The organism is Acidimicrobiia bacterium (assembly GCA_036396535.1).
Classification (GTDB): Bacteria; Actinomycetota; Acidimicrobiia; order Spongiisociales; family UBA5794; genus DASWKR01.
Map to the genome: position 1 here is coordinate 1 of DASWKR010000002.1, position 56861 is coordinate 56861.

The 56861-nt window shown below is 66.9% G+C and carries 60 protein-coding genes (1 of these 60 running past the window's edge); 40 read left to right on the forward strand and 20 right to left on the reverse strand.

What is annotated here, in order from left to right:
- Nucleotides 1–83: 83 nt before the first annotated feature.
- Together VGC47_00070 and VGC47_00075 are read right to left on the reverse strand one after the other, a co-directional pair.
- Nucleotides 84–1163 carry a PilT/PilU family type 4a pilus ATPase gene (locus tag VGC47_00070; GenBank protein HEX9853697.1) on the reverse strand — a complete coding sequence of 360 codons (1080 nt, stop codon included), beginning with the start codon at nt 1161–1163 and terminating at the stop codon, nt 84–86.
- Between the two features lie 85 nt (nt 1164–1248).
- Entirely contained in the window at nt 1249–2268 is a 1020-nt protein-coding gene (locus VGC47_00075) for a histone deacetylase (protein ID HEX9853698.1), read from the reverse strand.
- A 102-nt stretch (nt 2269–2370) separates the two neighbouring features.
- Between VGC47_00075 and VGC47_00080 the strand changes: the two genes are divergently transcribed.
- The 8 genes from VGC47_00080 (at nt 2371) to VGC47_00115 (ending at nt 8908) form a co-directional block, all read left to right on the forward strand.
- Entirely contained in the window at nt 2371–3105 is a 735-nt protein-coding gene (locus tag VGC47_00080) for a GNAT family N-acetyltransferase (protein HEX9853699.1), read from the forward strand.
- Between the two features lie 65 nt (nt 3106–3170).
- Nucleotides 3171–4430: a hypothetical protein gene (locus tag VGC47_00085; GenBank protein HEX9853700.1), complete on the forward strand. Its 1260-nt coding sequence runs from the start codon at nt 3171–3173 to the stop codon at nt 4428–4430.
- 51 nt (nt 4431–4481) lie between these two features.
- Complete coding sequence (locus VGC47_00090; GenBank protein ID HEX9853701.1) at nt 4482–5054, forward strand: sigma-70 family RNA polymerase sigma factor; 573 nt, start codon at nt 4482–4484, stop codon at nt 5052–5054.
- A 2-nt stretch (nt 5055–5056) separates the two neighbouring features.
- On the forward strand, nt 5057–5824 hold the full coding sequence (locus VGC47_00095; protein HEX9853702.1) for a hypothetical protein: 768 nt from the start codon (nt 5057–5059) through the stop codon (nt 5822–5824).
- Between the two features lie 340 nt (nt 5825–6164).
- Nucleotides 6165–6446 (forward strand): hypothetical protein, encoded by a 282-nt coding sequence (locus VGC47_00100; protein ID HEX9853703.1) that lies wholly within the window; start codon nt 6165–6167, stop codon nt 6444–6446.
- A 6-nt stretch (nt 6447–6452) separates the two neighbouring features.
- Nucleotides 6453–7376, forward strand: a complete 924-nt coding sequence (trxB, locus tag VGC47_00105; GenBank protein ID HEX9853704.1) for a thioredoxin-disulfide reductase — start codon at nt 6453–6455, stop codon at nt 7374–7376.
- A 121-nt stretch (nt 7377–7497) separates the two neighbouring features.
- On the forward strand, nt 7498–7824 hold the full coding sequence (gene trxA, locus VGC47_00110) for a thioredoxin (GenBank protein HEX9853705.1): 327 nt from the start codon (nt 7498–7500) through the stop codon (nt 7822–7824).
- Nucleotides 7825–7924: 100 nt separating this feature from the next.
- Nucleotides 7925–8908, forward strand: coding sequence for a peptidoglycan-binding protein (locus VGC47_00115; GenBank protein HEX9853706.1), 984 nt, complete (start codon nt 7925–7927; stop codon nt 8906–8908).
- On the opposite strand, the gene VGC47_00120 is transcribed toward VGC47_00115, so the two are convergent.
- The 8 genes from VGC47_00120 to rpmH form a co-directional block, all read right to left on the reverse strand.
- Entirely contained in the window at nt 8901–9746 is an 846-nt protein-coding gene (locus VGC47_00120; GenBank protein ID HEX9853707.1) for a ParB/RepB/Spo0J family partition protein, read from the reverse strand. The two genes, VGC47_00115 and VGC47_00120, sit on opposite strands and share 8 nt — an antisense overlap.
- Nucleotides 9733–10524 carry an AAA family ATPase gene (locus tag VGC47_00125; protein ID HEX9853708.1) on the reverse strand — a complete coding sequence of 264 codons (792 nt, stop codon included), beginning with the start codon at nt 10522–10524 and terminating at the stop codon, nt 9733–9735. Before VGC47_00125 ends, VGC47_00120 begins: the two co-directional genes overlap by 14 nt.
- Nucleotides 10514–11146: an RsmG family class I SAM-dependent methyltransferase gene (locus VGC47_00130; GenBank protein ID HEX9853709.1), complete on the reverse strand. Its 633-nt coding sequence runs from the start codon at nt 11144–11146 to the stop codon at nt 10514–10516. The genes VGC47_00125 and VGC47_00130 overlap by 11 nt, the downstream gene beginning before the upstream one ends.
- 87 nt (nt 11147–11233) lie before the next feature.
- Nucleotides 11234–12127 carry an RNA-binding cell elongation regulator Jag/EloR gene (gene jag / locus VGC47_00135; GenBank protein ID HEX9853710.1) on the reverse strand — a complete coding sequence of 298 codons (894 nt, stop codon included), beginning with the start codon at nt 12125–12127 and terminating at the stop codon, nt 11234–11236.
- Between the two features lie 6 nt (nt 12128–12133).
- On the reverse strand, nt 12134–12997 hold the full coding sequence (locus VGC47_00140; GenBank protein ID HEX9853711.1) for a YidC/Oxa1 family membrane protein insertase: 864 nt from the start codon (nt 12995–12997) through the stop codon (nt 12134–12136).
- Nucleotides 12994–13248, reverse strand: coding sequence for a membrane protein insertion efficiency factor YidD (gene yidD / locus VGC47_00145; GenBank protein HEX9853712.1), 255 nt, complete (start codon nt 13246–13248; stop codon nt 12994–12996). Before yidD ends, VGC47_00140 begins: the two co-directional genes overlap by 4 nt.
- Nucleotides 13248–13622, reverse strand: a complete 375-nt coding sequence (rnpA, locus tag VGC47_00150; protein ID HEX9853713.1) for a ribonuclease P protein component — start codon at nt 13620–13622, stop codon at nt 13248–13250. Before rnpA ends, yidD begins: the two co-directional genes overlap by 1 nt.
- On the reverse strand, nt 13591–13725 hold the full coding sequence (gene rpmH, locus VGC47_00155) for a 50S ribosomal protein L34 (protein HEX9853714.1): 135 nt from the start codon (nt 13723–13725) through the stop codon (nt 13591–13593). Before rpmH ends, rnpA begins: the two co-directional genes overlap by 32 nt.
- Nucleotides 13726–14154: 429 nt before the next feature.
- Here rpmH and dnaA point away from each other — a divergent pair, with 429 nt between their 5' ends.
- The 7 genes from dnaA to VGC47_00190 all read left to right on the forward strand — a co-directional run bounded on the left by dnaA (nt 14155) and on the right by VGC47_00190 (nt 23254).
- A complete protein-coding gene (dnaA, locus tag VGC47_00160) occupies nt 14155–15537 on the forward strand; it encodes a chromosomal replication initiator protein DnaA (protein ID HEX9853715.1) in 1383 nt (460 codons plus the stop codon).
- A gap of 191 nt (nt 15538–15728) precedes the next feature.
- Nucleotides 15729–16808, forward strand: a complete 1080-nt coding sequence (dnaN, locus tag VGC47_00165) for a DNA polymerase III subunit beta (protein ID HEX9853716.1) — start codon at nt 15729–15731, stop codon at nt 16806–16808.
- 13 nt (nt 16809–16821) lie between these two features.
- A complete protein-coding gene (locus VGC47_00170) occupies nt 16822–17928 on the forward strand; it encodes a DNA replication/repair protein RecF (GenBank protein ID HEX9853717.1) in 1107 nt (368 codons plus the stop codon).
- A gap of 4 nt (nt 17929–17932) precedes the next feature.
- Nucleotides 17933–18262: a DUF721 domain-containing protein gene (locus tag VGC47_00175; protein ID HEX9853718.1), complete on the forward strand. Its 330-nt coding sequence runs from the start codon at nt 17933–17935 to the stop codon at nt 18260–18262.
- Between the two features lie 82 nt (nt 18263–18344).
- Nucleotides 18345–20270 (forward strand): DNA topoisomerase (ATP-hydrolyzing) subunit B, encoded by a 1926-nt coding sequence (gene gyrB, locus VGC47_00180; GenBank protein ID HEX9853719.1) that lies wholly within the window; start codon nt 18345–18347, stop codon nt 20268–20270.
- 18 nt (nt 20271–20288) lie between these two features.
- The gene (gene gyrA, locus VGC47_00185; protein HEX9853720.1) at nt 20289–22724 is read left to right on the forward strand and encodes a DNA gyrase subunit A; all 2436 of its coding nucleotides are present in this window, start codon (nt 20289–20291) and stop codon (nt 22722–22724) included.
- A gap of 74 nt (nt 22725–22798) precedes the next feature.
- Entirely contained in the window at nt 22799–23254 is a 456-nt protein-coding gene (locus tag VGC47_00190) for a DUF3566 domain-containing protein (GenBank protein ID HEX9853721.1), read from the forward strand.
- A 15-nt stretch (nt 23255–23269) separates the two neighbouring features.
- Here VGC47_00190 and VGC47_00195 read toward each other — a convergent pair whose 3' ends face one another.
- From VGC47_00195 to VGC47_00205, 3 genes are read right to left on the reverse strand one after another with little or no spacing between them, the layout of a single operon-like run.
- On the reverse strand, nt 23270–24025 hold the full coding sequence (locus VGC47_00195; GenBank protein HEX9853722.1) for a hypothetical protein: 756 nt from the start codon (nt 24023–24025) through the stop codon (nt 23270–23272).
- A gap of 1 nt (nt 24026) precedes the next feature.
- The gene (locus VGC47_00200) at nt 24027–24161 is read right to left on the reverse strand and encodes a hypothetical protein (GenBank protein ID HEX9853723.1); all 135 of its coding nucleotides are present in this window, start codon (nt 24159–24161) and stop codon (nt 24027–24029) included.
- 41 nt (nt 24162–24202) lie between these two features.
- Nucleotides 24203–24940, reverse strand: a complete 738-nt coding sequence (locus tag VGC47_00205; protein ID HEX9853724.1) for a VIT1/CCC1 transporter family protein — start codon at nt 24938–24940, stop codon at nt 24203–24205.
- A gap of 41 nt (nt 24941–24981) precedes the next feature.
- On the opposite strand from VGC47_00205, the gene VGC47_00210 reads away from it, so the two are divergent.
- Nucleotides 24982–25455 (forward strand): cyclic nucleotide-binding domain-containing protein, encoded by a 474-nt coding sequence (locus VGC47_00210; GenBank protein HEX9853725.1) that lies wholly within the window; start codon nt 24982–24984, stop codon nt 25453–25455.
- A 3-nt stretch (nt 25456–25458) separates the two neighbouring features.
- Here VGC47_00210 and VGC47_00215 read toward each other — a convergent pair whose 3' ends face one another.
- Both VGC47_00215 and VGC47_00220 read right to left on the reverse strand, forming a co-directional pair.
- Nucleotides 25459–27480 carry an alpha/beta hydrolase gene (locus VGC47_00215; protein ID HEX9853726.1) on the reverse strand — a complete coding sequence of 674 codons (2022 nt, stop codon included), beginning with the start codon at nt 27478–27480 and terminating at the stop codon, nt 25459–25461.
- Between the two features lie 101 nt (nt 27481–27581).
- A complete protein-coding gene (locus VGC47_00220; protein HEX9853727.1) occupies nt 27582–28550 on the reverse strand; it encodes a quinone oxidoreductase in 969 nt (322 codons plus the stop codon).
- A gap of 79 nt (nt 28551–28629) precedes the next feature.
- On the opposite strand from VGC47_00220, the gene VGC47_00225 reads away from it, so the two are divergent.
- Nucleotides 28630–29046 carry a PPOX class F420-dependent oxidoreductase gene (locus tag VGC47_00225; GenBank protein ID HEX9853728.1) on the forward strand — a complete coding sequence of 139 codons (417 nt, stop codon included), beginning with the start codon at nt 28630–28632 and terminating at the stop codon, nt 29044–29046.
- 434 nt (nt 29047–29480) lie between these two features.
- Here VGC47_00225 and VGC47_00230 read toward each other — a convergent pair whose 3' ends face one another.
- Nucleotides 29481–30278 (reverse strand): ATP-binding cassette domain-containing protein, encoded by a 798-nt coding sequence (locus VGC47_00230; GenBank protein ID HEX9853729.1) that lies wholly within the window; start codon nt 30276–30278, stop codon nt 29481–29483.
- A 45-nt stretch (nt 30279–30323) separates the two neighbouring features.
- On the opposite strand from VGC47_00230, the gene VGC47_00235 reads away from it, so the two are divergent.
- The 5 genes from VGC47_00235 to VGC47_00255 all read left to right on the forward strand — a co-directional run bounded on the left by VGC47_00235 (nt 30324) and on the right by VGC47_00255 (nt 35453).
- Nucleotides 30324–30491, forward strand: a complete 168-nt coding sequence (locus tag VGC47_00235) for a hypothetical protein (protein HEX9853730.1) — start codon at nt 30324–30326, stop codon at nt 30489–30491.
- Nucleotides 30492–30500: 9 nt separating this feature from the next.
- Nucleotides 30501–30851, forward strand: coding sequence for a redoxin domain-containing protein (locus tag VGC47_00240; protein ID HEX9853731.1), 351 nt, complete (start codon nt 30501–30503; stop codon nt 30849–30851).
- 24 nt (nt 30852–30875) lie between these two features.
- Nucleotides 30876–32840, forward strand: a complete 1965-nt coding sequence (locus tag VGC47_00245; GenBank protein ID HEX9853732.1) for a M13 family metallopeptidase — start codon at nt 30876–30878, stop codon at nt 32838–32840.
- Nucleotides 32841–33142: 302 nt separating this feature from the next.
- Nucleotides 33143–33778, forward strand: coding sequence for a hypothetical protein (locus tag VGC47_00250; protein HEX9853733.1), 636 nt, complete (start codon nt 33143–33145; stop codon nt 33776–33778).
- A 565-nt stretch (nt 33779–34343) separates the two neighbouring features.
- Nucleotides 34344–35453 carry a hypothetical protein gene (locus VGC47_00255; protein ID HEX9853734.1) on the forward strand — a complete coding sequence of 370 codons (1110 nt, stop codon included), beginning with the start codon at nt 34344–34346 and terminating at the stop codon, nt 35451–35453.
- Nucleotides 35454–35536: 83 nt separating this feature from the next.
- On the opposite strand, the gene VGC47_00260 is transcribed toward VGC47_00255, so the two are convergent.
- A complete protein-coding gene (locus tag VGC47_00260) occupies nt 35537–36148 on the reverse strand; it encodes a GntR family transcriptional regulator (protein ID HEX9853735.1) in 612 nt (203 codons plus the stop codon).
- A gap of 409 nt (nt 36149–36557) precedes the next feature.
- Here VGC47_00260 and VGC47_00265 point away from each other — a divergent pair, with 409 nt between their 5' ends.
- The 5 genes from VGC47_00265 to VGC47_00285 are packed head-to-tail and all read left to right on the forward strand — an operon-like array spanning nt 36558 to nt 41003.
- Complete coding sequence (locus VGC47_00265) at nt 36558–37616, forward strand: ABC transporter substrate-binding protein (protein HEX9853736.1); 1059 nt, start codon at nt 36558–36560, stop codon at nt 37614–37616.
- 6 nt (nt 37617–37622) lie between these two features.
- Nucleotides 37623–38450, forward strand: coding sequence for an ABC transporter permease (locus VGC47_00270; GenBank protein ID HEX9853737.1), 828 nt, complete (start codon nt 37623–37625; stop codon nt 38448–38450).
- A 50-nt stretch (nt 38451–38500) separates the two neighbouring features.
- The gene (locus VGC47_00275) at nt 38501–39295 is read left to right on the forward strand and encodes an ABC transporter permease subunit (GenBank protein ID HEX9853738.1); all 795 of its coding nucleotides are present in this window, start codon (nt 38501–38503) and stop codon (nt 39293–39295) included.
- A 14-nt stretch (nt 39296–39309) separates the two neighbouring features.
- On the forward strand, nt 39310–40065 hold the full coding sequence (locus VGC47_00280) for an ABC transporter ATP-binding protein (protein HEX9853739.1): 756 nt from the start codon (nt 39310–39312) through the stop codon (nt 40063–40065).
- A gap of 14 nt (nt 40066–40079) precedes the next feature.
- The gene (locus VGC47_00285) at nt 40080–41003 is read left to right on the forward strand and encodes a DMT family transporter (GenBank protein ID HEX9853740.1); all 924 of its coding nucleotides are present in this window, start codon (nt 40080–40082) and stop codon (nt 41001–41003) included.
- A 4-nt stretch (nt 41004–41007) separates the two neighbouring features.
- On the opposite strand, the gene VGC47_00290 is transcribed toward VGC47_00285, so the two are convergent.
- Entirely contained in the window at nt 41008–42231 is a 1224-nt protein-coding gene (locus VGC47_00290) for a Xaa-Pro peptidase family protein (protein ID HEX9853741.1), read from the reverse strand.
- Nucleotides 42232–42326: 95 nt separating this feature from the next.
- Between VGC47_00290 and VGC47_00295 the strand changes: the two genes are divergently transcribed.
- The 7 genes from VGC47_00295 (at nt 42327) to VGC47_00325 (ending at nt 49368) form a co-directional block, all read left to right on the forward strand.
- Complete coding sequence (locus tag VGC47_00295) at nt 42327–43814, forward strand: amidohydrolase family protein (protein HEX9853742.1); 1488 nt, start codon at nt 42327–42329, stop codon at nt 43812–43814.
- Nucleotides 43815–43940: 126 nt separating this feature from the next.
- On the forward strand, nt 43941–45005 hold the full coding sequence (locus tag VGC47_00300) for an ABC transporter substrate-binding protein (protein ID HEX9853743.1): 1065 nt from the start codon (nt 43941–43943) through the stop codon (nt 45003–45005).
- Nucleotides 45002–45886: an ABC transporter permease subunit gene (locus VGC47_00305; protein ID HEX9853744.1), complete on the forward strand. Its 885-nt coding sequence runs from the start codon at nt 45002–45004 to the stop codon at nt 45884–45886. Before VGC47_00300 ends, VGC47_00305 begins: the two co-directional genes overlap by 4 nt.
- Nucleotide 45887: 1 nt before the next feature.
- On the forward strand, nt 45888–46745 hold the full coding sequence (locus tag VGC47_00310; protein ID HEX9853745.1) for an ABC transporter permease subunit: 858 nt from the start codon (nt 45888–45890) through the stop codon (nt 46743–46745).
- Between the two features lie 21 nt (nt 46746–46766).
- Nucleotides 46767–47597: an ABC transporter ATP-binding protein gene (locus tag VGC47_00315; GenBank protein HEX9853746.1), complete on the forward strand. Its 831-nt coding sequence runs from the start codon at nt 46767–46769 to the stop codon at nt 47595–47597.
- Between the two features lie 59 nt (nt 47598–47656).
- Entirely contained in the window at nt 47657–48349 is a 693-nt protein-coding gene (locus VGC47_00320; GenBank protein HEX9853747.1) for a Dabb family protein, read from the forward strand.
- Between the two features lie 44 nt (nt 48350–48393).
- The gene (locus tag VGC47_00325; protein ID HEX9853748.1) at nt 48394–49368 is read left to right on the forward strand and encodes an amidohydrolase family protein; all 975 of its coding nucleotides are present in this window, start codon (nt 48394–48396) and stop codon (nt 49366–49368) included.
- Nucleotides 49369–49379: 11 nt separating this feature from the next.
- Here VGC47_00325 and VGC47_00330 read toward each other — a convergent pair whose 3' ends face one another.
- Nucleotides 49380–50012, reverse strand: a complete 633-nt coding sequence (locus VGC47_00330; protein ID HEX9853749.1) for a hypothetical protein — start codon at nt 50010–50012, stop codon at nt 49380–49382.
- A 35-nt stretch (nt 50013–50047) separates the two neighbouring features.
- Here VGC47_00330 and VGC47_00335 point away from each other — a divergent pair, with 35 nt between their 5' ends.
- On the forward strand, nt 50048–51040 hold the full coding sequence (locus VGC47_00335) for a hypothetical protein (protein ID HEX9853750.1): 993 nt from the start codon (nt 50048–50050) through the stop codon (nt 51038–51040).
- Nucleotides 51041–51104: 64 nt separating this feature from the next.
- Here VGC47_00335 and speB read toward each other — a convergent pair whose 3' ends face one another.
- Nucleotides 51105–52064 carry an agmatinase gene (speB, locus tag VGC47_00340; protein ID HEX9853751.1) on the reverse strand — a complete coding sequence of 320 codons (960 nt, stop codon included), beginning with the start codon at nt 52062–52064 and terminating at the stop codon, nt 51105–51107.
- A gap of 162 nt (nt 52065–52226) precedes the next feature.
- Between speB and VGC47_00345 the strand changes: the two genes are divergently transcribed.
- The 5 genes from VGC47_00345 to VGC47_00365 all read left to right on the forward strand — a co-directional run.
- Nucleotides 52227–53222: a Gfo/Idh/MocA family oxidoreductase gene (locus VGC47_00345; protein HEX9853752.1), complete on the forward strand. Its 996-nt coding sequence runs from the start codon at nt 52227–52229 to the stop codon at nt 53220–53222.
- 100 nt (nt 53223–53322) lie between these two features.
- Nucleotides 53323–54225, forward strand: a complete 903-nt coding sequence (locus VGC47_00350) for a peptidylprolyl isomerase (GenBank protein ID HEX9853753.1) — start codon at nt 53323–53325, stop codon at nt 54223–54225.
- Entirely contained in the window at nt 54222–55145 is a 924-nt protein-coding gene (locus VGC47_00355) for an NAD(P)-dependent oxidoreductase (protein ID HEX9853754.1), read from the forward strand. The genes VGC47_00350 and VGC47_00355 overlap by 4 nt, the downstream gene beginning before the upstream one ends.
- Complete coding sequence (locus VGC47_00360; protein HEX9853755.1) at nt 55133–55588, forward strand: heme-binding protein; 456 nt, start codon at nt 55133–55135, stop codon at nt 55586–55588. Before VGC47_00355 ends, VGC47_00360 begins: the two co-directional genes overlap by 13 nt.
- A gap of 13 nt (nt 55589–55601) precedes the next feature.
- Nucleotides 55602–56861 carry the 5' portion of a dihydroorotase family protein gene (locus VGC47_00365; protein ID HEX9853756.1) on the forward strand. Its footprint extends 96 nt past the window's final position, so only the first 1260 of its 1356 coding nucleotides appear in the window; the start codon lies at nt 55602–55604; the stop codon falls past the right edge of the window.

A 56861-nucleotide genomic window follows, 5' to 3' on the forward strand; every position in this document is an offset into this window, starting at 1 on the left:
GGGGCGGTCGTTCGACCGCCCCCGGCTCGAAGGTCGGACGCACCACCACCCATGAGCGTCCGACGAGGTTGGCGCCAGCCCTGCTACGTGGCGAGCCCCATTCGCTGGGCCGCCAGCTTGAAGTCGCTCGGATTCGTGGCATACGTCATGGCGTCCTGGAAGCTGATCGCCCCAACCTGGTACAGCTTCAAGATCGACCCGTCGAATGCCTGCATCCCGTAGTACTCGCCCTCGATCATCAGCTCGAGGAGCGTGTGCGTCTTGTCGAGGTCGACGATTCGCTGGTATGCGCGTTCGGTGTTGGCCAGCACCTCGACCGCCGGGATCCTGCCCTTGCCGTCGGCTCTCGGGACGAGCCGCTGGGCGATCACGCCGCGCAGGCTCGAGCCGAGGATGCTTCGCATCTGCGGTTGCTGGCTCGGCTCGAAGAACTCGACGATCCTCGTGACCGTGTCGATGGCGTCGACTGCGTTGATCGTCGTGAGGATGAGCGTCCCGGTCTCCGCGGCGCGGAGGGCGGCCTCCACCGTCTCGCGATCGCGCAGCTCGCCGATGTAGACGACGTCCGGGTCGGCCCGCAGCACCCGGCTCATACCGGAGGCGAAGCTGTCCGTGTCGACCCCGACCTCGCGCTGGCTTACGATCGACATCTTGTCCGGGTGGAGCACTTCGATGGGATCCTCGATCGTGATGATGTTGGCCCGGCGCGTCGAGTTGATCCTGTCGAGGATCGAGCCGAGCGTCGTCGTCTTGCCCGACCCGGCGGGACCGGCAACGACGAGCAGCCCGTGCGACTCGTTGGCGAGTCGGGCGACCTGCTCCGGAAGCCCGAGCTCGTCGAACGACTCCGAGACAGGGGCGACGGCTCGCAGGACGAGGTTGATGGATCCACGTTGCCGGTATGCGTTCACCCTGAAGCGGCCGATGTTCGACCGGCCGTATGCGAAGTCGATCTCCCCTGTGTTCTCGAACTCCACCCTGAAGCGCTCGGGGATTATGTCGAGCAGGATCTCGCTCGTGTTCTCCGGGCGGAGCTTCGGCAGGTTCGACAGGTGGAGGGCGCCGTCGATCCTGTATGCGGGGGGTGACCCGACCTTCAGGTGGAGGTCGGAGCCGCCAACGCTGTGCAGTTTCTGGAGGAGCTCGTCGAGACTCGGAAGCACTTCAGTCAAGGGTGTTCTCCCAGGCGGAATCTTTGGACGGTGACTGAGCGTGGTATCGGCCGCCGCCTGAGGGGACTTAAGAGGGTCAGGTGAGGTGCCAGAACTTGGATACTCGTGCGAGGGCCGCTCGGCCGACCGAGTCCGTCCTGTCGTCGAGCGTCGCGACCGGGGGACCGTTCAGAAACTCGTGAGCGCCTGCCAGACCCCGCACCGTCGCCTCAGCGGACCCTCTGATGGCGTCGAGGTCGTAGCCGCCCTCGAGCACCACCGTCCACTTGGCGTCCGGCACCGCCGCCGCGAACCGGGAGCCGAGAGCCGCATAGTCGTCCTCGACGAGGGCGAGACTGGCGAGTGGATCGGAGCGGTGGGCGTCGTACCCGGCGGAGACGATCACCCAATCCGGCGCGAACTGGGCCAGCACTGGGGCGACGACGTTCTCCGCCGCCCATTGGTATGCCGGTCCCGCGGTGCCGGCCGGCCACGGGAAGTTGACGATCGTCCCGCGTCCCTCGCCCTCACCGGACTCGTCGACGCGCCCGGTGCCCGGGTATTGGGGATGCTCGTGAAACGACACGTAGAGCACGTCCGGGTCCTCGTAGAAGATGTCCTGCGTGCCGTTGCCGTGATGGACGTCCCAGTCGACGATGGCAACACGCCGCCCGCCAAGCTTCAGCCACCTCGCGAGGATCGCCACGTTGTTGAAGAAACAGAATCCCATGGCTCGCGCCGCCAGCGCGTGATGCCCCGGCGGCCGCATGGCGACGAATGAGAAGTCGCACTCCCCCGCCTCGACCATCTGCGCTGCGGTGACGCTCCCACCGGCGGAGTCGAGGGCTGCGTCCCATGAATCCTCGCTGGCGATCGTGTCTGGATCGATCGCCCCTCCTCCGCTGGCGCAGAAGTCTTGGATGCCGCTCACGTACGCCTTCTGGTGCACGAGCTCGACCAGGTCACGATCGGCGCGATCGGCCGTTCGTTCGACGACCTCGAGCCCGCTCCCCCGCACGCCACGTGCGGCCGCCTCGACTCGCGAAGGGCGCTCGGGGTGCCCGTAGCCGGTGTCGTGCAACAGGCTCGATTCGTGTGTCACCAACCCCACTCGCATGGCTCGATCGTACCGCCGCGATCTCGGCCGCCGCCGGGCGGTTACGCTGGCGGCGCGATCGTGAGGCTGCACCTCCTTCACGCAGCGGGATCAGGAGAGCAGATGGCACTGGCGGAAGCGCCGTTCCGCGTCAACCACAGGGGGGAGTGGCCCGGTCCACTCACACTCAGGCGAGGCTGGGCGCGCGCAGAGGCCCGGCCCTGGAACGACACCGCCACCGACGCCAGCTTGCGCCTCGTCCGCGGTGGGTCCGGCTTCCTGGAGGCCTGCACCGAGCGCCTCGTCGAGCTCGGAGCTCCTGCGGTCATGTCGCCTCCCCTTCCGACCGGGGCCCGCCGGACGTGGGAGGCAGCCGGCTTCCACCATTTCCTCGACCTTGCGCTCATGCGGCTCTCGCTCGACGAACAGCCTCCGGCGCCCGACCACCTGGTCGTCGAGTGCACCTCCCCTCCGATGGAGCAACTGCTGGCGATCGACACTCGGGCGTTCTCGCCGTTCTGGCGCTTCGACACCCTCGGCCTGCGGGAAGCGATCGAGGCGACCGGTGACTCGAGTGTCCTGATCATCCGCGACTCCGACGGCGATCCTGCTGCTTTCGCCGTCATCGGCTACGGCAGCGCCGTCTCCTACCTGCAGCGCGTCGCGGTGCACCCCGACTGGCAGGGGCAGGGCATGGGGCGCTCACTCGTTCGGGTGGCCGCCCGCAAGGCAAGGGCAGGCGGCGCCCACGTCATGCTCCTCAACACTCAATACGACAACGCCGCCGCCATCTCGCTGTACGAGTCGGAGGGCTTCGTGCTGTTGCCGGAGCCGCTGTCTCTGCTGCGCAGCGAGTGACGGACCGCTGAACGGCCCAAGGCCGCGAGATGCCTCCGAAGCTCCCCCCTCGCTACCGGACCCAGGTGAGGCTTGGACGTGACCAAGACGTCGAGGAGTGGCTCGCCACCGACACCGCGCTCGACCGTCCCGTGCTGGTTCGAGCCCTCGCCCAGGGATCCGACGACTTGCGCGTCACCAGATTCGTTGCCGCTTCGAGGGCCGCCGCCTCGGTGAGTCACCCCCACCTCAGTGCCGTGTACGAAGTCGGCTCCGAAGACGGCACCGCCTTTGCGATCCTCGAGTGGAACGGCGGCGTCTCGGTTGCCGACCGGCTGCGGGCATCCGATCCGCTTCCCCCCGTCGAGTTCCTGCCGAATGCGGCTGGACTGGCCGGCGGCCTCGCCGCCCTCCACGACATCGGCTCGGTTCACGGGGGAATCGATCCGAGCGCCATCGAGCTCTCGACGATCCATCCGGCCAAGCTCGGAGCGTACGGGCGGGTGACGCGGAACGGGATCGGCACCGCCCGCGATGACGTGAGCGCTCTGGGGCGGGCTTTGCGCGTCGCCGTGACGGGCTCCGAGGAGCCCGACGTGCGTCCCTCCCAGGTCGTCGAGGGCCTCCCGGCCCGTGTCGACGCGGTGCTGAGCGCCGCCGAAGCGGGAGAGCTCGACGCCGCCGGGCTCGCCGCGGCACTTCGGTCTGTGCCGGCCGAGCCGCGACACCGCGGTTCGCGCGGCTGGTCGTGGGGTTGGACGGTCCCGGCGGCCATGCTCATCGTCGCAATGGCCCTGCTCGGGCTGATCGGCTTGACGATCGAAGTCGACCCGGACTCCCCGTTTCTCTTCCCTGCTTCTCCGTCGCCTGACCCGACCGCGGCCGCACCGGACGCGACGACCGTTCCTCCCGGCGGAGACCGGGCGACACTCGAGGCGGCCGGCAAGGTCTTCGACCCGTTCGGCGAGGGGACGGAGAACGACGATCTCGTGGCCGGCATGCTCGACGCAGACCCGGACACTGCCTGGTCGACGGAGCGCTATTTCACCCCACTCTCGTCGCTCAAGCCGGGTGTCGGCGTCAAGTTCGACGTCGATGGCGCTCCCGTCGCAGTTTCGGTGCGCGGGTCCGTCGGGACCCGCTTCGAGGTCCTGTGGTCGGACACCGACGCAGGCGATCTCGACGTGTACGAGCCGATCGCCGCAGCGACCATCGTGGCAGCGGGAGTCGACTTGCAGCTCCCGCCACGTCCCGACGGCACGTGGCTCCTCTGGCTCGTGGAACTGCCGGAGCAGTCGGAGGGCGTGTACTTCGCAGAGCTGCACACAGTCGCTTTCTCAGGTTGATCGTCGGCGGGTGATGACAGGACACGCCAGGTCGGGGAGAATCCGTCCGCGATGACACACAGGGCAGCCGAAGACGTCGACCTCATCCAGCGGTACCTCGCCGGCGACGTCGCGGCGTTCGGCGAGCTCATGCGCGCCCATGAGGACCGAGTGTTCGCCGTCTGCCTTCGGATGCTGCGCAGCCGGGAGGCGGCACTCGACGCGACCCAGGAGACGTTCCTGACCGTGTTCAGGAAGGCGGACCGCTACAAGGCGGAGGCTGCCTTCTCGACCTGGCTCTATCGGGTCGCGGTCAATACGTGCTACGACCAGCTGCGGCGGTCAAAGCGCAGGCACGCCGACAGCATGCCCGAGCACATCGACCCACCGGATATCCGTGCCGGTGACGCCTTCGAGTCCGTCGAGGTTCGACCAGACATCGAGGCCGCCCTCCAGAAGATCGCTCCCGAATTTCGCGCCGCCGTCGTCCTCGTCGACCTCGAGGGGTTGTCCCTCGACACGACTGCCGACATGCTGGGTGTGCCGGTGGGGACGGTGAAGTCGCGTGTGTTCCGCGGCAGGCGCCAGCTCGCAGAGCAGCTCGGGAACCTCAGCGAGCGGCCGCGACATCAAAGGGACGAATGACGATGCACGACCACGACCCCGATCTGATCATGGCGCTGGCGGAAGACACGCTGGCGCCGCTTTCGCGCGCCTCGGCTGAGGCCTCGGTTGCGGCGTGCTCCGAGTGCAGTGCCGCCCTCGCGATGCAGCGCGCCGGCCTGAGGTTTCTCAGAGAAGCGCCATCTGTCGGAATGACGGAGCTCGAGTCCACCCGGATGCATCGAGCGTTGGAGACCGAGCTGGGGCTCGCAACCGAGTCACGCCAGATCGCCTCGCGGCGTGTCGTCAACTGGAATCGATGGCTGGCCGTCGGGGCGGCGGCCGCGGTGCTCGTCGGGGTCGTGGCGGTGGCGCCGAGTCTCGACCTCATCGGCAGCGGCGACTCGGGCGACACGGCTGCCCTGCAGGAGTCGTCGGCGGGAGCCGACGAGGAGACACCGGCCGGCGACACGGCGGACGCAGCCGTGACCACCGCAGCACCTTCGATGGCGATGTCGACGGCTGTCGCTTACTCCTCGGACGACCTCCCCGAGCTGTGGGAGCGTCTCACCGAGCCTGCCGATCCAGAACCGGCAGGCGTCCAGAGCGCAGAGGACGGCGCCACCCCGGCGTGCGGCGACGCCCACCGCCGTTCGGTCGCCGACTCAGCCTTCGTCGTAGCGTCGCAAGCGGCTCGCTACGAGGATCAGGACGTGGAGCTCGTCGGCTATCAGACAGACGACGCCCCCGTCCTCGTCGTGTACGAGTCCGGGACCTGCAAGGTCATCACGACGTACACCGACACAGACTGACACGGCTCACCTCCGGCGGCGCGCCGCCGAGCGCACTTCTCTGCTCCTCGGCGACCCAACTAGGGACGGTTCCGAACAAACACCACGGACCGACCTGCTCCTCGGCGACCCAACTAGGGACGGTTCCGAACAAATACCACGGACCGACCCGGCCACCACAAAGTCACAGCTCACAGCAAGGGCCGGCTCGATTGGCACTTGTTCGGCACCCCACGATTGGGTCACCGAGAAGCGGTACGACGCCCGCCGGCACCAGGACCCATCCCCCAACCAGCCCCCTCAGCCCACGCCGCCGAGCGCGCTTCTCTGCTCCTCGGCGACCCAACTAGTCTCCTCGGCCATGGACGACTATCCGGTCAGGGTGGCTGATCTGCTCGAGCGGATCGCGGCGCGGATCAGGTCGATGACCGTCGACCGGGCGGTGCGCTGGGTGACGTGGGCGGCGCTCGGGATCCTCCTGGCGACCATGGTGGTCATCGCCTTCGTGCTGCTCCTCGTATCGCTGCTGCGCTTCCTCGGTGAGCTGATCGGGTACGAGGTGGCGTACGCCGCTGTCGGAGGAATCTTCGTGTTGGTCGGCATGTTCCTGTGGAGCATGCGAAAGCCGAGGCCTGCTGAATGAGGAGAGATGTCTGAGAAGCTGGTGATCATCGGTTCGGGCCCAGCGGGGCTCACCGCGGCGGTGTACGCCGCCCGGGCGGACCTCTCTCCACTCATGATCGAGGGATTCGAACGCGGCGGGCAGCTCATGCTGACCACGGACGTCGAGAACTACCCCGGCTTCCCCGACGGGATCATGGGACCTGATCTGATGGACCACTTCCGCAAACAGGCGGAGCGCTTCGGGACGCGGATCCTCAGCTCCGACGTGACCCGCGTCGATTTCAGCGAGCACCCGTTCCGGGTCTGGGTCGGCGAGGACCTCCACGAAGCGGAGACGGTCGTGATCGCGACCGGCGCCTCGGCCAGATGGCTCGGGCTGCCCAACGAGACGAGGCTGCGTGGACACGGGGTGTCGGCGTGTGCCACGTGCGATGGGTTCTTCTTCCGCGACAAGCCCATCGCCGTCATCGGCGGCGGGGACAGCGCCATGGAAGAGGCGCTCTTCCTGACGAAGTTCGGATCACGGGTGACCGTCATCCACCGTCGCCACGAGTTCCGAGCCTCGAAGATCATGGCGCATCGAGTGATGGACCACCCGAAGATCGACGTCATGTGGGACACGGTCGTCGAGGACGTCGAAGGCGAGCAGGCGGTCTCGGCTCTCATCCTGCGAGATGTGAGCTCCGGCGAGACGAGCAAGCTGGACGTCGAGGGCGTTTTCGTCGCCATCGGCCACGACCCGAACACGCAAGTCTTTCGGGGCCAACTCGAGCTCGACGCCGCCGGCTACATCGTCACAGCCCCCGGAACCACGCGCACGTCCGTCGAGGGCGTCTTCGCGGCAGGCGACGTCGTCGACCACATCTACCGCCAAGCGGTGACGGCGGCCGGAATGGGCTGCATGGCAGCGATCGACTCCGAGCGGTGGCTCGAAGCCAGACACGGCTGACCGGGGTCAGGAATGCCCATGTCTCGACGACGGTTGTGGCGGGCGAAACGACAGACCACAATCCAACGCTCTGCCGAGCGTTGAGGTATCCACAGGAGGTGGAGGCCGCCAGGCCGAGCTCATGAGTGAGAACACGATCACGGCTCACGACCAGAACTTCGAAGATGTGATCGGGAGCGACACCCCGGTCCTCGTCGACTTCTGGGCCGAATGGTGCGGACCGTGCAAGATGATGAACGGGCCCCTCAACGACCTGGCCTCAGAGCAGGCCGGCAAGCTGTCCGTGGCCAAGCTCAACGTCGACGAGAACCAGCAGACCGCGATGAACTACGACGTGATGAGCATCCCGACGATGATCGTGTTCCAAAAGGGCGAGATGAAGAAGCGTCTCGTCGGCGCCCGGTCGAAGCACCAGCTCGAGCACGAGCTCGCCGAGTTCATCGGCTGATTCCTCGGCGGCTCGTCGAACAGCCTGCCCAACCCACACCGAGCGTAACGACGTCCGTGCCGATCGAGCCGAGGAACGGCGATGTGGCACGATGGTCCCCATGAGGCTCTACCGCTTCGGAGACGAGGGTGAGCCGGTCCGCGACATCCAGGACCGGCTCCTCGCGTTGGGCCACAACGCAGCGTCCGACGCCGCCGGACTCTTCGACACGGCCACCGAACGGGCTGTCAAATCATTCCAGACAGCTCGCGGCTTGGCCGTGGACGGAATCGTCGGTCCCGACACCTGGAGGGCCCTCGTCGCAGCCGGGTACCGACTCGGCGACCGCATGTTGTATCGGCGCGTCCCGATGATGCGGGGCGACGACGTCGCCGAGTTGCAGAGGCGCCTCAACTCGCTCGGCTTCGAGTCCGGGAAGGTCGACGGGGTGTTCGGTTCCGAGACGCTACGTGCGGTGCTCGAGTTCCAGTCGAACCGAAGGCTCCCGGAGGACGGGATCGCCGGACGCGAGGTGGCCCTCGAGCTCGACTTGATGGTGAGGGCCACGAGAAAGCCGGGACGCGAGCTTGTCCGCGAGCGGCAGTGGCTGCTCGCGCTTCCCCACCATCTCGTCGGACAGCGGGTGTACGTCGACCCTGCCTGTCGTAACGACGAGGAGGCCGCGGCGACGTGGGAGGCGGCTCGATTCCTGGCGACGATCATCCAAGATCTAGGAGCCATCCCGGTTCTCTCGAGAAGCGTCGACACCCACCCACCCGATCGGGTCCGAGCAGGCCGGGCCAATCGACTCGGTGTCGACTTCGTCGTCGGTTTCGCGCTGGCGTCGGACGGAGCACCCGGCGTCTACCACTACGCCTCGGAGCACGGAGTGTCCACCGGTGGGGCGGCTCTGGCCAGGGCAGTCGCCTCGGTCACCGGCCTCGCAGCCGCCGGAAGAGCAACCGCAATCCTCCGTGAAACCCGTAGCCCTGCAGTCGTGATCGCCAGCGACGAGATGGATGCCGCCCTCGGAGGAAAGGTGGCCCAGGCGCTCATCAATCTGTTCGCCGACCAGGAGCAGCGCGTGGAGCCGCCGGTCAGGTGAACAGGTGGCGGTAGATCCGCTCGAGGTCGTCGAGCCCTGAGAACCTCACGACCACCTTGCCGCCCCGCGCGCCCACGTCGATCGACACCTTCGTGCTCAGCCGCTCGGCGAGACGCTGTTCGAGCTCGATGATCGCGGCAGGGCGGACCTCCTTGGGGCGGGTCGTCCTCGTCGCCGGTGTCCTGGCGCGCACCGACTCCTCGATCTGGCGGACGGACCATCCCTCGGCCGCCGCCCTCTCCGCGAGGTGCACCGCGTACGCCTCGTCATCGAGGCCGAGGAGCGCCCTGACGTGACCCGTGGAAAGCTCGCCGCGCTCGAGCATCCCTTGTAGAGGAGCCGGCAGCTGAAGGAGTCGAACCATGTTCGTGACGGCACTGCGGCTCTTCCCCACCCTGGCGGCGACGTCCTCGTGGGTGAGCCCGTGGTCGTCGAGCAGTTGCTGGTACGCCGAGGCCTCCTCGAGCGGAGAGAGGTCCTCCCGCTGCAGGTTCTCGATGAGCGCCTCGGTGAGGTTCGACCCGCCGTCTCGCTGTTGGCGGACAACCATGGGAATCTCATCCAGGCCAGCCAATCGAGCCGCCCTGAGGCGCCTCTCCCCCGCCACCAGCACATAGGTTCCGCCCTCTTCCGGCCGGACCACGATCGGTTGAAGCACGCCCACCTCTCGGATCGAGGCGGCCAGCGCCATGAGGCCCTCCTCCGGCAATTGGCGCCTCGGCTGGTCGGGGTTCGGCAGGACGGCGTCGAGAGCCACCATGCTGTGGCCGTGATCGGTTCGATCGACGGGGATGAGGGCATCGAGCCCACGCCCCAGACCGCTCTTACGTGGTGCCATGCCGCCTCCTGAACTCTCGTGCCAGCTCACGGTACGCGATCGCGCCGCGAGACATCGGATCGAAGGCCTCGATGGGCTCACCGTAGGACGGCGCCTCCGACAGCCTCACGGTCCGCGGAATGATCGTGCGGTACGTCATGTCTCCGAAGTGGTTGCGGACCTGTTCGACGACGTCCGACGACAGCGTCGTCCTGCCGTCGAACATCGTGAGGACCACTCCCTCGACCGTGAGCTTGGGATTGAGGTTCGAGGTCACGAGTTGGATGTTGCGCATGAGTTGGCTGACCCCTTCGAGGGCGTAGTACTCGCACTGGATGGGGATGAGGACTTCCTCAGCCGCTGCCAGGCCGTTCACTGTCAGTAGACCGAGGGATGGGGGACAGTCGACGAGAACGAAGTCGAAGTCGCCGCGGATCTTCTGCAGGGCGTTGGCGAGCCGCATCTCGCGAGAGAACATCGAGACGAGCTCGATCTCGGCGCCGGCCAACTCGATCGTGGCCGGAACGAGGAGCAGGTCGCGCACCGAGGTGGGCTCGAGCACTTCGTCGACGGCGATGCCGTCGACGAGAACCTCGTAGGTCGACGAGTTTATCGTGCTTCGATCGATGCCGAGGCCGGAGGTCGTGTTCCCTTGAGGGTCGAGATCCACGAGGAGCACGCGTTCGCCCTGGAAGGCGAGGCTGGCGCCGAGGTTGATCGTCGTCGTCGACTTTCCGACTCCGCCCTTCTGATTGGCGATGGCAACGATGCGCGTCGCTCGCTCGGGTTCACGTGTCACGGGATGCAATCCTAAGGAGCGTCGCTCCGCCGTCAAGTATCTCCTCCGGGATGGACACGATGTCGACGTCACCGTCGGCGGCGTCGCGGAACCCACCGGCGGCCGATACTCCGATCAATCCGACGCCGTCCGGCGAGAGCAGGCGCTGGACAAGGGGTTTTGCCTCGTCAGGGCTTCGCACGGCCCGCATGACCACTCGATCGTATGTCCCGTCGAGGCGGTCGATGTCTGCGATCACCGTCGTCACGTTGGCGAGCCCCAGAAGTCGGACGACCCGACGACAGAGGTCGATGCGTCGCTCGGATCGATCGACGAGGGTGACATGCCACCGGGGGAAGGCGACGGCGAGGGGCAGTCCGGGCAGGCCCGCCCCCGCTCCGAGGTCGATGACCTCAGACTCGCCCGCTGGGAAGACTCCGAACGTGAGGGCGTCGAGGATGTGCCGGCGCCAGAGTCGGCCTGTCTCGTCCGGGCCGACGGCTCCGGCGACGGCGGCCTCTGATGCCAGCCAGTCGCGGTAGTCGGCGAGTTGGCGGCTCGCGGCTGGAGAGAGTGGAGAAGCCCCCAGCCACTCGAGTAGCCGATTCGCTGAGGCGATTTCGTCGCCTAGGTCATGTTTCACGGGAAACATGGTAACGGTCGACTATACGTTGAGGCTCGGCGACACGCGGTGTCTGTATTCTGTGCCGTGCCTCGGCAGCAATGCCCTTCAGCCTTCGGCGGCAACGATCACGCAGCGTTCGGGGTCCTCGCCCTCGGAATACGACCGGACTCCGTCGATCTCGGCGATGGCGTCGTGGACGACCTTGCGATCCGCTGGATTCATTGGCTCGAGCATGACCTCGCCGCCGTCGGCGAGCACCTTCTCCGCCAGTTTGGCGGCGTAGATCTTCAGGGCCTCACGCCTGCGCTCCGCATAGCCTGCGATGTCGAGGCGCATCCGCGGGGCTCCGAACGTCTTGCGCTGCACCACGGTGCGCGTCAGCTCGAGAACCGCATGCATGATGGATCCGCGGGCACCGACGAGCGCTTCGGTCTGATCGCCGCTCACGTCGATGTACAGCACGTCCTCGTCGACTCTTGTCGTCACGGCGCCTTCGAGACCGAACGCGCTGAGCAGGCCTTCGACGAACTCGGACGCTACGGTCGCCTGGTCATCGATCGAGACCGTCGGCGTCTCGGTTCGCTCTCTCGGAGTGTCATCGTTGTCGTTCACCGGTCTCCTCCGCTGCTGCTGACTGGTCTGCTTGCTCGACGGCTTCCTGCCGGAGGACTGAGGGCGCTTCTGGGTCTGGCGCTGGCCGCTGCGCGGTTCGCCCTGCTGGCCGCCGCGGGATTCGCCTTGGGGCGTCTGGGTGGGCGCCCCGCCCTCCCGAGATGAGCCCCCCGATCGCCCGCGACGCCTCCGGCGCCTGCTCGGCGACGTCGTCGCCTTCGGGAGCACCTTGACGAGGGCATCCTGCGCACCCACACCCAGGAAGCCCTTCTTCGCCTCGCGGATGACCTCGACGTCCACGTCGTCTACCGACTGCAGACCCAGCTCCTTGACCGCCAGTTCGACTGCCTCTGTGACCGACGGTGCCTCGACTTCGACCCACTCCATCGCGGATTACTTCCTCCTGCGCTTGTTGCGCTTCTTGCTTGCGTTGGGCGAAGGACCACTCCGGGACTCGCCTTCCTCCGGCGGCTGCGGGGGAGCGGCGGTCGCGTCTTTCGCCCGACCGGGACTCGGGCCGTCGAGGCCGAGAATCACGGCTTGTTGACCAATGCGGAAGATATTGGAAGCTGCGAAGTACGTCACGAGTCCGGAGGGGAAGTTCCAGGAAAACACCCCGAACAGCAGTGGCATGAACTTCAGCGCGGTCTGCGCCCCTTGGGCCGCTTGATTCTGAACCTGCTCAGGCGCGTCCTTGCGCTTTCGAGTCGCCTGACGCTGCTGGTACACGCCGCTGAGGATCACGATGACGACGAGGACGATGTAGGGGATGGCGTCTGCGGCCGATGCGGCAAACGCTTGGCTTGGAGATACTTCCAGATGCATGCCGAGGAAGTCGGTGTTGCCTGCCAGCAGGGCTCGACCGAGGTCGGACGACTCGGGGATCGCCGAACCCGTGAGTCGCCCGTCGACCGCTGAGATGCGGAGCACGCTGAACAGCGCGAACCACACGGGCATCTGCAGGATGAGCGGAAGGCACCCGGCGGCAGGATTGACGCCCCGCTCCCGGTAGAGCTCCATGAGCTGCTTCTGGAGCTCTTCTCGATCGGCCTTGTACTCCTTCTGGAGGCGCTTCACGTCCGGCTGGATCTCTTGCATGGCCCTCATGGAACGCGTCTGCTTGAGCGTGAGTGGGAAGAGGATGAGATTGACGACGATGGTGAGGAGGATGATGGCGACGCCGTAGTTCGGGATGAGCGAGTAGAAGAACGCAAGCGTGCCGCCCAGGGCGTTGAGGAGCACCTGCCACGGGTTCATGCCGCAGTCCGATCTCTTTCGGGAACCGGATCGAAGCCACCGGCGGCGAAGGGGTGACAGCGGGCGATCCGGCGAAGCCCTAGCCCGACGCCGCGCATCGACCCGTGCTGCAGTATCGCTTCCCTGGTGTACGCCGAGCAGGTCGGCTGGTACCTGCAGCGGTTGCCGAGAGCGGGGGAGAGGAATTTGCGATAGGCGTCGATGGCTCGGACGAGCCACCAGCCAACCTGGTATCGCTTCAACTCTCTCATCACGCTCCGCCCTCCGACGGTCGACGATCGGCTTCGACCGCTTGACCCATGCCGACCACGAGGTCCGCCAACCTCGACTCGGCCGCTCCTCGGTCGGCGATCACGATATACGCATTGCCCTCGCCGAGATCGACGAGAGCAGCCGCCTCCCGGAGGCGGCGCCTCACGCGATTGCGTACGACCGCTTTCCCGACACGCCGCCCGACGACGAATCCCACCTGCGCGGGGCCGGGGAGCCCGGCGGCTTCGATCACCACGAGGTGGCGTACTCGGCTCCGCCGACCCTCTCGGTAGATCCGTTCGAACTCACTGCGTCCCCGCAGGGAGACATACCGCCTCCGGTCATGCCGTGAGACGGCTGCGTCCCTTGTCACGGCGACGTTTGATCACTGCCCTACCGGCGCGCGTGCGCATCCTGGCCCGGAAGCCATGCTTGCGCTTGCGGCGGCGCACGTTGGGTTGGTAGGTACGCTTCACGAGGGGGTATCCGAGGTGGATCGCGGTGTCGGACGGATAGGTTACGAAGGCGCTCATACCTTGTCAAAGTTGCCGGTCGTTCCGGTACGTCGCGAAAACTCGACTGAGCACGCGAAACTTTGCTTAGGGGCGTCCTGGCGGCATCTGCGGCAGATCTGAGCCTTCCGGCCGTGACAAAAGCCTTGTGCCACAAGGGCTCTGGGTCCACCGCACCACGCGCATTTCGCGACATACCGGCGGATTTGGCGTTCTTGAAGGCCCGAGAATTCGGTCCATATACTCGCCCGTCGCCGGGCTGGCCCGGGGGACTTCCCCAACAGAGAAGGGCATTGACACGCGAGGGTGTCGGCAGACCAGGTTTTCCACATCTGTGGACAGGTGTGTGGACAGTCCGAAGGCGTAGCCGAGCCGGGCGAGGAGCAACAGACGGTGGAACGACAGTCGACCACGTTGTGGCAGGAGTTCCAGCAGAGAGTCCAGGCACAGCTGCCCGCCACGGCGTACCAGACCTGGATCGATCCTCTCATTTCGCGCCTCGACGGGGATGTGCTCATGCTGGAGGCTCCGACCGTATTCCACCTCCGCTGGGTCAGGGACCGTTACCAGACGGCGGTGGAGGAGGCTGCCCTCGCCGTCTTCGGGCCGGAGGTCAAGGTCGAGTTCTCCACCATCGACCCGGGAGATCGGGTCGGCGATGGCGAGGTCGACATCCGCATCGACATCACGGCGGAGAAACAGGCGGCCGATGCCCCACCGCGCCGGGAGCCGCCACCACCGGCACAAGACCTCGAGTCGCGCCTCGTCGCCAAGTACACGTTCGACAACTTCGTCGTCGGCAAGTCGAATCACTTCGCCCAGGCCGCCGCCCTGGCGGTCGCCGAAGAAGCCGGCAGCCACTACAACCCGCTCTTCATCTACGGGGGAGCAGGGCTCGGCAAGACCCACCTACTCCACGCGGTCGGCCACCTGCGCCGCGAGCTGGCGCCCGGGACCCTCGTGCGCTACGTCTCGTCCGAACAGTTCTTCAACGAGTTCGTCAACGGGATCAGGCAGAAGCGCATGGACGAGTTCAAGGCCCGCTACCGGACGATCGACGTCCTGCTCCTCGACGACGTGCAGTTCTTCGAGGGCAAGGAGTTGATCCTCGAGGAGTTCTTCCACACGTTCAACAGTCTCTACGAGGCCGGCAAGCACCTCGTCATCTCGTCCGACCGGCCACCGCGAAACTTCTCGACCCTCGAGGATCGCCTCAGCAGCCGGTTCGCCTGGGGGCTGCAGACCGACATCCAGCCTCCCGACGTCGAGACGAGGCTCGCCATCCTCCGCAAGAACGCCGAGTTCGCTCCGATGGAAGTGCCGAAGACGGTGCTCGAGTTCATCGCAACCCACGTCGCCAACAACATCAGGGAGTTGGAGGGCGCCCTGACGAGGGTCACGGCATTCGCGGCGCTCACCCACGAGCGGATCACCCTCGAGATGGCCGAGCAGGTGTTGTCCGATCTCTTGGAGGACAACAAGACTCCGGTCACCGCCACATCGATCATCAACCTGACGGCGGCGAGGTACAGCCTGAGCGAGGCCGAGCTCACCGGCCCGAGCCGCAAGCAGCCGCTGGCCCGCTCCAGACAGATCGCCATGTACCTCTGCCGTGAGCTGACGGACCTCTCACTGCCCAAGATCGGTTCTGCGTTCGGGGGGCGGGATCACTCGACGGTGCTCCACGCCGTCGAGAAGATCAAGAACATGATGCAGAGCGACAAGCAGGTCTACGACGAGGTGTCGGACTTGTCCCAAAGGCTGCGGAGAAGCTGATGTCTTGTCACAAGCCGGCGGTCGGTCGTCTCACCTGTCGACAATCGCCGCGAATCGCCAACACGACCTGTGAGCGATCCGGAGGCGTCGAGACCTGGGAGAATCAACACCTGTCAACAATCCACAGGCCCTACTACCACTACGAATGATTCTTTGAATCAAATACAGTCGACGCAGAGGAACACCGAGCTGTGCACATTCGAGCCGAAAGAGATGACCTGGCAGACGTCCTAGGACGGGCTGCTCGAGCGGTTGGCAGCCGATCGCCGCTCCCGATCCTGCAGGGGGTGTTGTGTGAGGTCGTCGGCCAGACGCTGACGGTGACCGGCACGGACACCGAGACGACGATCCGGACGAATCTCGACGTCGAGGTCCAGGAGCCGGGTAAGACGGTCATACCGGCCAAGCTGGCCGCCGACGCCGTACGGCGCCTCCCGGTCGGTGCCGTGTCGATGAAGGCCCGCGACGGTCAAGTCGAGATCACGGGCAACGGCCCGCGATTCGTCTTGCGGGAGCTCACCGTCGACGACTTCCCGAACCTCGGCGACGGCTCGGGATCCGGGGGCAGCGAGGTGGATGGCGAGCTGCTCACCAAGGCGCTCGCCCAAGTTGGCGTGGCGGCGTCGGCGGACGAGGCCCGCCCGACGCTCACCGGCGTGCTGTTCGAGACGGATGCGGATCACCTCCGCCTGGTGGCGACGGACTCGTACCGGCTGGCGGTCCGGGACCTTCCGGGTGTCGGCGGCACACCGACGACGCTCGTGCCCTATCGGGCTCTCCGAGAGGTCGGCAGGTCGATTGGTGCGCCGAAGATCACGGTCGAATTGGGGGAACGCGAGGCGGTGTTCGCCTCGGAACGCGGCCGGCTGACGGTGAGGGTGATCGAAGCGACCTTCCCGAATTACCGGACCCTGCTCCCGTCGGAGTACCCGAACAGGCTCGTCGTGGCGAAAGAGGCGCTCATGGACGCCGTCGGCAGGGCTTCGCTGGTTGCCGAGGATCACATCCCGGTGCGGCTCGGCATGCACGAAGGCGGTGTCGAGCTGACGGTGACCCGGCAGGAGGTCGGCGAGGAGACCGAGCACATCGAGGGCGACTACAAGGGCGAAGAGATGACGATCGCCTTCAACACCAGGTACCTCACGGACGGGGTGGCGGCCATCGACTCGGAAGAGGTCGTCATCGAGTCCGTCGACCCGCTCAAACCGGGGCTCGTCACAGGTGTCGGCTCGCCGGACTTCCGGTACCTGCTGATGCCGGTACGACTGTGACGGCGCAGCCCCCGTGCACCTCGCCTGGCTCGAGCTGACCGACTTCCGGTCGTACCCAGACCTGCGGTTCGATCCTGCTCCCGGGGTCAACGTCCTCGTCGGCGACAACGGAACCGGCAAGACCACCGTGCTCGAAGCGATCTCGTACCTCTCGGCGCTCAGGTCGTTCCGTGGGTCGCCGGACGCCGCCCTCATCCGAGCAGAGTCGCCTGAGGCGATCGTCAGGGGTGGTTTCGAGCGGGAGAGCGGCGAGCTCCGAGTGGAGATCGCCCTTCCCGTGGCGGCTCCCCGCCGGGTCATGGTCAACGGCAAGCGTCCGAGGCGTTACAGCGACGTGCGCTCCGAGGTTCCGGTGGTGGCTTTCCTCCCGGACGACCTCGATCTCGTCAAGCGTGGTCCGGCGATCAGGAGGGCCTACCTCGACGACTTGGCGGCGATGCTCTCGCCTTCGGCCGGAGCCGACCAGGCCGAGTACGACAAGGCCCTCAGGCAACGCAACTCGCTCTTGCGCGCCGAGGGTCGTCATGTCGATCCTGTCGAGCTCGACGTCTGGGACGAACGGGTCGCCGAGAAGGGAAGCGAGGTCCTGGCGCATCGGCTCAGTCTTCTCGACAGGCTGGCGCCATCTCTCGAGGCCGCCTATCGCGACGTCGGAGGCGGCGAGGCTCTCCAGGCTACGTACGCCTCGAGATGGGCCGGAGACGACTGGCGCGCCGCCTCGCGCCGGCCGGCCGATCATGCCCCGGCGTTGCGCGCCGCCCTCCTCGACCGACGGACCCGCGACCAGGAGCAGAGAACCACGACGGCCGGACCGCACAGGGACGAGCCGGGGCTCGTGCTCGGTGGCCGCGACGTGCGAACGATGGCGAGCCAGGGCGAGCAGCGGACGGCCGCTCTGGCGTTGCGCCTCTCCGCATACCGCCTCCTCGAGGAGCGACACGGCCGGCCGCCGCTCCTGCTGCTCGATGACGTGTTCTCCGAGCTCGACCCGCTCCGGGCGGAAGGCGTGATGCGCCTGCTGCCCCGCGGCCAGGTTTTTGTCACCAGCGCCAGAGAAGATGACGTTCCGGTCGCAGGAACACGGTGGCACGTCGAAGGAGGGGTGATCCGTGCAGGATGAAGCGATGAAGGGGCGCAAAGAGCTGGCGAGCATCGGGGATCTCCTCGACGGCGTCATCGCCGGCATCGGAGGCGGCTCGATGAGCCCGATGCTCGTGGTCAGGCAGGTGTGGCACGAGGTGGCGGGGGAGGAGTGGGCCGACCGGGCTCGACCGGTGAGGTGCGACGGCGCCACCGTCGTCGTCGAGGTGGCCGACGGTGCCGCCGCCTCGATGTTCCGGTACGAGACGCGGCGGATCGGACGCGCTCTGGCGGGTCCGCTCGGCGTCGTGGATGCTCTCCGGGTGACGATTCGAGTCGCCAGGACGAGGGCGCCGTCGGGTCCCCGAGAGTGAGGGCTTCCAGGCCGTTCGGCTATAATCACAGTATTGAGATTCCACTCCACACGTACGTTCTGGCGTACCAGCGAGGTTCCTTTTGAGTGCCGCCAAGAGCTCTGCAAGCACGTCGTATGACGCCAAGGACATCGATGTCCTCGAAGGCATCGAGCACGTCCGTAAGCGCCCCGCCATGTACATCGGCACGACCGGACCGAAGGGTCTCCACCACCTCATCTGGGAGGTGGTGGACAACTCGGTCGACGAGGCGATGGCGGGCTTCGCCTCCCGTATCGACGTCACGTTGCTGGCGGACGGGGGCGTTCGCGTCAAGGACAACGGTCGGGGCATCCCGGTCGACAAGGTCGCCAAGACCGGCCAACCGGCCGTGACGACCGTGCTCACGACGCTGGGCGCCGGAGGCAAGTTCCAGTCGGGCGCCTACCAGGTGTCGGGGGGCCTCCACGGGGTCGGGGTTTCCGTCGTCAACGCGCTCTCGAAGCGCCTCGAGGTGGAGGTCGTCCGGGAAGGCTTCACGTGGACCCAGGCCTTCGAGTACGGCAAGGCGGTCGACAAGCTGGCGAAGGGCAAGGCGGCGAAGCGCACCGGCGCCGAGGTGACGTTCTGGGCCGACCCCACGATCTTTTCGGAGACGACGGAGTACACGGCGACGACCGTGACGAGCCGGCTGCGCGAGATGGCGTTCCTCAACAAGGGATTGGAGATCCGCTTCCGCGACGAGCGAGGCGCCGAGCCGGTCGAGGACATGTTCCAGTACAAGGGCGGGCTCGTCGACTTCGTGAAGTACCTCAACACGTCGCGTGATCCGCTCCACCGCCAGGTCGCCTACTTCGAGGAGCGAGCGGCCGGAGCCGAGGTCGACATCGCCCTGCAGTGGACCGCGGGCTACACCGAGACGCTCCTCAGCTTCGCGAACAACATCAACACCCACGAGGGCGGCACCCACGAGGAGGGGCTCAAGAAGGCCCTGACGAGGGCTATCAACGACTTCGCCAGGAGCAGAGGGGTTCTCAAGGAGAAGGACCAGAACTTCCAGGGTGAGGACGTCCGCGAGGGTCTGACCGCCGTCGTCTCGGTCAAGGTGAGGGATCCGCAGTTCGAAGGGCAGACGAAGACCAAGCTGGGCAACACCGAGATCCGCTCATTCGTCGAGAAGGCCCTCAACTCCGCCCTCCCGGAGTGGCTCGAACGCAACCCCGGTGACGGCAGGCGAATCGTCGACAAGGGCATGCACGCCGCCAAGGCGCGCATCGCAGCACGTCAGGCACGCGACCTCACCCGCCGCAAGAGCCTCCTCGACGGGGCCGGCCTTCCCGGCAAGTTGTCGGACTGCTCGTCGAAGGACCCGGCGGTCAGCGAGTTGTTCATCGTCGAGGGCGACTCGGCCGGGGGGTCGGCGAAGCAGGCGAGGAAGAGCGAGTTCCAGGCGATCCTGCCGATCCGCGGCAAGATCATCAACGTCGAGAAGAACCGCATCGACAGGGTCCTCAACAACACAGAGGTGCAGTCGCTGATCACCGCCATCGGGACGGGGATCGGCGACGAGATCGACGTCACGAAGGCGCGCTACCACAAGGTTGTCATCCTCACGGACGCAGACGTGGACGGCGCCCACATCAGGACGCTGCTGCTGACGTTCTTCTTCCGTCACATGCGCGAGATCATCGAGGCCGGCTACGTCTACATCGCGCAGCCGCCCCTTTTCTCGGTGCGGTCGGGCACGAAGACGTTCTGGGTCCAGGACGAGGCGCAGCTCGACTCGATCAAGAAGGAGCTCCGGGGCAAGAAGCTCAACATCCAGCGATTCAAGGGACTCGCCGAGATGAACGCCTCGCAGCTGTGGGAGACCACGATGGACCCCGATGCCCGCGAGTTGCTCCGCGTCGACCTGGACGACCAGTTCGCTGCCGAGGAGGTCTTCACGACGCTCATGGGCGACAACGTCGAGGCGAGGCGCCGGTTCATCCAGACGAACGCCAAGGACATCCGCTTCCTCGACATCTGACGGAGACGAGAGAGACCAATGCCACCCAATGGAACCGACCGCGTCCAGCCGACCGAGCTCGAACGGGAGATGCAGGAGTCGTTCCTCGAGTACGCGATGTCGGTCATCGTGTCACGGGCGCTCCCGGACGTTCGCGACGGGCTGAAGCCCGTCCACCGTCGCATCCTCTACTCGATGTGGGACACCGGGATGCGTCCCGGGACGGCCTTCCGGAAGTCGGCCCGCGCCGTCGGCGACGTCGTCTCGCGGTTTCATCCCCACTCCAACGAGGCGATCTACGACGCCCTCGTACGCCTCGGCCAGGACTTCGCATCTCGTTACCCGCTGATCGAGCCGCAGGGGAACTTCGGCACCGTCGACGACCCGCCTGGTGCGATGCGCTACACGGAGTGTCGCCTCGCCCAACTGTCGGTGCACATGCTCGACGGCATCGGCGAGGAGACGGTCGACTTCGTCGACAACTACGACGGTCAGGACGAGGAGCCCACGGTGCTCCCTTCCCGGTTCCCGAACCTGCTCATGAACGGGTCGACCGGCATCGCCGTCGGCATGGCGACGAACATCCCTCCGCACAACCTCGGTGAAGTCGTCGACGCCTGCCTCCACCTCATCGAGAACAGGGAGGCGACTTCCGAGGACCTGATGCAGTTCGTGAAGGGACCCGACTTCCCGACCGGCGCCTACATCGTCGGAAACAAGGGGATTCGCGACGCCCTACTCACGGGCCGCGGCTCGGTGAAGATGCGGGCCGTCACCGAGGTCGTCGAACTCAGGAAGCGGCCGGCCATCATCGTCACCGAGATCCCGTACCAGGTCTCGATCGACCGGATCATGGAGAAGATCGCCGACCTGGTGAACAACAAGGTCGTGGCGGGCATCTCCGACATCCGCAACGAGACGAACCGTGACGGCATCCGCATCGTCATCGAGCTGAAACGGGACGCCAACCCGCAGGTCATCCTCAACCAGCTCTACAAGCAGACGCAGCTCGAGGAGAACTTCTCGGTCAACGCCGTCGCCCTCGTCGACGGGGTGCCGCGCACGCTCGGGCTGGCCGAGCTCGTCCGCTACTACGTGGAGCACCAGCTCGTCGTGATCGTACGGCGCAGCCAGTTCCGACTCCGCAAGGCGCAGGAGCGCGCCCACATCGTCGACGGACTCCTCATCGCACTCGACAACATCGACGAGGTCGTCCAGATCATCCGGGCGAGCGCAGACGTCGACGCAGCCAGGACGACCCTGATGGAGCGGTTCGAGCTCACCGAGATCCAGGCGAACCACATCCTCGACATGCCGCTGCGGCGCCTGACCGCCCTCGAGACATCGAAGCTGCGTGAGGAGCTGGCGGCCCTGCAGGAGACGATCGCCGAGCTCGAGGCGATCCTCGCCTCCGAGGCCCGCCAGGCAGAGGTCGTGGCCGAGGAGCTGCGGGAGATCAGGGCGAAGTTCGCCGATCACCGTAGGAGCCGGATCGTCCCAGACGAGGGAGATCTCTCGCTCGAGGACCTCATCGCCGACGAGGAGCTCGTGGTCACGATCAGCGCGGCGGGCTACGTGAAGTCCGTGCTCGCCAGCACGTACCGCACCCAGGGCAGGGGTGGCCGAGGGGTGCGGGGAGCGGCGCTGCGCGAGGACGACGTCATCACGCACGTGCTCCACACGAGTGCCCACTCCTACCTCCTGTTCTTCTCGAATCGGGGCAAGGTGTACCGGATCAGAGCCCACCAGCTACCTCGCAAGGAGCGAACCGCCAAGGGCACGCTCGTCCAGTCGGTGCTCCCCATGGAGCCCGACGAACGGGTCGAGGCGATCATCGACACCAGGGACTACGAGTCCTTCCGCTACCTGGTCGCCTTCACGAAGCTGGGGCTCGTCAAGAAGACCAAATTCTCCGACTACGACAGCCGCAACTCGGTGCTCGTCGCCATCAAGCTCCAGGAAGGCGACGAGGTGATGACGGTCCGGCCGACCACCGGGGACTACGACCTGCTGATGTTCACGACGAAGGGCCAAGGCATCCGCTTCTCGGAGACCGAGGTGCGCCCCATGGGTCGCGACACCCAAGGTGTCAGAGGCGTCAAGCTGCGTCAGGGCGACGCAGTCGTGGCGGGCGCCACCGCCGCCGAGGGCGACGACGTGCTGCTCCTGAGCAGCGGCGGCTACGGCAAGCGCACGAGGATGGGCGAGTTCCCGAAGCAGAAGCGGGGCGGCATCGGGGTCAAGGCGATGAAGTTGACTCGGGTGCGAGGCACTCTGATCACCGCGCGGGCCGTCGCCCAAGGCGACGACATCGTCATCACATCGAGCGACGGGATCGTCATCAGGCAGGGCGTAGACGAGATCAGCAGGCAGAAGCGCGACGCCACAGGGGTGCGCGTCATGAACCTCGACGACGGGGCGCAGCTCACCGCCGTCGCCCTGGTGCCGCGTGAGCAGGACGAGTCGGAGGACTGACCGCTCCACCGCGTGCCGTCGGGTAGCGATCGACGCCGGGTACACTCGTCGCATCCCAAAGGAGCCCTAGCTTCATGGCCGTTCGTCGAGTCCGCAGGGTCATACGCAGGATCGACCCGTGGACGGTCCTCAAGGTGTCGATCGTCTTCAACGCGATCTCCTCTCTCATGTTCGTCCTCGGGACGTGGGTGATCTGGTCGCTGGCTCTGCAGCGCGGCATACCGGAGCGGATAGTCGAGATCTTCGAGCGTGTCAGCCTCACGCTCACCATCGACGGCGAGTTGTATTTCAGGGTGATCGTCTTTCTCGCCGTCGTCGGGGCGATCATGGCCACCGGCTTCATGACGCTGGGAGCAGTCCTCTACAACCTGATCGCAGACGTTGTCGGAGGAGTCGAATTGGCGGTGCTCGAGGAGACGTACAACGTCGCTCCGATCACGACGACCCAGGCGAGGAGCCGCCCCGGTCAGACGCAGGGCAACGGGCACGCCACCACCCAGCAGCGGGCCCGCCCCCCCGCCCGGACCTGACTGTTCCGTCGCGCCTCAGGCCGCCGCCGTGTGGGCGGCGACGTCGAGTCCGGCGCCGAGCGCAGCCATCAGATAGCGCTCGGCCGATGCTTCCGGCAGGTGAGCACCACTGGCGTACGAGTCGATGGCGATGGCGGCGCTCGCCAGCGCCAGCGCCTGGAGATGAGCGGACAGATCGGCGACTCCGACGACCCTCGAGACGACCCCCCCGTCGACCACCGACGTGACCGCCGCCGTGGCGGCAGCCCAATCGCCCTCGACCGGTGCGACGAGGTCGTGCTTGTCGCGACCGCGCCGCCGCTTCGCCCAGAGGGCGCCGACCGGGTCGGGGAAGGCGACCGGCTCACCGCGCCGCAGCCGCGACCCGGGCTCGGTCCAGGCACACGTCACACCGAGAACCTCCCCGCCGCGTGCCGTCTCGTGCGCCGCCAGGCACCTTGCGATGCCGGTCGCCAGGTTGGCGCCCACGATCAGCGTCCTCCCGATCGAATCGAACTCGCTTCCGTAACGCTCACCGATATCGGGCCCTCCGGCGAAGAGCACACACCCGATGCCGGCTTCGAGCGCCTCTTCGACGAGGCCGTCCATGTCTCGGTGGGCGTCGGTCACGAGCACGTCGTATCCGGCGAGGTCGTCGACTCTCTCGATGCGGGGGTCGTGCGTCGTCGGATCGCGCTCGAGGAGCCCGAGGACCGTCAAGTCGCGTTCTGCCAGCAGGACCTGGCCCGCTCTGACGGCAACGGACGACTCATCGTGCAGCGCGACTCGCATCTCAGCGGGGAGCCCGCTCCTGGTCGGCAGGGTGCCACGTACCCTTGGTCTCGGGGGGTCGAACCGGGCGCCTGGCGTAGACCGCAGCCGCGAGGGCAGCGGCCGCGATCAAGACGAACTTGAGGCGCGGTTTCACGCAACGAAGCGTAATCCGCTCTCGGGCTCGAGCAGGCGAGATCACCCGATGGAGGTATCGAACCCGAGACCGATGACGTACGCCACTAACCCGCCGACGCCTGCGATGACGAGGTTTTGTGCCCCGGAAGCGATCGGGTTCGTCCCTGTGACCCTCGTCTTCATGGCGCCGACCGCGAAGAGGCCAACCGCCGTGAGGCCGCCGGCGATCGTGAATCCGGTGCTGACGCTGTCTGCGATGAGGAAGGCCAGCACGGACGGAACGGATCCGACGAGAAACCAGATGCCGGACATGACCATGGCGAGATACGGAGAGCGGCGTTCCGAGTCGACGATCCCGAACTCGAGCACCTTCATGGCGTTCAACAAGACTTCCTCGTCCCTCGAGAAGGCGGCGATCGTGGCGTCGAGGTCCTCGGCATGCACCCCAAGGTCGATGAACATGCCGCGCAACTGGTCGATCTCCATGTCGGTGTGGTTGCGGATGTGCTCTCGCTCGAGGGCGATCTCCCGGTCGAAGACCTCCTCCTGCGAGCGGGTCGCCAGGAACTCTCCGGCCGCCATCGAGATGGCGCCGGCGACCGCTCCGGCGATGGCGGTCAGCAGCACCTGGCTGGCGTCGAGGCCGCCACCGACGACGCCGGCAACCAGCAGGAACACGGAGACGAGCCCGTCGTTGACCCCGAGGATGATGTCCCGCCAGTACTGCCGCGTGTACCCGACGTGAGGCTCGTAGTCGTGGTGCCCCGAGAGGGCTGCGGCGGTCGTCTCCTGGTCCATTCGGCGAGTGTACGCCTGGAGGCCCGGGGTAGATTGACGGCGTGACCGACGAGCACCGAGACGAGTCGAGCGTCGTGCGCCAGTACGTTGCGGCCCATCCCTTCGTGAAGGGCATGGCCGACTCGGACGTCGCCATGCTCCAGGACCTGGGCCGGCTCGCCGAACACAACACGGGGGAGCGGATCTTCGAGGCCGGCGCTCCGGCAGATCGTTTCTTCCTCATCCGCACCGGGGTCGTCTCGCTGCAGCTCAGCTCGCCTGCGGGCGGGACTCCACGCCAGGTGCAGGCCGTCAAGGAGGGGAGTGCCCTCGGCTGGTCGTGGCTGTTCGAGCCGTACGTGTGGCAGTTCGACGCGGTGGCGGAGACGCCTGTACGGGCGATCGTGTACGACGCCTCCGAGCTGCGCAGCCGGCTCGAGGCCGACAAGGAGTGCGGCTACCGGGTCGTCATGCGGGTGGCCGAGGTCATGGCCGAGCGCCTCCACGCCACGAGGCTCGGCATGCTGTCGCGCTGAGAGTCAGCGGGTCTCGAACGCCTCGAGGGCAGGGACGAATACCTCTTCGAGGAGAGCGCTCCGCTCGGCGTCGTCGGACACGAGCATGACCACGGCGACGGTGCCGTCGACGTCGGCCGCCCCGATGTCGATCGGGAATCCGTCGATCGTGGCGGTGAACAGCTGCCAGGTGCGGCCGCCTGCTTCGAGGGTCCCAGCCGCCTCAGGTGACGAGTCGAACCCCATCTGCTGGCTGAAGAGGTCGACGACGAGCGACGGGTCTCCGAGACCGGGGATCGCCTGCTGCACGATGGCGGTCTGGTCGATGCCGGAGTCGCCCCGAATCCACGCTCCGGGTCCGATCTCGTCCCAGCCGTCGGGCCGGACGCCGGAGAAGCCGAACCCGAGGATGTCGACGTCGAATGCGACCAGCTCGACCTGGTCTCCCACCTGGCCCGGCACCTTGAAGGCGGGGGGGCCCATATCAGACATGCACCCCACGTCGGGAGTCGACGGCGGATCATCGAGGAACCCGAACATGATCTGTCGCGGGCAGTCCGCAGAGACGGTGACCCCGTGCCCGACGCCCGGGAAGAGGAGGAACGTCGCCTCGGCGAGTTGGTCGGCTGCCAGTCTGCCCCAAGCGGGCGGCGTGATCGGGTCGTATTCACCGGACAGGACGAGCGTCGGGATGGTGCTGGACACCGGCTCGTTCTCGATCGGGTCGGCATTCCCGGCCTGCCACACGTCACACAGGGCGAAGATCGGAGGACCGATGTTCGATGCGCCTTCGAAGAACTCGCCGTACCGTGGAAAGGCGTCGTCAGCCGCCTCGACGTCGGCCTTCGTCGAGAAAGGCACCTCCTCGTTGCACTGCACCGACAAGTGCATCCCGAGGCTGAAGAATGCGCCGTTGGCCAGGTCGTTCGTCACGAGGAGCCCGGCCGTCCTGGTGTCGCCACGCTCCAACTCGTCGATCATCTGCGGCAGGATCGGGATGACCTCGGCCGAGTAGAGACCCTGGAAGACCGTGCCGAGCAAGGCATAGCCGTCGAAGACGGCGTCGTAGCGTGCTTGGGTGAAGACGTCCCTGACGTCGAGTTGCAGAGGGGCGGCATTGAGGGCATCGACGAGGGAGAAGAGTCGGTTCTCGAGGTCCGGGTACGCCGCGGCGCAGTCCTGGCTGCCGGCGCACCCGTCGAGGAGTGTCTTGATCGCACGGTCCAGGTTCTCCGGCGCACCGGTGAGGAGGCTGACGTCCGGCGTGTACACCGAGTCGAGGATCACCGACCGGACGCCCTCCGGGTGATCGCGCATGATGGTCTGTGCGAGCCGGGTTCCGTATGAGATGCCGAAGAGGTTCCACTCGTCATAGCCGAGCGCCTTCATGAGGTCGGCAACGTCGGCTGCGTTCTCCTTGCTGTTGTAGGCGGAGAGGTCGACGCGCCGCTCCGCGAGGCGCTGGCGACACCGGGTGACCGCCTCCCTTTCACGGGCCGAGTATTCGGCGGCATCGAGGTCGTCGTCGAGCAACTCGAAGGTGAGTTGGCGGTCCTCCTCACACTCGAGCGACGGCATCGAGTAGCCCGTGCCCCGCTGGTCGAACATGACGAGGTCCCGGGGACCGATGAACGGCTCCCAGACGGTCGAGAAGGTGAACTCGAGCGGTTCGAGGCTGAAGCCTCCCGGGCCTCCGTCGAGGTAGACGATCGGATCCGCCGCCGGGCTCGGGTCGGTGGCGGCGAAGACGGCGGCGTGGATCTCGACGGTCCTCCCGTTGTCGACGTCCTCCCTGCTCTCGGGGACTCGCAGGAACCCGCAGGTGACGTCGACGCCGATGGGCTCCTGGAACTCACAGTCCGCCTCGATGAACGATGCCTCGTAGCCGGCCGGCGCATCCGTCGTCGTCTGAGCCGACGTCGTGGTGGTCGCCGCCTGCACAGCCGACGTCGTCGTGGCCGTCGGGGAGTCTCCAAGGAGGCGGAATGCGACGTAGCCGCCGCCGGCGACGAAGGCCACGGCGAGCAACAGGGAGATCTTCTTCACGTGAATCCTGGAGGGTCGGGTCCCGAAGGGTAAGACCCCTTCAGTCGTATGGGGCCTGACTGCAGGGATCGGCAGCTTCGGGTCTCGACCTGAGCGGCGGGTCAGGGGATGAGGAGCACCTTGCCTGTCGTGCGCCTGGCTGCCAGATCCTCCTGGGCCCGCCCCGCCTCCGAGAGAGGGTATCTGGCGGATATCGTCACCTCGAGGGCTCCCGTGGCGCACATGCCGAGGACCGCCTCTGCTCGCGACTCCAGCTCCTGGCGGGTCGCGATGTAGTCGCCGAGCGTCGGGCGGGTCAGGAACACGGAACCGTTCCGGGACAGGACGAGAGGGCTGATCGGCTCGACTGGGCCTCCCGCGTTGCCGAACGTGACCATCGTCCCGCGGCGCCGCAGCAGCGCCAGGCCGTCGTGGAACGTCGGCTGGCCGATACCGTCGTAGACCACGGCGAGGGGCCGCGGCCCGGCGATCGCTTCTATCGCCTCCCTGAACGGCGTCTCGTCGTAGCGGATGACGTGGTCAGCGCCCGCGCTCCGGGCCAGGCGGGCCTTCTCCTCATTCCCCGCAGTTCCGAAGACGACGGCTCCCTTGGCCTTGGCCATCTGAACGAGCAGCAGCCCGACTCCGCCCGCCGCAGCATGCACCAGGCACGTCTCGCCTGCTGCCAGCCGATGGGTGTCGTTCACGAGATAGTGGGCGGTGAGACCCTGCAGCATCATCGCCGCCGCCGTCTCGGCGGGCACCTCGTGGGGCACGACGACGGCGGCGGACGCCGGGACGACCACCCTGCTCGCATAGCTGCCGGCAACCTGGGCCCATGCGACGACGTCGCCGGTCGAGATTCCGGAGACGCCCTGCCCAGTGGCGCGGACGGTGCCTGCTCCCTCGACCCCGAGGACCCGCGGCAGGTCGACCTCGTACAGCCCCGTCCTGTGGTAGACGTCGATGAAGTTGACCCCGGCAGCGGCGACATCGACGAGGACTTCGCCGTTGCCCGGCTCTGCGTCCGGCAGCTCGACGAGCCGCAGCACATCGGGGCCGCCATGTTCCGAGATCTGGATCGCCTGCAACCCGTGCACCTCCGGCGCTGCAATCTCGCAGCACGCGGGGCTTCCGGCAAGGTCAGGTAGCGTGGCGGTCGTGCGCGAGATGAGCCGCCAGGAGGCGTACGAGTTCATGGCTGCCGGCGCCAGGACCGGCAAGCTCGCTGTCTCGAGAGAGGACGGCTCGCCCCACGTGACGCCGGTGTGGTTCATCGTCGACGGTGATGACCTCGTGTTCACGACGTGGCACGAGTCGGTGAAGTTCACGGCGATCGGCCGCGATCCCCGGGTGGCCCTCCTGGTCGAGGACGAGCGGCCGCCGTATGCGTTCGTGCTCGTCTCCGGAACGGTCTCCGTCTCGTCCGGTCTGGGAGAGCTCGTCGAGTACGCCACCCGGATCGGGGGGCGCTACATGGGAGAGAGCCTCGCTGAGGAGTTCGGGGCTCGCAACGGCGTCCCCGGCGAGCACCTCGTCAGGCTCTCACCGAGTCGGATCGTTGCCAGAGAGCGCATCGCCGAATGACGATGTCCGTGTCATGGAGCGGGGGGCGCTCGAACGCCCGCCGGCTCATCCCGCCGTTCGTCAGCTGCCGCTGCGGCCGAACGAGAGGTTGCGCAGGCGACGCTCGACCACCACCGGGTCGGACTCGCTGTGCGTCTTGGCGGCGCCGATCTGGCGGAGCCGCTCGCTCACGCGGCTCGTCTCTTCCGCCGCTTCTTTGGACCTACGGTTGCGCATCATCTCTCGTTCCTGCCTGGTCGCTTCCTACCCAGCCCTATCTCGTCACCCGAACCGTCTCCCCCGATGGTCGCCCTATGACCAACCGTGAGTGATATCGGCAGAGGATGGCACATTCCGCAGTAGTCCGTCGTGGGGTTTTCCCTGTTCGCGCCGTGACTAGTCACCTAGTCATGCCGGGCCGCGCCGCATGTTCGGTACGCTCGCACCGGCAGGGCTCACGGGCTCCAGGCATGGAACCGTGAGTCCTCGCGCCGCATCTCGAGCCTGATGCCGAAAGCGTCGGAGAGCGCCTCCGTCGTGAGCGTCTCGTCGAGCGGCCCCGCCGAGACCACGGCTCCCGACGAGATGATGGCGACGTGTGAGAAGCCGGGAGGGATCTCTTCGACGTGGTGTGTCACCAGCACGCACGCCGGGCTCGCCTGGTCGCTGGCCATTGCGCCGAGCGACGCGACGAGGTGTTCCCTGGCTCCCAGGTCGAGGCCCGTGGTCGCTTCATCGAGAAGCAGGAGCTCCGGCTTCGTCATGAGGCTCCTGGCGATGAGTACGCGTTGCTTCTCGCCGGCTGAGAGGGTCCCGAACGTCCTGTCGGCGAGGTGCCCCGCCTCGAGCCGGTCCAGGTTCGCCCGCGCGCTGTCCCAATCGTCCGGCCGGTACTCGTGCCAGCGGGTGTCGACGAAGGCGGCGTGCTTGCCGGTGATGACGATCTCGATGGCGGGGAGCGTCACCCGTACCAGGGCGGCCGGGCCGGCCCCCGAGTACCCGACCCTCCTTCGAAGCTCACGAACATCGAAGGCGCCCCGCGCCTTCCCGAGCAGGCGAACGGTGCCCCGCGTCGGCGCCAGGTACATCGAGGCGACCTGCAGCATCGTCGTCTTGCCTGCGCCGTTCGGTCCGAGCACCACCCACCGATCGTGCGCCGCCACCCTCCAGTCGACATCGCGCAACAGGTGCCTGCCCTCGCGCACCACCGAGACGCCTTCGAGGGCGATGATCTCGGCGGGGTCATCCGGCATGGGGCAGAAAGCTACTCGACTGGCCGGAGAGGCCATACTGTCCGCATGACCCGCTTCACGTCCCCGATCCGTCCCGAGCCGCTGGCGGTCGGCGACCTCGCTCCTGATTGGCACCTGCGCCACACGTTCGACGACTCGGTGTCGCTGGAACGGCTGTGCGAGAGCGGCCCCGTCGTTCTCGCCTTCTACGTCTTCGACTTCGGCGAGATATGAAGCCACGAGCTGTCCCAGTTGGGGGCACTCGCACCTGAGATCCGCGCCGCCGGGGCAGACATCGCTGCCATCGCCGTGACCGCGACGTTCTCACAGATGGCGTTCGCCAAGACGCTCCCGCTCGATTTCCCGCTGCTCTCCGACTGGGACGGCGAGGTGTGTGGCGCATACGGCGTGCGATACGAGATCTGGAAGGGCCACCGCGGCCTGGCGAAGCGATCTCTGTTCGTCGTGGACGAGGACCGGGTGGTTCGCTACGTCTGGTCGGAGGAGAACGCGCTCGAATTGCCCGACTTCGGGCCCGTCGTCGAGGCAGTCTCGTCGTTGCAGAAGGGCGACTCCCGGTCGTCGTCCTCGTGACGGCTCCCCGGTAGATTCCCCAGGATGCCGATCGAGCCGAAACGCGACGACCCAGTGTTCGACGTCGCAGACATGGATCTCACGACGAGCCCGGGCGACGACTTCTACCGGTACGCCAACGGCGGATGGATGGCCGCCAACCCCGTCCCATCGGACCACTCTCGGTGGGCGGCGTTCGACGAGGTCCGCAAGGCGAACGAGGACATGCTCCACGAGTTGCTGCAAGCGGCCGCCGCCGGCGACGAGCCGTCCATCGATGGGCGCGTTGCGGCCTACTACCGGGCCGGGATGGACACTGAGCAGATCGAGCGCCACGGGCTGGCGCCGCTCGCCGAGCACTTGGCCGCCATCGATGCCATCGAGGACGTCGCCGGTCTGCGCTCGGTCGCCGCCCGGCTGGCCGAGGTCGGCGTGAGTCTGCCCATCGACGCCGGCGTGCTGCCGGACTTCGACGACAGCACCACCCACCTCCTCTACCTCGACCAGGGCGGCCTCGGCCTTCCGGAGCGGGACTACTACTTCAGGGAGGACGAGCAGTCCTCCCTGCTGCGCAAGCAATACGTCCAGCACGTCGCGGCCATGCTCGAGCTCGGCGGGCACCCCGACCCGGGAGACTCCGCCGCGGCGATCCTCGACCTCGAGACGGCGCTCGCCGAGCCTTCGTACACGAACACCCAGCAACGCAACATGGATCTCGTCCTCAACCGGTTCGCAGCCACCGATCTCGAAGCGCTCATGCCGCGCTTTGGGCTCCCGGCGTTCCTCGACAGCGTCGGAGTCACCGGGATCGAGGCGGTCAACGTCGGCAACCCGGGGTTCTTCGGAGAGGTCGACGAGATCCTCACGAGCGCATCCGTCGAGACCCTGAGGGCCTACGCCACCTGGCACCTGCTCTCGGCAGCGGCGTCCTCGCTTCCGAAACGCTTCGAGGACGAGTCGTTCGACTTCTACGGACGCATCCTCGGCGGCCAGCAGGAGCAAAAGGAGAGGTGGAAGAGGGTCCTGCGGGCCGCCACGGCCGAGATCGGCGAGCTGGTGGGCAAGGTGTACGTGGCACACGCCTTCGGTCCCGAAGCCAAGGAGAGAGCTCAGCAGATGGTCGCCAACATCATCGAGGCCATGGCGGGTGCCATCCGCTCCCTCGAGTGGATGGGGGACGAGACCAAGGTGGCGGCACTCGCCAAGCTCGACGGATTCTCGGCGAAGCTCGGGTATCCCGACGTGTGGCGGGACTACACGGCCCTCTCCTTCTCCGGGGGGCCGTGGGTGACGCTTCGCCTCGACGCCAAGAGCTTCGAGTTCCGGAGGCGGCTCGGTCAACTCCACGAGCCGGTCGACCCGAACGAGTGGTCGATGGCCCCCCACGAGGTCAACGCCTACTACCACCCCCTGCGCAACGAGATCGTCTTCCCGGCAGGCATCCTCCAGCCACCCTTCTTCGACGCCACGGCAGACGATCCGATCAACTACGGCGGCATCGGGGCGGTGATCGGCCACGAGATCACCCACGGCTTCGACGACATGGGGAGCCGATTCGACGCCTCAGGCAACTTCGCCAACTGGTGGAGCGAGGAGGACAGGGCCGAGTTCGAGCGGCGAGCCGACGTGCTCGTCGACCAATACGACGGGTACCGCGTCGTCGGCGACCTGCCGGTCAACGGCCGCCTCACGCTGGGAGAGAACATCGCAGACCTCGGAGGCCTCACGATCGCCTTCGAAGCCCTGCGTGTGGCGATCGGCGACATGGTCGGCCCTCTCATCGGCCGGCTCACGCCCGCACAGCGGTTCTTCCTGTCGTTCGCCAGGGTGTGGCGCTCGAACGAGACGGACGAGTACCTACGACTCAACGTCCAAACCGATCCCCACTCACCGCCGATGTTCCGATGCAACGGGGCGCTCGGGAACCTCGACGAGTTCGCCCGAGCCTTCGATCTGGACGACGACGACCCCATGATGCGGGCACCGAACGTGCGCGCCAAGGTCTGGTGAGCGGCGCCGAAGCGCCGCGTCGAACAGGTAACCGGCCTCCCGCTCGTGTTCGAGCTCGCCGTCGCATGTGAACTTGTGCACCTCGGCACGGATGAGCCGCTCGTTGGGGGCAGCAGCTGGGGGTCGGGGAGTGAGCCGCCGCAGCAGGCAGAGCCGATCGCTACGGTTGGACTCGGGTACAGAGGCGATCTGAGGGAGGTGGCAGACGACGGTTCTGATGGAGCGACGCGGTGGTACATGGCCGCAAACCAACACAATGAGGAGTGCATAAACCGCATTCACCAACCCAGGAGGAACAGAATATGAGACGCATCACCACTGTTCTCTCGGTGATTACCCTATTCCTGCTGGCGCTGCCACAGGCAGCACTCGCTGGCTCCAAGGAGAAGCAGCCGATAATCGAGTTCGCCACGGAACAAGAGGTCACGGGGTCCTTCTCCATGCTCGATCGGCAATCGGACGGGGTCGCCACAAAGATCCGCACTCGGGTAACCGGGGGAAATGCCTACACGGCTTGGTACGTCATTTTCAACAACCCTGATGATTGCAGCGGCGATTGCGGCGAGGACGACATATTCAACGCCGACGGCAGTCCCAACTTCGAAACCATCAATGCAGCGCGCATCTCGGTGGTGTGGACCAAGACCGGTGGGGTGGCCAACCCCGCGGGACGGCTAGCACTCAACGGAGGCCTCGGCGTTGGCGAAGTTCCAAACGGCGGCCCCGGGATCAAGGTAGTGATCGGCCTACCGTCCGACGGCGCACTGGTGCCCAGTCCGGTGACCGGACTCGAGACCACAGCAGCCGAGATCCATCTGGTCATCCAAGACCACGGACCCGCCCATTCGGATCCAGCCCTTCTCGAGCTGCAGACTACGTCCTTCATGGGAGCGTGCAACCCGGACTGCGTCGACATCCAGTTCGCGGTCCACAAGTAACGACCTCTAGGAGACAACCCGCATGTTCCGGGGAGCCGTGCCCCTGACGGGCGGGCTCCCGGGACCGCGGAGCCTGCGCCGGTCGGTGGGTGGTGAGGGCCTGGGAGACGTTCGGCCCCTGCGCAGGGTGCCAGTAGTTGATCGGTTGGAAGCTCGGTGGGTATTCAGTGGGTGTGGAAGCCGGTCGTAGCACGCGACCGAGACGTTGCTTCGGGTCGGGGCGGCGGCGGCGCTATTCGCTGCGGCTCTGCTCATCGATGGTGTGCTTCGGCCCGGAACGAATCGATCCACGAACGCCGTGGTTGTGCGAGCGAAGTTCGAGTCCTTGACGTCGAACAATTTGCGTCTCGATGTAGCTTGTATGCGCGGCTTCGCAGGTTGATGGAGGTAGAGGACTCATGACCGCTGAGTGGTTGTGTTCGAGCGATGGAACGTACGGCCGTGGACGAGTGAAGTGGCAGCGGTGTTCCTTGGGCTGGTGTTCTCGATGCTGTCGGCGTGTGAGGAAGCGCCCATAGCCGACGGTGTGCCGACATCGGCCGCGGGCCCGACAGTTGGATCATCGGTGGCGGCGTCGACCTCGGCTGTGATCGACGCGCCGACGGTTTCAACGATCGTGGTCGAGCCTGACGCCAAAGTGGTGGCGCCGGTCGTGGCGCTGTTGCCGCTGGTGGAGGGGATGATCGACCACGGCGGCGCCGTACTCTCGGCAGTTCGTGGGGACGACGTGTTCGACCGTGAGGAGCACCAGGCGTTCCGGTTCTATGCGTCGATCGAGATTCGAGATGTCGACGTTCTGTGGGCGCCGTCGCCTTCGGCACGGGCGGACGCTGAATCTCTCACTGAGCTACGAATGCTGCTGGACGATGCAACGGAGAACTGGCTGCTCAGCGATGCGAGCGGAACCGAGATCGTTGCCCTCTGGAACCCCTTAGGGCAGGGGACGTCACTGGTGGCCCCCGTCGCCGACGACAGATCCGAGAACCCGGGAATGGTTGGTGTGCTCCACGACATGATGCGATCCCTTCCGTCCGCCGAGTTCGCAGTGTCGCTCGACGACGAGCAAAGCTGCGGGCCTGCCGGCAAACCTGACCCGGGGCTGACCGAGTTGGAGGCACTCCTCCTCCATGTCCGGGCCGCCGAGAAGTCGATCGTCGGCCGAGAGCATGGAGCATGGATCATCCGAACCGCCGAGCGTCTGACCGAGGAGCTCGCCATGGAGGATCTATTGACCGGGATACGGGTGACGGCGGACATCAACGACATCGAGCGGCAGTTACAGAGCGGTGTCGCCGAGGGAGATGTGGTGGCATGGCCCGTCGTGCCGGCGCTGGTCGACACTCGGGCGTTCGACGGAGAACCGATGCAGACTTACCTGTTGGCCGAGGACGGAACGATCCTCGGTCACTTCCCGGTCTCTCGAGTCGACACGGAGTACATGATCTCGCTTCCGCTCCCACACGAGCCCGGACCGATCAGCGTCGTGTTCGCGCCAACCGGATTGCTCGCCTGTGAGCAGCTCCCCGACGACTTGATCGACGTCATGGCGCTGCCCTACGAAGCGGTCGGTGGCGACACGAGAGTCGTCATCGACTTCGGAACCGGCTCGTACACAGCGCTGAGCGGTCCCGAGTTCGTGGCGCTCATCGAAGCGCGCACAGCCATCGACCAATAGCGATCGACGCGTCGCCGACCCCGAGCGAGAACACAAGCGGGCTCACCGTGATGGGTTTCGGAGAGGCGCCGAAGCGCTCGAGCTCACCGGCCTCGTAGGAACAGCTTTCCGAGCTCGAGGGTATGCTCGAGGTGGTCGCGGGTCACCTGCTCGGCGGTGGCGATGTCGCCCCTCTCGATGGCGTCGAGCAGTTGATCGTGCTCGGCGTTGCCTGCCTGGACTCGTTGCGGCGCCTCGTGGATCGAGGTCGCGACGTAGAGCGCCGAGAGGTTCCGGAGGTTCTCGAGGATCCGGGCGAGCCTGGGCCGCCGCGCCGCCTCAGCGAGGAGGCGGTGGAACTCGCCGTTGAGGGCGACCCAGCGCGCCGGGTCCGGCTCGGCCTTCATTGCCTCCGTCATCGCCCGTGCCTTCGCCAGGTCCTGCGGATCAGCGTTCCTGACGGTCGCCGCGGCGACCAGCGGCTCGAGTGCCATGCGGATCTCGTAGAGCTGCTCCAGTTCGTCCATGGTCGCCGGGTGGACTTGGACGCCCCGGTGCGGGTCCCCGTCGAGCAGGCCCTCGGCGACCAGTTGGCGGAGCGCTTCTCTCACCGGAGTCGTCGAGGTCTCGAAGCGTTCGGCGATCTCGTTCTGTAGGAGCCGGGTCCCCGGCTCGTATGCGCCCCGAAGGATGTCCGAGCGCAGGCGCGCCGCCACCGCCGCCTGTGCGGTTCGATGCCTGATGTGGTCGCCTTCGGTGATGAGGCACCCTCTCGGTCAGTGTGCAAAGTACACGATCGCCACGGCCCTTTCTCGTCATGCGCGCCGCTCGCAGGCCACGGGCAGCTGGCCCGCGGGCGAATCCCCACAGCCACACGCCATTCACGAGCGGCCCGGCTCCGTACTGTATACAATCGATTGTGGAGGGTCATTGAAGGACCATCACGACGGCGGGGCAACCGGCAATACCAGCTGCTGCGCCGCGGCCCGCACTGTTCCGAGGTAGTGATCGCGAGCCGCACCTGCGGTCCGTTCGGCGGTCGGCGGGCAACCCGCCGCTGCCGGGCAACGCAGCAGGCATCGGCTCACGACCACTCGACGAGGGAGAAAAACGAGGAGGAAGGGCATGACACGACGATGGATGTCCTTGCTGGCCATTTTCGCGGCGTTCGCGTTGTTCGCGGCGGCGTGTGGTGGTGACAGCTCGGATGGCGGGGACGACGGCTCGGACGGCGAGCCGTCTACTGGCCCGGCCAACATCATTCGCTTCACGTTCGCACCGGATCCGGTGTGGGACTTCATCAACGACAGCGGACTCAAGGAGGCGATGGAGGAAGAGTCCGGCGTGAGGATCCTCTCCCAGGTGACCTGGGACGAGTTCGGAATCTATGCCGGCGGCTTCGCCGACATCGTCTCCGTCGGCTCGTTCGAGGTGCCCGGCCTCGAGAAGGAAGCCAACCAGGACTCGGTGATCTTCGGCAAGTACAACATCGACCGGTCCGTCATCGCCGTCCCGTCTTCCGACACCACGAGCCAGACGCTCGAGGACCTCGTCGGCCAGCGGATCGCAGTGTGGGACTCGGTGTCGTCGACCCTCATCTGGGGCGTGATCGCCAAGCAGCTCCATGATCTCGACTTCCGGACGGGAGGAGGCGACTTCGAGCTCGTCCAGGTGGACATCACGAACACCGGACCCGTGACGGCGTCGGGCGACACCGAAGGCGGGATCGTGCTTCCCGACTTCGCGGTGCCGCAGCTCATGAACGGCGAGCTGCGGGTGCTGTACGACGGCCGCACGTCGGCCGAGATCTACGTGAACGACATCGCCAACACGCCCGACCACGAGGGACCGATGATCAACATCTTCCTCGCCAGGGGCGACTGGTACGACGAACACTTGACCGAGGTGGGGTTCTTCCTCGAGCTGTGGCAGGCAGGCATCGACGAGTGGCAGGCGAACAAGGCCGAGATCATCTCGTCGTACCCCCAGCACTTCGCGGTTTCGAACGACGAAGAGCTGGCATTCATGCAGGACTGGCTGCAGCAGCACGACTGGTTCGTCGAGACGGTTTACATCGACGACGCCTGGATCGAGGTCGAGAGCAATCTGTTCGACACGATGCGCGAGTCCGAGTTCCTCGGTGAGGACGAGGAGGATCCACGGTTCGAGACGCCTGCTCCGTGAGCTGAGGTGGCGCGAACCGTCGTAGAGGAGACCCTCGAAGAGAGGGTGCTCGGTATCGCCGCCGGCGCGCGCCGGCGGCGATACCTCGCCGTGGTGGTCGGCTGGGCCGGCTTCCTCGTCCTGTGGTACCTCGTCTCCGAGTTCCTCCTCAACTCGGTGCGGCTGCCGCAGCCTCAGAGGGTGGCTCGGGAGGCGTGGAACATCATCCGGGGCGTGGACGGCGCCTTCTTCCCCGAGTTCTGGGCGAGCATCGTTCGGGTGTTCGCCGGGTTCATCGCCGCCGCTTTGATCGGCACGCCGCTCGGCTTCCTCATGGGGCGCAGCGAGTACTGGCGGAACTTCTTCCAGGCACCGGTCGTCGTGGCAGGCTCGGTCCCGGGCATCACCTACGCCGTGATGTCGCTCGTCATCTTCGGCATCTCGTTCTTCGGGCCCGTGCTGGCCGTCGGCCTCATCTCGATGCCGTACGTGGCGCTCAACGTGTCACAGGGGGTGGCGGGCGTCGACCGGCAGCTCGTGGCGATGAGCGTCGCCTACGGGCGCTCGGAGCGGCAGATCTTCCGAAACGTCCTGCTCCCTTCGGTGCTGCCGTTCATCTTCGCCGGTGTCCGACTGTCGTTCTCCCTGGCGTGGAAGGTCGGTCAACTCACTGAGGTGTTCGGGGCATCTCGCGGGATCGGATTCCAGATAAGGCGCAACTTCCAGCTGTTCCGGATGGCGGAGTTGCTGGCGTGGGTGTTCCTGTTCATCGCGTTCATGCTCGTGCTCGAGCGGCAGGTGCTGGTGCGGATCGAGCGCCGACTCTTCCGATGGCGTCAGTGGGACACACCGTGACGGCAACCGTCGCCGGCCCATCCCGCGTCGTTAAGAGGCTTCGCTCTCCGATGGCGGCCCGCTGGACGTCAGCGATCGCCTTCCTGCTCGGGTGGCAGCTCGTCACGCTGGTCTCCACGAGGGTGCCCTCTCCCGTGCGGGTCCTCGAATTCCTGTGGCTCGAGGTCTCGGGGGGGAGCCACGGCGGCGTCGTGCGCGGCGAGTTCATCGAGCACTTCCTCGGCACGCTGGGTCGCTACACGATCGGGCTGGTCATCGGCTTCACGGCCGGGCTGCTCATCGGGGTCCTCATCGGTTCGTCGAGCCTGGCGCGCGCCCTCGCCAGCGACTCGATCCTGGTCCTGCTCGCCCTTCCTGCGATCGTGTGGGCCTTCCTCACGACGATGTGGTTCGGCATCGACGTCAAGGCGCCGATCGTCACGGTCGCCCTCTCCGCCTTCCCGTTCGTCGTCGTCAACGTCGCCCAAGGTGTGCGCAGCATCACGCCGGATCTGAGGAGGATGACCGCTGCGTTCGGCGTCGAGCGGTGGAAACAGTTCCGATACCTGACACTCGGCGCCATCAGCGGCTACGTGTTCGCCGGGTTGAGGTTCGCGGTCATCATCGGCTGGAACGGGGTCCTGCTCTGGGAGTGGTTCGCCGGGCAGAACGGCGTCGGGTTCCGGACTCGCTACTGGTACGACGCCAACCGCTACCAGGGGTTCGTCGGTTGGGTCGTGGCGTTCATCGTCTTCATCGTCCTGCTCGACCGGTTCGTCTTCGCCCGCCTGGAGCGGAGGGCGTTCCGCTGGCGCGACCGGGCAACGGATGTGGAGATCATCGAAGAGACGACCATGGGGCTCTGAGGAGGAACGATCGGATGGCGACCCTCGAGGTGAAGGACCTCATCAAGATCTTCCCCGGCCCGTCCGCCGGGGCGCCGCCCGTTCGGGCCCTCAACGGCATCAGCTTCGACGTCTCCGGCAACGTCTTCGTCTCGATCGTCGGCCCGTCCGGGTGCGGCAAGAGCACGCTGCTCAACATCATCTCGGGGGTGGACAGCGCGACGGCCGGGGAGATCAGGCTCACCGAGGACGGCAAGCGGGCCCGCCTCGGCTACGTCTTCCAGGACCCCCGGCTCCTGCCATGGCGGACGGTCATGGACAACATGCTGTACGTCCGGGACGACGACTCCGAGACGGAAGCGGCCAGGTACCTCGACATGGTGGGCCTGGGCCACACGGTCGAGATGTTCCCGGGCCAGCTCTCCGGGGGCATGCAGCAGCGAGTCGGCATCGCCAGGGCGTTCTCGGTGGAACCCGACCTGCTGCTCATGGACGAGCCGTTCAGCCACCTCGATGCCATCACGGCTCGCTCGCTGCGTGACCACCTCCAAGAGATCTGGGCGAGGACCCGTAAGACGGTGGTGTTCGTGACCCACGACGTCATGGAGGCCGTCCAACTGTCGGACAGGATCATCGTGCTGGCGGCGGGAGGCGTGATATTCGAGGACATCCCGATCGAGCTCCCGCACCCGCGCCGGTCCTCAGACCCCGCCGTCGCCACGCTCCAGGCGGAGATCCTCGGCCGGTTCGAGGTGATGGAGGCCGAGATGGCGAAGCGGCGGAGCGGCTGAGGCTCCGGTCGGTCGTGATCCCCCCCGCTCCTGAGGCGGTCCCGGCGAACCTCGGCGAAGCACAGCGCCCGCCGTGGCTGCTGCCGCTCCTGGCGGTGATGATCCTGGCGCTCGGCTTCAACTGGCCGCTCATCTCGCTCGGTGTCGATGCGATCGACCCGGTGTGGCTCGGAGCGCTGCGAGTGCTCGTGGCGGCGGTGCTCTCGCTCTTCTTCGGTGTGGCGACGGGCCGTCTGGGCCGTCCCCACAGGGGCGACTCGTCGATAATCCTCGGGGTTGCCGTTTTCCGGATCGCCCTGACGATCGCCATCGTCTTCACCGCCGTCCAGTTCGTCCCTGCCGGGCGCTCGTCGGTGCTCGTCTGGACCGCCAGCCTGTGGACGGTGCCGATGGCGGCGATCTTCGTGGGGGAGAGGATGACTCCCCTTCGCTGGCTGGGCCTGGCAATCGGCATCGCCGGGATCGTCTCGATCGTCGAACCATGGCGCCTCGACTGGACGGACGGCGGTGTCGTCGTCGGGCACGCCATGCTCCTGTTCGTCGCCCTGTTCACTGCAGGCGTGACGGTGCAGCTGCGGGGCCACCAGTGGGCGACGACCCCTCTCGACGTCCTGCCGCACCAACTCGGGCTGGCGGCGGCGCTGCTCGTCGGGTGCGCCTTGGCGGTGCACGGCTTCCCGCACATCGACTGGACGTGGGGGCTCGGCCTCAACGTCTTGTACCAGGGCGCCGCGGCGTCGATGTTCGCGACGTGGGCGCAGTCGACGGTCCTGCGGCACTACCCGGCGATCTCGACGCAGCTCGCCATGATGGCGGTGCCCGTCGTCGGGCTCTTCTCATCGGTGGCGATCCTCGACGAGGCGCTCACGTTGGCAGCCGTGGTGGGCGTCGCATGCATCGTCGCCGGCGTCGCGCTCGGGCTGTGGGACGGCGAGTGACCCGTCAGATGAGCAGCTTGTCCTCGTACTCGACCCTCGAGAGGATCCGGGCGTCTCCCTCCGTGACCATGACCATGTCCTCGATGCGGACACCTCCACCTCCCGGCACGTCCGGCACCCAGACGAGTGGCTCGACGGCGAAGACCATGTTCGGCACGAGCTCGAAGACTCCGGCACCCGGCAACGTCTCGCCGATGTAGGGCGGCTCGTTGGCTCCCATGCCGATTCCGTGCCCGATGAACAGGCTGAACAGCCTGTCGTCGAGGCCGTGGTCGGCGATCTTGGCGACGATGGCGTCGGAGACGTCGGCGTTCGTCTTTCCGGGCCGCATCGTTGCCACCCCGGCCATGAGGCCCTCGTACACCGCCGTGTAGATCTTCTGCTGGGTCTTGGTCGGCCTTCCGACGATGGTCGTCCGGCCGATGTCGGCGAAGTAGCCGTTCCACATCGCCCCGATGTCGATGAAGCACAGGTCGCCGTTGCGAACGATCTTGTCGGAGCAGATACGGTGCGGAGGCGACATGTGCTCACCGGTCGCCACGAACGGCGTGATGACGTGCGCCATCTCGCCCCCCAGCTGGTAGAGGGTCTGCATGGCGTCGCCGGCGATGTCCTGCTCGCGCCTCCCCGCCTTCGTCTCGTCGAGAGCCCGTTGCGTCACCGAATCGCCGATGGCGCAGCTCTCCTCGATGATGGCCAACTCTTCGTCGAGCTTCACCAGACGGGCGGCCTGCATGACGGCATCACCGTCGACGATCTCGACGTCCGGGAGGTGTCGCTCGAGCGCCCTGATGAACGAGATGTTCGCCTGGTCCACCCCGATCTTGCCCGAGGCGAGCCCGGCGTCGGACACGAGCCCGCGCAGCGTTCCAGCCACGAAAGCGTCCACGAGCTCGGGCTGTTCCATGATCGGGACGGCGTGGATCGCCGAGAGCCACGGCATGCCGAAGCCCGCCTTGTCGACCTCGCCCCCTGATGCCAGCAGCACAGGATCGACGGAGCCGGTGACGAACACCCCGTTCAGTGAGGTGCTCTTTCCTGCGATGATCTGGGCGCGCAGCGACGTCAGGTAGCGGACGTTCTCGTTCTTCCACATCACGAGGCCGTCGACCTGCGCCTGCGCCAGGGCGTCGCGAACCGCCGCCAGCCTCTTCGCACGCAAGCCCGGGAAGTCGTAGCGCTCCTCCCAGTCGACGGCGAACGGTCCGAGGGCGTAGCGGGCGTGCATCTGTGGCTCTCCTGGTCGGGTCTGTTTTGTGCACAATACGGGTCGGAGTGTCAGACGAACTGCGTCTCCGGCTCCCCGGCGTGAAAGGATCGAGTATGCGCTTCGATGTCGTCGTCAGAGGTGGACGGCTGGTGGTGCCGTACCAGGGCATCGTCGAAGCCGACATCGGCATCGTCGGCGGGACCATCTCCGCCGTCGCCCAAGGACTCGAAGGTGGCGAGGTCATCGACGCCACCGGGATGACCGTGTTCCCTGGGTGCGTCGACACCCACACTCACTACGGGCACTTCAACGAGTTCTATTCGGAGATGCATGCCGAGTCGGCGAACATGGCGGCCCTCGGCATCACCACGTCGATCGTCCTGCTCGACCGGAGCGTCAAGAGCATGGACGGATGGCTCCACCGCAGGGACGACCCGGAGCTCTTCGCACTGCCGGAGACCGGCGAGAAGGGGATCGCCCATGCCATGTTCCGGGGTTCGTATCACCTCGTGGTACCCGAGGCGATCGAGCGGTCTGCCGGGCATTCGTTCATGGACTACGGCTTCCACCTCGGCATGACGAATCTCGCCCAGGTCGGCGAGATCGTCGAGTACGTCGCCGAGTACGGGATCACCTCGTTCAAGGCGTGGCCCGGGTTGTACCAGTGGGCGGCGCTGGCGGGAGAAGACCTGCGCTCGTTCCTCGTGGCGTGTCGCGACTCGGGGGCCCTGCCGTACGTGAACACCGTGAACTCCGCGCTGCAGCAGCAGATCGCCGCCGAGGTGTACGCCTCGGCGGGCGTCGATCCGAGCGCCTCCCCTCCTGCCCTCCTCCGGAGAGCGAACGGCCACCCGCTGGTCGAGACGTACGACATGCAGACGACCCTCTGGCTGGCGAGGTCCGTCGGCTCTCCCCGCATCTGCATCGTCCACGTGACCTCGGCGGATGGCGTCGAGGTCATCCGCTCGTACAAGGAGTCTCACGGACTCGACGTCGAGGGCGAAGTCGGTAGCGCATGGCTCGACCTGTCGTGGCCGGACGCCGAGCGCCTCGGACATCAGGCGACGTGCATCATCCCGCAGCTCGGCGACACCGTCGCGGTCGACGCCCTCTGGGACGGGATCCGGGCGGGCATCCTCACCGTGGCGGGAACCGACGGCGTCGTCTCGCCGACCCCGAGGTTCCCGGACGGCTCGCCGAACCCGATGTACGCGCCACCACCGACGAGGGAGCGCCGCGGGCTCGGCTTCCCGTGCCACATCGTGCATTTCCCGATCACGCTTGACAACGCCATGTCCCGGGGCCTCGGAGAAGTCGCCGTCGCCGAGTTGTGCGCCGCCAATCCCGCCCGACTGCTCGACCTCTATCCGAGGAAGGGGACGATCGCGGCCGGTTCGGACGCCGACCTCGTCGTGGTCGACGTGCGATCCCCGCACACGATCCGGTCGTCCGAGTTGGCGACCACGGCTCCCTTCAACCCATGGGAGGGCAGGGAAGTTCGAGGCTGGCCGGCTCTCACCATGCTTCGCGGGAGTGTGATCGCCCGGGATGGGCGCCCCGTCGGGGTGCCCACCGGCGAGTACCTGCGTCGGAGCGTGTGACTCCCCGGCAGCGCGAGCCGTGCTTCGCTACAGTCCGCTAGGGAGAGTGCATTGTGCACACCCGTGCGCTCGGATTCGTGGGTCGTGTGTGCCCACAAACAGAGCGGCACCGAGGGAGGAGGGCTCGTGAAGAGTTTTCGCTATGCCAAGGTCATCCTGTTGCTCGTCGCCCTGGCTGTCGTAGCCTCCGCGTGCGGAGGCGATGATGGGGGAGGTTCTGACGGCGGGGAGGAGGGGATCGTGAGGTTCGCCTTCGCTCCGGACCCGGCTTGGGACTGGATCGTCGACCAAGGCATCCTCGAGGCGATGGAGGCGGAGTCCGGTTTCCGCATCCTGCAGACGGTGACCTGGGACGAGATCGGGGTGTTCGCGGGCGGGCACGCGGATGTCGTCTCGATCGGTAGTTACGAGACGCCGGTGATCGAGTCGGAGCAGGGCATCGACACCGTGACGATCGGCAAGTTCAACCTCGCCAAGGACGTCGTGATCGTCACGACAGACAAGGACTGGGAGACGTTCGCCGACCTGCCGGAAGGCTGCGTGATCGGTGTCGAGAGCTTCGTCGGCGGATCGACGGTCTGGCAGGCACTCGCTGACGACCTGGAAGGCCGCGAGATCGCCGAAGGCTCCAGCGACCTGCCGATGGCGACGGCGGACTATCAGGTGATGCCGGATCTCGTGATCTCCGGTGACTTCTGCGCCGGGATCATCGACCCGACCCAGGCGATTCCCGAGTTCGCGACCGGCGCCATCAAGACCCTCTACGACGGCAAGTCGGGGTCGCAGATGTACGCCGACGTGTACCAGCCGGGACACGCCGGCATGACGAGCAACAACTTCGTCACGCTCGAGAGTTGGTACGAGGACCACCCGGGCGAGGTCGCCTTCTTCCTGGAGGTGTGGCAGCGGGCACTCGACGAGTGGGCAGCCCACCGTGAGGAGATCATCGACACGTACCCGGAGCACTTCGCGGCCGAGGACGAGTCGCAGGTCCAGTTCATGAAGGATTACTTCGTCGACACCTTCGACTGGTTCGTGACGTCGCCCTACCTCGACGAGGCATGGATCCAAGGTGAGGAGGAGATCACCGAGATACTGCGGCGAGCAGAGCTGATCTCCGACGACCTCGACATGCCGTTCCACGTGTGCATCGATCCGGCGAGCGGCGAGGAGACGTGCAAGCTGCCGTGACGGAGACGCGAGACGAGACGACGGCGCTTGCGGCCGGCTCGACACGGGAACGGGTTGCGCGCCAGGCGGCGAGTATCCGGCGGAAGGCCGTCGGGTACTCGCTGCTCGGCGCCCTCGCCTTTCTCGGGGTGTGGATGTTCGCCCACTTCGTCATCAGGTCTGAGGCGTTCGAATATGTGCCGAGCCCCTGGAAGGTCGGAGATCGGATGCTCGGGTTCATCTTCGGCGATCCCGACCGCAACGTCCCGGCGGGCAAGGTCTTCGAGAACTTCTGGGATACGCTCCGCAAGGTGCTGCTCGGTTGGGGAGGCGCTGTCGTGCTCGGCGTCCCGATCGGCGTGCTCATGGGGCGGTTCCGGTACGCCAGGGACTTCTTCTTCGACCTCGTCTACCTGGCCGCCAACGTGCCGCTCATCGTCTACGCAGTGCTCTCACTGCTGCTGTTCGGCGTTGGAGATACCGGCCCTGCCGTGGTCGTCGCCGTCCTGGTGCTCCCGATCATCGCCATCAACGTCGCTGAAGGAGTCGAGAGCGTCGACCCGAACCTCCTCGCCATGAGCAGGGCATACCGGCTCCCACCGCGAGAGGCGTTGCGACACATCGTGTTCCCGTCGTTCTACCCGTTCCTGTTCGCAGGAGCACGAGTGTCGTTCGCCGACTCATGGAAGCTCGGAGCGCTCACCGAGACGTTCGGGGGGCAGACGGGCGTCGGCGTCCAACTCCGCAAGGCGTTCCAGATTTTCGCGGTTGCCGACCTGCTGGCGTGGATGATGTTCTTCGTGATCTTCGTACTGTTCATCGAACGGGTCGTGCTCATGCGCCTCGAGAGGTACGCCTTCCGCTACCGCCTCAAGCGAGGCGAGGACGTCCTGAGGTACTGACGTGACGGCCGACACCACCACCGTCCAGCGGCCCGACTCCCTCGTCGGGTTCCTCACGGCGCCCAAGACGGCGAGGTGGACGTCGCGCATTCTCCTGATCCTCCTCTGGCAGGTCGCCGGGGGCGTTGGCACCAGAGTGCCGACACCGCTCGGCACACTGCAGTTCCTCGCCGATGAGTGGTCCCGGCCGTACGAGAGGGCGGACTGGAGCGTCCTCAACAACGAGCTCGTCGCCAACCTGCTGGAGAGCCTTCGCAGGGCAGGCGTGGCGTTCAGCGCAGTGCTCATCGTCGGTCTCGTCGTCGGGTACGCCATGGGTCGCTACTGGCGGGTCCAGGCGTTCTTGACCGATCTCGTGATCATCGGGATCGCCTTGCCGGCGTTCATCTGGGCGCTGCTGGCCGTCATGTGGTTCGGGTTCAGTTTCAGGGCTCCCGTGTTCGTCGGCTTCGTCTCGGCTACCCCGATGCTCATCGTCAATGTCTTCCAAGGCTCGCTTGCGGTGCCGCGCGAGTTGCGCGACATGTCGGACTCGTACGGCGTCCCGTTCCGCGACCAGCTCCGCCACCTGGTGCTTCCCTCGATGATGGGGTACGTCGTCGCCGGGTTCCGTGTCGCCGTCCTCGCCGGGTGGGGGGCGGTGTCGCTGGCGGAGTGGTTCGGTAACAACCAGGGCGCCGGGTACCGGGCCCACTATTGGTACGACACCGGGAACTTCGAGGGGCTGATGGGCTGGGGGATCGTCATCCTGGCGGTCGTCATCACGGTCGACAGGACAGTTCTCGAGCGAATCGTCCGGGCCTCGTTCAAGTGGCGCTCGAACATCGGCGGACTCAGCGTCGCCGAGTCGCGCACGTGACGGCGCGAGAGGAGGAGTGACGTGGCAGTGTTGACGGCGACCAAGGTCGTGAAGGACTTCCCGCCGCCGACGAAGAACCAGCCGACGGTGCGCGCCCTCGACGGCATCGACTTCGACATGCGGGGCCAGACCTTCGTCTCCATGGTCGGGCCGTCGGGGTGCGGCAAGTCGACGTTCCTGAACATCGTGTCCGGTATCGAAACGCCGACATCCGGTGCTGTTGCCGTCACCGCGGACGACGGCAGGCCGGCCAGGCTCGGCTACGTCTTCCAGGATCCGAGGCTCCTCCCATGGCGGACCGTGATCGACAACCTCATGTACGTCCACCTCGACAAGTCGGACGCCAACCGCAAGAGCATCGGCGAATTCATCGACCTGGTGGGCCTCAAGGGGTTCGAGCACATGTATCCCGCTCATCTCTCCGGAGGGATGCAGCAGCGGGTCGGCATCGCCCGGGCGTTCTCCGTCGAGCCCGATCTGCTTCTCATGGACGAGCCGTTCAGCCACCTCGACGCCATCACAGCCAGGTCGCTGCGGACCGAGCTGCAGCGGATCTGGGAGAAGACGAAAAAGACGGTGCTCTTCGTCACGCACGACGTGCTGGAAGCCGTGCAGCTCTCCGACCGGATCATCATCGTCGACTACGGCGGGAGGAACTTCGCCGACATCCCGATCGACCTGCCGTACCCGAGGCTCCAGACCGATCCGGCCGTGGCGACGATGCAGGCCGAGATCCTCGCCGTGTTCGAGGACATGGAGCAGCGCAGGGAGGAGCTCGACCCGAGGATCGCCGAAGAGGCGGAGGCGGACGTCGGCCGTCGAAGGCTGGGCAGCCGGGGCGAGTCGTCGTGACAGAGGTCGGGGTTCGACGACCCCGTCTAGCCCGATAGCGAGATACCCGAGGAGGTAGCGTGCTGCGACACACGGCACTGTTCATATGGCGTGATTCGACGACAGCCGAGCAGAAGCTCTTGACGAAGAAGGGCCTGGCGTACCTCAGCTACGGTTGCCCTTCCGTGCGGGCTGTCGACTTCGGCGTCGACCTCCTCGGGGGGAGCCAGCGGCTCCTCGACGTCAAGCCGTGGGAGAGGACGCCCATGTGGCGGGCCAGGACGGAGGGTCCGCCCACGAACTTCGACCTGTCACTCAACCTCGACTTCGACGACGAGCAGGGTCTCGACGACTACAACCACGACGACGTCCATCACGAGGTCGGGGCCTGGGATGCCGCGGTGTGCCGGCCGGAGAGGACCGCCAGGGTCGACTGGTGGTACGACGGCCCTCCGAGGATCTCGAGGGGAGGCGTGCGCCACACCACCCTCTTCCTGTGGGACGAACAGGCAGCGGACTCGGCAAAGGCGGACGTGCGACAGGCCTTTCGCTCTCTGGACGGGGTTGGCGGGGTCGAATCGCTCCTGGTCGCAGACAACGTCGGCACGCTCAAGACGGACTATGACCTCATCGTCGACGTGATGCTCGACGACGCCGAGTCGGCGAAGTCCTTCCTCGAGCACCCGGCTCACCTCGAGGCGGTCGGGCTGGCGGCAGGAGCGACGCTCTTCGAGTGGACTGCCAGGATCACGCACACCATGGGCCTCGGATGAGGCGAGCTCTCCCAGGACGCCGTGTTTCGTCAGGGGGAGGTTGAATGCGGGTCATCGACATCCATGCCCACGTCACCCCTCAGAGGTTCTCACGCGCCATTGCCGAGAAGGGATCCTGGCATGGCCTCGGGCCGGAGTTCGGTGAGTTGGAGAACCCCAAGAACCTCTGGGACCCGCAGAGACGCATCGCCGACATGGAGTCGCTGGGGGTGCACACCCAAGCCGTGTCGTCGACGGATTGCTTCTACCAATACGACAACGAGCTGCCTGCTGCCATCGCCATCGCCAGGGACGCCAACGACGAGCTCGCCGAGATGCAGCGGAATCATCCGCAGAGCTTCACACCTCTCGGCACGGTGCCCATGCAGGACGTCCCGGCCGCGGTCGCCGAGCTGGAGCGGCTCATCGGCGAGCTCGGCCTCAAGGGCGTGATGATCAACGACCACGTCAACGGGAGGACATACGAGCACGACGAGTTCTTGCCGTTTTGGGAGGCGGTCGAGGGCCTCGGGGCGGTCGTGCTCTTCCACCAGTACACGCCCACGATCGTGATGTCGCGGACGACCAGGTGGTTCCTGCCGAACTCGATCGGGAACCTGGTCGATCGGGCGGTGACGTTCGGGACGCTCGTGTTCGGTGGTGTCATGGACCGGTTCCCCGACCTCGAGCTGGTGCTCGGCCATGCCGGTGGGTATACGGCGTTCGGCGTCGATCGCATGGACAAGGGGTGGGAGGCGGCGGCACTCGACTACATGCCGAGTGAGCCCAGGATGCACATCCAGCGGCCCCCGAGCGAGTACCTGAGCCGTTTCTACTACGACAGCGTCACCTACAAGGAGACGTCGCTGCGATTCCTCATCGACAGGGTCGGCATCGACCGGGTCGTGTTCGGCACGGACTATCCGGCGCCGATGGTCGTACCGGACGCGGTCAACTGGATCATGGGACTCGAGAGCCTCGGCGCCGACGAGAAGGAGGCGATCCTGTGGAAGAACCCGGAGCGCCTACTCGGCCTCTGAGCCCTGCCTGCTCACGTCGACAGCGCCCGTGCGACGTCGACGCAGTGCCGGACGACAGCGGCCACGTCTCCCGGTTCCGGCATGTCGAAGAGCGAGCGACGCTCCGATCCGTCGATCGTGCTGTCGGAGACGACGAGGTTCGGGAGCCTGCCGGTCAGACCGACGATCGACTCCAGAGCCGCCAGGACGAGGGCCTCACCGTCCGCGTTGCCAGGTCGAGCCTTGGCGACCAGACGGCCCCTGACTGCGATCGTTGCTCGTCCCGGCGGCCAGACGTGGGCGGTGAGGACGGTCCTGCGACGGATGTCGAGCGCCATCCCGAGGTGCGGGAACACTGCACCGTATATCAGCACGACCGACCGGCGCCCTCCGCTCACCCCCACCCGCACCGGAACCCCGTCGACACTGCCGGCGAGGCCCGCGGTCCACGACATGGCGGCTCCTCCGGTGATCGAGCCTCCGGCCTTCTCTAGTGGCCCGGCGACGTAGTCGATTCCGAGGAGGCGGGCCGCCTCCGGCATGGGGTTCAGCTCGGCATCCATCTCGATGGGATTGTCGTCATCGCCGGGTGGTGCCGCGGCGGTGCGCCCGGAGGAGGCGGTCCACGGTTCGAGGTCCCGCAGGTCTGCTTGCGGTCTTGGCACTCACCTCGCTCGGATGGACCTCGGAGGAGGGAACCTTGGATCCGGGGTCTATCGTCGTCGGATCGCGTGGCGCCGAGCCGGGCGTCATTGTTTCGAGCGGCTCAGGCGAACCCCTGGCCAGCCACCGCTGCGACGTCTGTGTCTCGATCACCGATGTCGAGGCAGATCAGAGCGCCATCTACGTCTTGGCGGAGCTCGACGCGGCGGGTGGCGCGGATGCGGCCGTGCTCTCCCTCGATCCCGCCTCAGGAGCGTGGTCGACGCTGACCGATGATCTGGCCGACCCGTCGGGGCTCGCACTCGCGGGCGGCGGCTCGCTGGCGATCGCGGACAACACGCCCGGTGGGGTCGTCATCGAGTTCGTCCATGCGGCGACCGGAGCGAGGTCGCGCCTCGCCGCCGGGCAGTCGATCGCGCGGGCATTCGGGCTCGACACCCGGCGAGGGGAGTTCGTCGTCGCCGGGCTGCTCGAAGAGGGTGGCAGGGGAGCGGTGTTCGAGATCGACGCCTTCGGGGCGGTGACCGTGCTCGCAGAGGCCGGGGAGGAGAGGACTGCCCTTGCCTCTCCGGTCGACGTCGCCGGGTCGGGCGACGTGCTCTATGTGCTCGACATGAGGAGCCGGGGCGTCGGCGTCCAGGACGAGGGCCGCATCTTCATGATCGACGGCACCGGAGAGGTCAGCCTGCGAAGCGTCGGTGTCGAGGGCGTCGTTCGAGTCGCCGGGTCGGAGCCCTTCCTCGGGATCGATGTCTCGGCGGGGCTCGTCTACGTCGTCGACCTTGCCACCGGCAGCGATCGCGGCGGCATCAACGCCTTCGACCCGGAGACGGGTACGTTCACCAGCATCACGGACGAGTCGCTCATCGACGACCCGACGGGACTCGCCGCGGTCCCGGGCGCAGCCGACGGCGACGTCGATCTGCGGGGCGAAGGCGGCCTCTCGTGGCGCCTGCTCGGCTTCCTGGGGCTCGCTTCGACCCTCATCGTGGCGGCGACGCTGCTCGGCGTGAGACGGCTCGCTCGGTGATTCCGCTCTTGCGTCCCTGCATCGCACTACCGCGACGGAGGGACGCAGGAACGGATTCCGTTCGTCAGCCTGCCGCCATCAGAGAGATGATCTCGAACGCGACGTTGGCGGCCGCGATCGACGTGATGTCTGCGTGGTCGTAGGCAGGGGCGACCTCGACGACGTCCGCTCCGACGAGATGGAGACCGGCGAGGCCGCGCAGGATGCCGAGCAGCTCACGGCTGCTGAAGCCTCCCGCCTCCGGCGTCCCCGTCGCAGGGGCGAAGGCCGGGTCGAGCACGTCGATGTCGATCGAGAGATACAGCGGCAGGTCGCCCACCCGGCTGCGGATCCGCTCGACGTACCCGTCGATCCCGATGGCTTCGATCTCCCACGTGCCGATGACCGAGAATCCGAAGCCGGCATCCTCCTGAAGGTCTTCCGGTCCGTACTTCGAGCCGCGGATGCCGACGTGTATCGAGTGTCCCGCCACGAACAGGCCCTCTTCGGCGGCGCGGCGGAACGGGGTCCCGTGGGTGTACGCAGCCCCCATGTACGTGTCGTACGTGTCGACGTGGGCGTCGAAGTGGACGAGAGCGACGGGTCCGTGGACACGGTGGACGGCTCGCAGGAGTGGGAAGGCGATCGTGTGATCCCCGCCGAGCGTGACGATGCGCCTCTCCCCGGACACGAGCTCGCCCGCCGCCGTTTCGATGGCCGCGATGGCGTCGTCGATCACGAACGTGCTGCAAGCGATGTCGCCGGCATCGACGACCTGCTGATCGCCGAAGGGTCGCAACTCGAGGTCAGGGTGCCAGTTGCGCAGCGTCCTCGCTCCGTTCCTGATCCCGATCGGGCCGAATCGAGCGCCCGGCCGGTAGCTCGTCCCGATGTCGAACGGGGCACCGACGATCGCCACGTCCCACTCCGGCGCCTCGTCGATCCTCGGGAGCCTCGCAAACGTGTGCGGCCCCATGAACCGCGGGAACTGCCGCCCATCTGGGGGACCGAGCCTGCCGTTCTCGTCGGTGTACGAGATGTCCATCGCAAGCGAGCCTAATGGGCGGCAGGTGTGGAATGGTGGGAGCCGGCGGCGGGGGCTACGCCCCGGAAGTGCGGCGTTAGGATCGGCGCCCGAGCCGAACATCCTGCGGCGGCCGTGCTCCTGCCGGGATTCGCTCGACCAGGTACCAGTTAGGAGGACTTCGTGGGTGATCCGGTACGCGTAGCGTCGATCGGACTCGGGTGGTGGGGCGGCAGGTTGGCTGCCGCGGCACCGGAAGCCGGTTTGGAGCTGACCTCCTGCTTCGCCCGCGACGCCGAAGCCAGGAAGGCATTCGCCGAATCCCACGGCTGTACCGCAGCAGAGTCGCTGGAGGCGCTTCTGGCGGATGATGCGGTCGAGGGGGTGCTGCTCGCTACACCGCACTCGACGCATGCGTCCCAGATCGAGCAAGCGGCCGCGGCGGGCAAGCACGTGTTCGTCGAGAAGCCGCTCGCCGTCTCGTACGCCGACGCAGCCAGGGCGGTCGCCGCCGCTCAACAGGCCGGGATCGTGCTGCAGGTCGGCCACAACCGGCGCCGCCAGCCCGCCAACCGGCGCATCAAGGAGCTGATCGACGACGGGACCCTCGGCCAGGTCCACTACTTGGAAGGAAACCTCTCCAACCCGCGCGGGCAGACTCCCCGCGTCGGCTGGCGTTCCGAGCCGAGCGAGAGTCCCCTCGGTGGCATGGCGGGCCTCGGGGTGCACATGATCGACACCCTGCAGTATTTCGCAGGCCCGATCGCCGGCGTGGCAGCCATGAGCAAGCAGCTCATGGCGCCCTCGTCGCTCGACGACGTGACGGCGATGATCTTCGAGTTCACCGACGGACCGATCGGCTGTCTCGGGACATCGATGGTGATCCCGGACAAGGCGTTCGTCGGGGCGTGGGGAACCAAGGCAGCGGCACACAACGATCTCGACGGCGAACGGGTTCGCCGCCAGGAGACGGGCGACCGGGACTGGAACGACGAGCCGGTGGCGGTCATCGACACCGTCGTCGACCAACTCGCCGAGTTCGGGCGCTGCATCCGTGACGGCGGCGTGCCCGAGACCGACGGGGAGGTCGGCCTCGGCGTGGTTGCAGTGCTCGAGGCCGCCATGGAGAGCGTTCGATCGCGCCGGACCGTCGATGTGGCCGAGCTCACCTCCGGCTGAGCGGGTCGACGTGGCCTGGCGGGCGCCTGACGCGCCGCGGCGACTGCTCGCAGTCCTGGCAGCATCGGCAGCTTTGCTCGGGGCGTGCGGAGGGAGCTCGGTGATCGCTTCGGTGAACGGCCGCGAGCTGGAGGCGGTCGACGTCGAACAGCTCCACCCTTCGGGTTACGAACTCGATCCGGGCGAGACGGCCCGCAGCCTGATGCTCATCATCGTGCACGACGAGTTCCTGGCCGGATCCCAAGCCCAATTCGGTATCGCGCCGAGCCCCGCCGCTGTCGCCGAGGCGTTCGACCGGCGCACCGCGGCCTTCGGCGACGAGATCGAGGAGCAGCTCGCCGCCATGGGCGTCACCACCACCAGGGTGATGTTCGAGTCGGAGCTCGACGTGCTGCGGACGCTCGTCGAGGCCGAACTGGTGCGCACCGAGTCCCCCGGCTTCGACATCGATCGGGCCTACCGGACGTACCTGATGAACCACGCAACGGTGTGCCTCAAGATCATCAGGCTGGCGGAGCCGGATGACTTCGAGGAGGCGCAGGGTCGCATCGAGTCCGGGGAGGACTTCGCCGACGTGGCCGCCGAGATGTCGATCGACCCGAACGTCACGCGCCCGGAGGGCGAGGTCGGCTCCGGCGGCGACTACGGCTGCGGTGCCCCGGCCGCCAACCTGCCGGAGATCGCAAACGCATCGCTCGACGCGTCACTCGGCAGGCCGACGGGACCATTCGAGACCGCTTCGGGCAGCCATCTGCTCCTCGTGTACGAACGGGAGGAGCCCCGGTTCGACGAGGTGCGAGACGAGGCCGTCGAGCTGGCCATCGTCGACCAGGGACCCGACCTGTTCACGCAGTGGGGAGCCCGGCTTCTCCAGGCCGCCGAGGTGGTGATCGACGAGAGTTACGGTGTCTGGGGTTTCCTCCCCGAGTCCGGCGAGGTGCCCATGGTCGTGCCGACCGACCGCCAGCCGGTGGTGGTGCGCCAGCCCGTCGAGGAGGAGTGAGCGAGACCATGACGACGGTTGGGATGATCGGGCTCGGGATCATGGGCAGCGCCCTCACGTCCAACCTGATCGAGGACGGCTTCGACGTGATCGGCTTCGACATCGACGACGGTGCCGTCGAGGCGCTCGCCGCCCGAGGAGGGGGGGTTGCGCGGTCACCGGCCGATCTGGCTGCCGGTTGCGACGTCGTCCTCATCGCGATTGCCACCCTCGGCGTTCTCGCCGACATCGTCGGTGGTCCGGACGGGGTGATCGCAGGGGCGAGCCCGGGGACCCCTGTCGCCGACCTCGGCACGCTGCCACTCGAGGAGAAGCTGGCAGCGCGGGAGGTGTGTGCTGCGGCGGGCATCCCGTTCCTCGATTGCGCCATGAGCGGCACCGGTGCCCAGGCCGCCGACCGCGATCTGGTCTTCATGGCGAGCGGCGACCAGGACGCCATCGAGCGGATCCGGCCGGTCCTCGGGCGACTCGGCACCGCGGTGCACGATGTCGGCGACTTCGGCAACGCCACGAAGATGAAGCTCGTGGCGAATCTCCTGGTCGCCGTGCACAACGCAGCCGCCGCCGAGGCGCTGCTTCTCGCCGAGAAGGCAGGCATCGATCCGCACCGGGCAATCGAGGTGTTGGCCGAGGGTGCCGGCGGGTCCCGCATGCTCGGAGTCCGCGGCCCCATGATCGCCGACCGTTCGTACCACGAGGCGCCGACCGCCCGGGTGAGCATGTTCATGAAGGACCTCGGCCTGATCGAGGACCTGGCGCGCCGGGTCGGGGCACCTACGCCGCTCCTCGACGTCACGCACCGCCTGTACGAGGAGACGGCGGCACTCGGGTACACGGCAAGCGACGCCGCCGCGGTCCATGCCGCCATAGAGGCTCGGGCGGGAGAGCCGAAGGAGCACGAGGCACAATGGGAGAGCTGACCCTCGACGCCGCCAACCGGATCATCGCCGCCACCTTCTCCGCAGGAAGGCGGATGGGGCTCGGGCGACTGACTGTCGCCGTGCTCGACTCCGGTGGCCACCTCGTCTCGCTGCAGCGCCAGGACGGATCGGAGTTCCTCAGGGCAGGTCTCGCAGTCGGGAAGGCATACGGGGCAATCGGCATGGGGCAGTCGAGCAGGAGCCTCCACGAGCGCTACCAGCGGGCGCCGGGCCTTTTTCAGCCGCTCTCCGACATGACGGGCGGCAAGGTCGTCCCGGTCCCGGGCGGCGTGCTGATCCGAGACGACGACGGCGCCATCCTCGGAGGCGTTGGCGTGTCGGGAGACACGGCGAGCAACGACGAGGCGGCCGCCACGGCAGGAATCGAGGCCGCTGGGCTGCTCGCAGACCACGGGCAACGGGAAGAGTGGCGCCGCACCTGATCGGGGGTCGCACGTGACGTTCGATGTCGCCGTTCGGGGCGCCACCGTGATCTCAGCGTCGGAACGGCGCAACGCGACGGTCTGCATCGCCGACGGCCGGGTGGCATCGGTCGTCGAGGACGACGGAGCCGATATCGATGCGGTCACGGTGGTGGACGGCACCGGCTTGTGGCTCCTCCCTGGAATGGTCGACACCCATGTCCATCTCATGGACCCCGGGCCCACGGACCGCGAGGACTTCCCGACGGGCACCCGCGCCGCCGCGGCGAGGGGAGTCACGACCATCGTCGAGCACACCCATGCGCGTCCGGTGCGCTCGGCCGCCGAACTGACCGAGAAGCGCCTGCACCTCGCGGGCCGGGCCAACGTCGACTACGGACTCGCCGCCCACGTCTGGCCGGACGACATCGAGAGGCTGGCGGACACGTGGCGGGCCGGCGTTGCCTTCTTCAAGATCTTCACCTGCACCACGCACGGAGTGCCAGCACTCGACGCCGCCCGGCTGCGCGGCGCCTTCGATGCCATCGCCCGGTTCGGCGGAGCGACACTCGTCCATTGCGAGGACGAGGAGCTCACGGCGTCGGCCGAGAGGGCGCTGCGTGCCGCCGGGCGTGATGACTTCGGCATCGTCATCGAGTGGCGGAACCGGCAGGCGGAGGCGGTGGCCGTCGCCGTCGCCGCCGCGCTGGCGCTCGAGACGGGTGTGCGGGCGACCATCGCCCACGTGAGCTCGCCAGAGATCGTCTCCATCATCGGCGCCGCCCGGGCGGCCGGCGCAGATGTCGCCGCCGAGGCCTGCCCGCAGTACCTCGTCCTTCGGGAGGCCGAGGTGCTCACGGAGGGCCCGATGCGCAAGTTCACGCCGCCGGCGAGGGCGCGCAGCGACGACGAGGAAGAGGCGATGTGGGGGGCGCTGCGGCGCGGCGACCTGACCCACGTCTCCACGGACCACGCCCCGTCGACGAGGAGGCAGAAGCTGGCCGGGTCGATCTGGGAGGCGCCATTCGGTCTGCCGGGCCTCGACACGACGCTGCCGATCCTGCTCGACGCCGCCATCCGGGGAAGGATCCCACCCGAGGTCATCGTCCGAGCCTATGCCGAGATGCCGGCGCGTCGCTACGGGCTCCATCCCCGGAAGGGGAGCCTGATGGAGGGCGCAGACGGAGACTTCGTGCTCGTCGACCCAGCCGGGAGCTGGATCGTGACGGACGCCGAGGTGCTGTCGAAGGCCGGCTGGAGCCCGTACTCGGGACGGGCTCTGGGCGGTGCTCAC

Coding starts and splice junctions, on each gene's coding strand:
- VGC47_00075 (HEX9853698.1), bottom strand. CDS start 2,268: ATGCGAGTGGGGTTGGTGACACACGAATCGAGCCTGTTGCACGACACC.
- VGC47_00080 (HEX9853699.1), top strand. CDS start 2,371: ATGGCACTGGCGGAAGCGCCGTTCCGCGTCAACCACAGGGGGGAGTGG.
- VGC47_00090 (HEX9853701.1), top strand. CDS start 4,482: ATGACACACAGGGCAGCCGAAGACGTCGACCTCATCCAGCGGTACCTC.
- VGC47_00095 (HEX9853702.1), top strand. CDS start 5,057: ATGCACGACCACGACCCCGATCTGATCATGGCGCTGGCGGAAGACACG.
- VGC47_00100 (HEX9853703.1), top strand. CDS start 6,165: ATGGACGACTATCCGGTCAGGGTGGCTGATCTGCTCGAGCGGATCGCG.
- trxB (HEX9853704.1), top strand. CDS start 6,453: ATGTCTGAGAAGCTGGTGATCATCGGTTCGGGCCCAGCGGGGCTCACC.
- trxA (HEX9853705.1), top strand. CDS start 7,498: ATGAGTGAGAACACGATCACGGCTCACGACCAGAACTTCGAAGATGTG.
- VGC47_00115 (HEX9853706.1), top strand. CDS start 7,925: ATGAGGCTCTACCGCTTCGGAGACGAGGGTGAGCCGGTCCGCGACATC.
- VGC47_00120 (HEX9853707.1), bottom strand. CDS start 9,746: ATGGCACCACGTAAGAGCGGTCTGGGGCGTGGGCTCGATGCCCTCATC.
- jag (HEX9853710.1), bottom strand. CDS start 12,127: ATGGAGTGGGTCGAAGTCGAGGCACCGTCGGTCACAGAGGCAGTCGAA.
- VGC47_00140 (HEX9853711.1), bottom strand. CDS start 12,997: ATGAACCCGTGGCAGGTGCTCCTCAACGCCCTGGGCGGCACGCTTGCG.
- yidD (HEX9853712.1), bottom strand. CDS start 13,248: ATGAGAGAGTTGAAGCGATACCAGGTTGGCTGGTGGCTCGTCCGAGCC.
- VGC47_00175 (HEX9853718.1), top strand. CDS start 17,933: ATGAAGGGGCGCAAAGAGCTGGCGAGCATCGGGGATCTCCTCGACGGC.
- gyrA (HEX9853720.1), top strand. CDS start 20,289: ATGCCACCCAATGGAACCGACCGCGTCCAGCCGACCGAGCTCGAACGG.
- VGC47_00190 (HEX9853721.1), top strand. CDS start 22,799: ATGGCCGTTCGTCGAGTCCGCAGGGTCATACGCAGGATCGACCCGTGG.
- VGC47_00195 (HEX9853722.1), bottom strand. CDS start 24,025: ATGCGAGTCGCGCTGCACGATGAGTCGTCCGTTGCCGTCAGAGCGGGC.
- VGC47_00205 (HEX9853724.1), bottom strand. CDS start 24,940: ATGGACCAGGAGACGACCGCCGCAGCCCTCTCGGGGCACCACGACTAC.
- VGC47_00225 (HEX9853728.1), top strand. CDS start 28,630: ATGAGCCGCCAGGAGGCGTACGAGTTCATGGCTGCCGGCGCCAGGACC.
- VGC47_00230 (HEX9853729.1), bottom strand. CDS start 30,278: ATGCCGGATGACCCCGCCGAGATCATCGCCCTCGAAGGCGTCTCGGTG.
- VGC47_00235 (HEX9853730.1), top strand. CDS start 30,324: ATGACCCGCTTCACGTCCCCGATCCGTCCCGAGCCGCTGGCGGTCGGC.
- VGC47_00245 (HEX9853732.1), top strand. CDS start 30,876: ATGCCGATCGAGCCGAAACGCGACGACCCAGTGTTCGACGTCGCAGAC.
- VGC47_00250 (HEX9853733.1), top strand. CDS start 33,143: ATGAGACGCATCACCACTGTTCTCTCGGTGATTACCCTATTCCTGCTG.
- VGC47_00265 (HEX9853736.1), top strand. CDS start 36,558: ATGACACGACGATGGATGTCCTTGCTGGCCATTTTCGCGGCGTTCGCG.
- VGC47_00275 (HEX9853738.1), top strand. CDS start 38,501: ATGGCGGCCCGCTGGACGTCAGCGATCGCCTTCCTGCTCGGGTGGCAG.
- VGC47_00280 (HEX9853739.1), top strand. CDS start 39,310: ATGGCGACCCTCGAGGTGAAGGACCTCATCAAGATCTTCCCCGGCCCG.
- VGC47_00290 (HEX9853741.1), bottom strand. CDS start 42,231: ATGCACGCCCGCTACGCCCTCGGACCGTTCGCCGTCGACTGGGAGGAG.
- VGC47_00295 (HEX9853742.1), top strand. CDS start 42,327: ATGCGCTTCGATGTCGTCGTCAGAGGTGGACGGCTGGTGGTGCCGTAC.
- VGC47_00325 (HEX9853748.1), top strand. CDS start 48,394: ATGCGGGTCATCGACATCCATGCCCACGTCACCCCTCAGAGGTTCTCA.
- speB (HEX9853751.1), bottom strand. CDS start 52,064: ATGGACATCTCGTACACCGACGAGAACGGCAGGCTCGGTCCCCCAGAT.
- VGC47_00360 (HEX9853755.1), top strand. CDS start 55,133: ATGGGAGAGCTGACCCTCGACGCCGCCAACCGGATCATCGCCGCCACC.